Origin of the sequence: Pseudoxanthomonas yeongjuensis (genome assembly GCF_010093345.1) — a bacterium.
GTDB lineage: Bacteria > Pseudomonadota > Gammaproteobacteria > Xanthomonadales > Xanthomonadaceae > Pseudoxanthomonas_A > Pseudoxanthomonas_A yeongjuensis.
Genome location: NZ_PDWT01000008.1, coordinates 57,672 through 112,053, shown reverse-complemented (window position 1 = coordinate 112,053; position 54,382 = coordinate 57,672). Strand labels below are relative to the sequence as shown.

The following is a 54,382-nucleotide window of genomic DNA, read 5'->3' as shown; positions in this document are numbered from 1 at the left end:
GCGCCTTCGCCGGATCCACCGAGGTACTGTCGGGCAGCTTGATCGTCGGCGGCACGGCCGGCAACGGCGCCGCACTCGGCGGCGATGTCGACGTCGCCAGCGGCGCCACCCTCGGTGGCCATGGCAGCATCGGCGGCGACGTCTCGCTCGTCGCTGGCGCGCACCTGGCCCCGGGCAACAGCATCGGCACGCTGACCATCGGCGGCGACCTGTCGCTCGCCCAGGGCAGCGTGCTCGACTTCGAGTTCGGCGCGCCGGGTGCGGACTTCGCCACGTTCGGCTCCAGCGACAGCGTCGTCGTCGGTGGCGACCTCATCCTCGATGGCGCGGTGCTCAACGTCACCGACGCCGGTGGCATGGGTCCGGGCCTGTACAACCTCTTCGGCTGGGGCGGCACGCTGAGCCAAAGCAATGGCGGACTCGTGTTCGGCACGTTGCCGGCAGGCAACTTCCAGTTGCAGACCCTGACCGGCGACAAGCAGATCAACCTGATCGACTCGACCGGAGTGACGCTCGACTTCTGGAACGGCAACGGCCTGGCCAGCACGACCCAACTGGGTGGCGGCGACGGTACCTGGTCGACCACGTCGATGACCTGGACCGATGCCACCGGCAGCATCACCGCGGCGATGCAGCCGCAGCCGGGCTTCGCCATCTTCGGCGGCGTGGCCGGCACCGTGACCATCGACGACGGCAGCGGCGCGGTCAGCGCCACCGGCATGCAGTTCGCCAGCGACGGCTATGCGCTCACCGGCGATGCCCTGACCCTGGTCGCGGACGGCGGCGCGACGCCGGTGATCCGCGTGGGCGATGGCAGCGCGGCCGGCGCGGACATGACCGCGACCCTCGGCAACGTCATCGCCGGCAGCGACGGCCTGGTCAAGACCGACCTGGGCACGTTGGTCCTGACCGGGACCAATACCTACAGCGGCGGGACTACCGTCAATGGCGGCACCCTGGAGGTCGCCGGCAATGCGGCGCTGGGCAGCGGCAGCGTGACGGTGGACAACGCCGCCAACCAGGGCGCCACCCTGAAGGTGGACAGCGGTATCGCGCTGGCCAATGCGATCGCACTCAACAACGGCGGTACGTTGGACAACGCCGGCACCCTATCGCATACGGGCACGTCGGAAATCGGCGTAATCGCCAACGGCGGCATGGCGACCGTGACCAATCACGATGGCGGCCGCATCGCGGGCGATTCCATCGGGCTGTGGCTGATCACCGGCGGTACGGTCGTCAACAACGGCGGCGCCAGCCGTATCGAAGGCGCCGGCTATGCGCTCGTCACCGATGGCGGCCCGGACAGTGTGGTGACCAACGAGAATGGCGCCAGCATCCATGGCGGTACGTACGACAGCGTCCTGATGATCCAGGGCGGCACGCTCATCAATCAGAGCGGCGCCAGCATCAGCGGCGACTCCGTCGCCGTGCGGATGTCGCAGAGCGGCACGATCACCAACCAGGGCGGGGCCAGCATCAGCGGCACCGGCGCCAGCAGTTACGGCGTGATCCTGCATCAGGGCGGCACCATCACCAACCAGGGTGGCGCCACCATCCAGGGCGGCGCCTCGGGCATCGCCCTGGCCGGAGCCAGCACGATCAGCAACTCGGCCGGTTCCAGCATCATCGGCGGCAACAGCAGCGTATCGGTGTTCGCCAGCGGCACGGTCAACCTGACCAATGCAGGCGCGCTGATCGGCGACGTGGCGCTGGATGCCGACGCGCTCAATGCAGTGACGCTGCTCAGCAGCAGCACGTTGCAGGGCGGGCTGTACATCGGCAACAACACGGCCTCGACGCTCGCGCTGGAGGGTAGCGGCACGCAGCTGTACTCGGACGCGGTCAGCGGAGCGACCACGTTTTCCGGCGCGCTGACCAAGGACGGCAACGGGACATGGATGCTGGATCGCGACCTCGCCACGGCGGGCATCACGATCGCCGATGGCACCTTGCAGGTCGGCGCTGGCGGCACGACCGGCGCGATCTCCGGCGATGTCGCGAATGACGCGGTGCTGGCGTTCGATCGCAGCGACGCGATCACCTTCGCAGGCGCGATTTCCGGCAGCGGCGCACTGGTTCAACAGGGCAGCGGCATACTCGTGCTCGATGGCGACAGCAGCGCCTTTGCCGGCAATACCGATGTGCAATCGGGCGGCGTCATCGTCGGCAGCGTCGCCGGCAACGGTGCGGCGCTTGGCGGCGATGTCGATGTGGCCAACGGCGCGACGCTCGGCGGCCATGGCAGCATCGGTGGCGACGTGCTCAATGCCGGTACGCTCGCGCCGGGCGCTTCCATCGGCACGCTCACGATCCATGGCGACTATACCCAGACCGCCACCGGCACCCTGGCGATCGAAGCCAATGCCGATGGCCAGGCCGACTTGCTGGTGGTCGACGGCGTCGCCACGCTCGACGGCAGCACGCTGGTGCTGGCGCAATCGGGCAACTGGATGCCGCGTACCGATTACACCATCCTCACCGCTGGCGGCGGCGTCAGCGGCGAGTTCGACAGCGCGACCTCTAGCCTGTTGTTCCTCGACCCGATCCTGGGCTACGGCGCCAATACGGTGACCCTGTCGCTGCAGCGCAACGACACCGCTTTCGCAAGTGCGGCCCGCACCCGCAACCAGCGCGCCACCGCGGCAGCGGCCGACGGCCTGGACTGGGGAAATACCGCCTACGTCGCGCTGACCACGCTCGACGCCGACAGCGCGCCACCGGCCTTCGATGCGCTATCGGGCGAAGTGCACGCCAGTGCCCGCACCGCGTTGCTGGACGACAGCCGCTATCTGCGCGAAGCGATCAACCAGCATCTGCAGGTGGCGGGCAACGGTGCTGGTGCGTGGACTGCGGCCTGGGGCCATTGGGCGCGCAGCGACAGCGACGGCAATGCGGATGCGATGCGCGGCGACGCGCTCGGGTTCGCGATCGGCGCCGACATCGCCATCGCCGAACAGGCCCGCGTCGGTGCCGTGATCGGAACTGGACAGCTCACCGCGCGCGCCGATGCGCGCGCGTCCGTGGTCGACATCGACAGCCGGCACCTGGGCCTGTACGGCAGCATCCAGGCCGGCGGCCTGTTGCTGCAGGGCGGCGCGGCGCACAGCCGGCAACAGGCCGGCAGCAGGCGTATCGTCGCTTTCGGCGGATATGCCGATTTGACCCAAGCCGACTACGACGCCCGCACCACGCAGGTCTACCTCGATGGCAGCCATGCGTTCGCGTTCAGTCGCGGCAGCCTGGCGCCGTTCCTCAATCTTGCGCAGGTCAAGGTCCGCAGCGACGCCTTCGACGAAACCGGCGGCGATGCCGCGCTGCACGTCGATGCCGCCAGCTGCGAGCGCACCTATGCGACCGTCGGCGCGCGCTGGACGGCGGCGTTCGGCAGCCAGGATGCCGTGCAATGGCAGGGCAGCGTGGGCTGGATGCATGCCTTCGGCGGCGGCGATGTCCCGCTCAACGACGCGCGCTTCCTCACGGGTTCGGACACGTTCACGATCGCCGGCACGCCGATCGCCGACAACGCGTTCGCGTTCGATGCCGGGCTGCGCTGGCAGGCCGATCCGCAGGTGGTGATCGATGCGAGCTACGTCGGCCGCTTCGCCAGCGATACCCGCGACCAGGGTGCGCGGATCACGCTCAACTGGGCATTCTGAGCGCGGAGCGATCACGCCAGCATGCGCCGCGATCCCGCAACCGATGCGGGGCCGCGGCGACTACGGGCCTGCATCGCCGGTGATCGATCCGGACCGGCAACCAGGCCGCACGCTTCGCGGCGGAAGCATGCAAGGTGGGCCTCGGCCCACCGCTGCTGGTTCCGGTGCGATGTGGCCAATGCGATCAATGATGGGCCAGGGCCCATCCTGCGCAACAAGGCCGCCGGCGTGAACCGGCGGCCTTGCGTCGCGTGTGGCGGAATCAGAAGTCGAAACGCACCTGCAACTGGGCCAGGTCGGCATCCAGGTCCTCGATCTCGTAGCGGCTGTATTCGCCACGCAGCGCGACGGCGTCGTTGAAGCGGTACTGCAGGCCGACGCCATAGGTCGGATCGGTGCCGCTGTCATCGGCGGTGCCGGTCAGGCCGGGGATCGCGGTGTCCAGGTCCCAGCGCTGCAAGCCGGCCTTGGCGTAGCCGGAGAACTTCTCGGTGAACGGCAACGTGCCGACCGCGGTGAGATAGACGGAACTGGCTTCCAAGTCCGCGCCGGCGATACCGGGTTCGAGCTGGCCGAAATCCGCATAGCCGGCCTCAAGGCCGAACCAGCGATTGAACTGGTAACCACCGAACGCGGAGAACGCGGTGTCCTCGTCGTCGTAGCTGGCTTCGTCGACGAAGGATTGACCGGCGCCGGCGCCGGCATAGAAGCCAGTGGTCTCGGCCGCCTGCGCACCGAAAGCGGCGGCGCTCATCAGGACGGCGAACAGGGTGCGGGAAAGCATTTTCTTGTGGGTCATTGCATTGAACTCCTGCAGCGGACATCGCAGTGGGGAGGGAGCGGCGATTTCCGTGCGACGGGTCCCGGCGGAATGCCTGGACAGCCATCGCTGCAGGAATGAAATGGGTGCGCAGTGGAAGCGCAAAAGTGCGGAATCAGGGAAGCAATGTCCCGCGGGCGGTCCAATCAGGAGGGAGTGCATTCACGACGCATTGCGTGAAGCCGTGACGCCTCAGGCGTCGCGTCGCGTCGTCGCCAATCGCAGGAAGGCTTCGTGCTGGTAGCGGCTCATGCGCAATTGCTGGCCGGTATCCATGGTGACCACGTGGTGGCCGTTGAACCAGGGATGGATGGTCCGGACGCGGCGCACGTTGATGATCGCGGAGCGGTGCACGCGGGCGAAATGGCGCGGATCCAGGCGCGCGGCGAGCGTGGCCATGGTCTCGCGCAGTTCATGCGTGCGGTCGGCCAGGTGGATCAGCACGGTGTTGCGGCTTGCCTTGATCCACACGATCTCATCGACCGCGACGAAGACGACGGCCTCGTCGACGCGCACCGGGATGCGTTCCAGGTAGTCGTCGCGCTGACGCAGCGCCTCCAGCGCCTGCAGGATCCGCGCATCCGGCGCCGCCCCGCCGGTGCCGGATGCCAGTCGGTTCTTGGCGCGTTGCAGGGTTTCGGCGAAGCGCTTGCGGCTGAAGGGCTTGACCAGGTAGTCCACCGCGTTGGCCTCGAAGGCGCGCACCGCGTACTGCTCGAAAGCGGTGACGAATACCGTCGCCGGCATGTGCTCCGCACCGATCGTGGCGACGACGTCGATGCCGCTGATCGCCGGCATCTGGATGTCGAGGAAGACCAGGTCCGGCGACTGGTCGCGGATCGCCGCGACCGCCGAGACGCCGTCGCCGCACTCGCCGAGCAATTCCATCTCCGGGTCGTCGCGCAGCAGGCGTACGATCGCGTGGCGGGCGATCGGTTCGTCGTCCACGACCAGCGCGCCGATGCTCATGCAGGCTCCGGCTCCGGCGAGAATTCGGGCGCGTCGTCGGGCCCCTCCAGTTCGCGGAACGGCACGCGGATGCGGCAGGCCACGCCTTCGGGCCAGATCATGTCCAGGCGCACCTGCGCGGCGTCGCCATACAGCTCCTTCAGCCGCAAGCGTGTATTCGAGAGGCCGATGCCATGTCCGGTCGGGTCGGCGGGTCCGGGGGCGAGGGTGCTGTTGCGGTTGCGCACGTCGATGCAAAGGGTACCGGCTTCGCGCCGGCTCTCGATCTCGATGCAATCGCCGCCGACGCGCTGGCCGATGCCATGGCGGATCGCGTTCTCGACGATCGGCTGCAGCAACAGGCTGGGCACGGCGCAGTCCAGCGTATCCGGCGCGATGTAGATACGCGTGGTCAGCCGGTCCTTGAACCGCTTGCGCTGGATGCCCAGGTAAAGTTCGACCAGGGCCAGCTCCTGGCGCAGGCTGATCTCCTGCCCGTCGTAGTCCTCCAGGAAGGCGCGCAGCAATTCGCTCAGGCGCAACAGCATGTCCTCCGCCGACACCTTGTCTTCATCGAGCAGGGTCATGATGGCGTGCAGCGTATTGAACAGGAAATGCGGTTGCAGTTGCGACTTCAGCGCCAGCAGCCGCGATTGCGCAAGCTCGGTGGCGAGCCGGCTGGCTTCGACCTCGCGGCGGGTCTTTTCGGCGTGGAAATGCATCGCTTGCTGGATGATGAAAAGCGCCCAGTACGTGAACAGCCCGGTGGCGGAATGCATGCTCAGGTAATACCGGAGCTGTTGGCCGAAGGAGGTGGGTTCGAACACGGTCGAGACCAGGGCGCCGATGACCAGCGCCAGCAGGGTGACGCCCACGCTCGCCAGCAGCGGCATCCCCAGCATGCGCAAACGCAGCGGCGACTGGATCGGGTAGCGCTCGCCCAGCCGGAACACCAGCGGCGCCAGTGCGGCCCAGGTGTACCACTGGATCATCGACCAGCGCAGGTAGCCGGAAACCGACCATAACGGCCCATCAAGCGCATCGTTCATGTACCGCTGCACCGCGAACACGACCACCACCATCGTCCACAGGGCGAGGTAGCGGGAAAGGCCGATTTCCGTGTTGCCGAGTTGGATCTTCATTCCGGGTGTCCGTGGCGGTGCATGGCCATCCTAGGCGTGGCGAGCAACGCTGGAAAGCGCCGCGACGCATCATTACGATTCGCAGCGGCGCAACGACGATTCGTCCCGGATCGCTTTCGCGAAGATCCCTGCGGCGGCTTGATGGACGTGCCGGTTCGCACCATGCGTCGCACGCGATGCCCGGCGATCACCCATCGAGCCGGAGACCATCGTCATGACCCCGATCCGCATCGCCCTCGCGGGCCTGCTGTCCACCCTCGCCACCCAGGCCGGTGCCAACGAGCCGACCCATTACGTGGACCTCGTCAACCGCGCGCACGACAGCGTCACTGCGTTCGAGACGGCCATTCCGGGTAGCGATGCATTCCGGGAAACGTCGCTCGGGGCTCCCTTGCGCGGTGGTGGCGACTCGGCCACGGTGCAGGTCGCCGGGGAAGGCTGCAGGTACGACTTGCGCTTCACGTTCGGCAATGGCCGGGCGATGGTTTACCGCGACATCGACCTCTGCCGCTACAGCACCGTGCGCATCCGGCCGTTGCCCCGCATACCCGGGCAATGACCATTTCGCCGATGCGGGCCCGGCCGGACACGGGAGGGTGATCCGGCCGGGACGGGGGATTGACATACTGTGCAACGCACAGTACTGTGTGGCCCATGGGTGATATGGACGCTTTCGGAAAACTGGAGCTCGAGCTGCGGCGCGGGGTGGTGGTGCTGGCCACGCTTTCGCAGCTGCGCAAGCCCCGTTACGGGTACGAGCTGCGGCAGGCTTTGGCGGATCGGGGCATGCCGATCGAAGAGGGCACGCTGTATCCGCTGTTGCGCCGCCTGGAAGCGCAGGGCGTGCTGAAAAGCGAATGGAAGATCGAGGACGGGCCGCCGCGTCGCTATTACTCGCTGAATGCGGACGGACGCAAATTGCTGAAGAGGCTCACCGAATCGTGGCAGGGCATGAACACCGCCATGGACCGACTCCTGAAAGAGGACTGACGATGAATGCGAATGACGTGATCGAGTCCTACGTCACCGACGTAGCCGTGCAGCTGCCACGCAAGCAGCGCAACGATGTGGCGTTCGAACTGCGCGCACTGATCGATGAAGGCTTGCAGGACAAGGCCGATGCCGCCGGGCGCGGCGTCGATGCGACGATGGCGACCGAATTCCTGCAGACCTTCGGCCATCCCGACGAAGTGGCCGCGCGTTATCGCCCGGCATTGACCATCATCGATCCGGCGGATGGGCACAATTTCCTGCGGGTGACGGTCATCGGACTGGCGATCATCTGGTTCCTCGGGTTGTTGATCCGCCTGGGGCAACCCATCGGTTCGGCAGGGGACGTGCTCAACCTGCTTGGCCAGTGGTGGACAGGCACGGCGATTCCTTCGCTGTGGTGGCCGGGCGTGCTGGTGGTGTGGTTCGGCATGGCTGCCTGGGCCCGCCGCCGCCGACCGCAAACGTCTGCGTGGAAACCGCGTGCGGGCGATCGTCTCTACGGAGGCCGCGTTGCCATGACGACGGCACTGGTCGGCATTCTGTGCGGACTGTACGTGCTCATCGAGCCGCGATGGGTGCTGGATTTCTTCTGGAACGGTCGAGCGGCGCCCGCGGCGTATCAGGCGCTTACCTATACCGACACGTTCCTGCGACGCCAGGCGCCGTGGATGCTGCTGCTGCTCGCGCTCAATATTCCCCTGTTCGCCACCGTCATCGTGAAGGGCCACTGGTCGGACCTGCTGCGACGCATCGAAACCGGCCTGGCCCTGGCCACTTGCGCGGCCATGGCGTGGATCGTCCTGGACGGCCCGGTGTTCAAGGCGCAGGCCAGCGACCAGGTGGTCAAGTTCTTCCTGGTGCTCGGCATCGCTTACATGCTGTACGACTTCGCCATCAAGCGGTACCGCCAGGTCAGGCCGGCGCCGAACTGACGGATCCGGGACCGGCGACGCGCGAAGCGCCTGCAGGTGCTTCGCGCGATAACGAGTTGGTCCGGCTTTGTCCGGGGATTGTCCGGGCAACGAAAATCAGGGTCGATACGGATTCATTCACGCTGCCCAACTCCGCTCCGGGCAGACACATCGTCAGCGCGAAGCGAGCGCCTCGATCAGCGGGACTGCGGTGGCCAGGCCGTCTTCCTTCGCCATCGCCTCGCCAAGCGCGCGGGCGCGCGCCCGCACTCCGGCGCGTTCGGCGAACTCGATCCCGCGCGTGAGCGTGACGGGGCGCAATGGCGTTGCGTCCACCGGGTCCCCGGCCACGCCCGCTTCGCGCAGCCGCGCGGCCCAGAACGGCTGGTCGCCCGCGAACGGCACCACCACCGACGGCACGCCCGCGCGCGCCGCGGAATGCGTGGTGCCGGAACCGCCGTGATGCACCACCAGCGAGGTCCGCGGGAACAGCCATGCGTGCGGCGCCTCGCCGACGACGAAAATGTTGTCCGGCAATCCCGCGGTGTCCGCGCCGCTCCATCCGGGATTGAACAGGGTGCGCCGACCGGCGACGGCTTCGGCGACCACATCGGGCAGCCGCTCCCGGTCGAAACCGACCATGCTGCCGAAACCGACGTACACCGGCGCCTCGCCCGCGCCCAGGAAATCCTGCAGGGCCTGCGGCGGCGACCATTCCGGCGTGGGCATGCTCCATTGTCCGCACACATGCGCATTGGCGGGCCAGTCGCCGGGCCGCGGCAGCAATGCCGGCGAAACGCCGTAGAGCATCGGGTGGTCGGTCCAGACCGATCCGCGCGGCGCAAGCCCGCAGACGCGTTCGCGTGCGTGGTTGGTCGCCTTGCGGAAGGCGCGCCACAGCATCGCGTTGACGAAGCGGTGGCTGGCGCGGTTGAGCATGCGCGGCACGTACGCGGGCGGCAGGAACGGCGAGGGGAACGCTGCGGTCGGCGTGATCGGGATCGGGCCGGTGCCGATCGCCTTCACTCCCAGGCGCTCGGCGGCCGATAGGCCGACGAACGCCGCCAGTCCCGAAACGATCAATGCATCGCAGCCCGCGTCGGCCGCCGCATCCATCGTGGTCCGCAGCCACGCCTCGGTGTTGGCATTGGCGATGCGCGCCAGGGCCTTCGCGGTGGCGGTGAAACCGTCGCCTCCGGCGACTACACCGGAGATGCCGCCACCCGGCTGCAGCGCGCCCTTGATGTCGCCGGCAAGCGCCGTGGTGGGCACGCCCAGCGCGTGGGCGCTGCCGAGCGTTGCGGCGTCGGCAAGCAACCTGGCCTCGTGGCCGGCATCGATCAGCGCGCGGCACAGCGCCGCAAGCGGGCGTGCGTCGCCCTCCGTTCCATAGGTGATGGCGATGTATTTCATGACCGGTTGCGGCTCCTCGAACAGCGCCGGCCTGTCGACGGCGAGTGCCCTTACCGTACTTTCTTGCGGGCCAGGCCACAAACCGGCGCGCGCAAGGCGAGGTGGAGGCCTGGCTTGCGATGCATCTGTGCAGCCCGGGGAAGGCGGCATTCCCCGAACCTGCACTGCAGGCCGGATGCACGGTCGCCACATTCGGCGGCTTTCCTGTTTCCCGATCCGTCGCACGGCAACCGCATGGGTCCATGCGCTGCCGATACTGCGCGACGCGCTGATTGCCCGTGTCGCGCGTCTTCGTCATCCTGATATTGCGATCATCCGTGACCACCGGCAGATACGCCGGATCGGCGTGGCCGTTAGGATCCGGTCCTGACTCCACACGGAATCCCGCCATGCCGCTCATCGCCTTGCTGCTTGCCTTGCAAGCCGCTGCTTCGCCTGCCGCGAGATTCGAGCCGCCACCGCTGGTGCGCGAGAACACCGGTCCGATCGAAGCGGTGCAGATCGGTCCCGTGTACCGGAACCCCTTCGTATGTTCCGAGCACGCGGAGGGGGAAATGGACTATGCCGGCGATGCGCTGGGCACTGATTGCATGGTCATGGGCGGCTTCGACCCGCGTAGCGATGGCGGATTCGGAAAACTCTACCGCAGCGATGGCAAGGCCAACGAGGACTGGTACGGATGGCAGGTCGAGGTGCTGGCGCCGTTCGACGGCAAGGTCAAGGCGGTGCTGGCGAACGAGGTAGTCAACCAGCCGGGCAAGTTCGGGCGCCCACCGGCCAGCATGATCCTGTTCGAGCGCGCCGATGGCGTGGTGGTGGTCTATGCGCACGTGACCGCAGTGAAGGTGAAGCCCGGCGACCTGGTCAGCGCCGGGCAGGAGGTGGCAAGCGTCGGCAACAACGGCATGTCGCGCAGTCCGCATGTGCATGTAGGCGCCTATCGTGGCGACCTGCCATTGCAGATCCGTTGGGATCTGCGCGCGATGGGCAAGTTGCGGGCCCGGTAGCAAGGCCGATGCGTGCCATGCGAAAGGCGGACAAGGGCGGGTCCATGGAATCGCAATGCCGTTGAAGCGTGTTCCGTCGCTCGCGCTGCGCTCGCTGCTGGCGATGACGCTGGCCTTCGCCGTGGTCGTGCTGGTCAACCTGGGTGGCGGCGAACTGGCGGATGCGAGCGGATTTTCGCAGGCAGGCGAAGCCAGGTTGGCCTGGGACCTGGGCTGGGTATTCCTCGCCGGCATGTTTGCCGCGTGGGTGGTGGTGAAGCTCGCACCGTGCGCGCCGCGCAGGCATGCGCTCGTTTTCTTCGTGTTGATGCTGGCCGTGGCCGTGTTGGCCGTGATCCGGGTCGACGGCGGCTGGCCGCGTTGGTTCAGCGCCGGGATCCTGCTGACGGTGCCGCTGCAGGTGGGCCTGGGTGCGGGGTGGGCCGTGCGCGGCAGGAAGCACGCATAGGCATCAGCGCCTGCGAAGAGACTGGATGGCTTCCGCCAGCAGGCAGATCAGCATGCAGACGAAACTGGCAGCTGCCGTTATCGCGGATAGCGCGGCCAAGGTGAGGAACGGGGCGGGATGCAATTCCTTGCCGCCTTCCGTTGCGACTGCCGTGAAGCCGCACAGGACCGCGATCACGATCGACCCGGTGAAAATCCGCAACAGCCGTGGATATGCGGTGGTCGCCGTATCGTCCTTGCCCCGTGCGGCGTCCGCGACCGGGCCGGTCAACGTGCCGTTTCCGCACGGCGCTGCAGCACGGAGAAGGTCACCAGGCAGGCAAGAATGGAAAACAGGATCAGCGACGATCCGAGGGTGCCGAAGTCCAGCCCGCCTTTTTCCAGCGGCTTGGTCAGCACGTCGCCGAAGGTCGCCCCGAATGGACGCGTCAGCACGAAGGCGATCCAGAACAGGACGACTTTGCTGATGCTCCTGATGCGCGTGGCGAGCGCGGTGGCGAGGATCAGCGCCCCGACCAGCGCCGCGCCGCCAGCGAAGCCGAGCCCGGAGTCGTCGGCGAGGAAATCGCCCAGGGCCGTGCCCAGGGTGTTGGAGAACAGGACAGCGCTCCAGTAGAAGATCTCCGCCTTGCGGGAATCGATGCGGCTGACCGATATCGATCCTTCGGACCTGCGCCATGCCAGCAGGATCAGGGCGAGGCAGGTCGCCAGGAGGGTGGAGCCCAGCGCGTAACCGAGTCCCAGGGTGCGATCCAGCAGATCCGATATGGTGGTCCCGGCGGTACTGGTCGCCAGCACCACCGACCAGAACAGCGCCGGGTGGAAACGGCGCGCGGAGACCTGCAGCGCCAGCAGCAGGAAGAAGGCCGCGACCAGCACGGCCGAGCCGAGCGCATAGCCGAGGTCCAGGGTCATCGACAACAGGTCGCCCGCCGTCTCTCCCAGCGTCGTGGCCGCGATCTTCATCACCCAGAAAGCGAAGGTGACGGCCGCCACCTTGCTGCCGGTGATCTCGATATCCGTGTTCTTCATCGCTTGCCGTCCGCAGGTGTCGGCGGCAATCGTGTCCAACGATTCGTCGGAACAGGGTCGGAACGGTGTTGGCTAGCGGTTAAACCGGAATCCGCATTCAGGCAAGGATCCGGCGAACATGCCTGGATTCACGAAGCGATCGGCGATCCATGCATCCACTGCCGGGCTTCAGCCTTCGCCCCGGTAGCGCAAGGTCAATCCCTTGAGGAAGTTGCGCAGGATCTGGTCGCCGCAGGGGCGGTAGTGCTTGTGCCCGGGCTGGCGGAACAGCGCGCTCAGCTCCGGTTTGGAAAGCGGGAAGCCGGCGCGCTCGAAGATCTCGTGCATGTCCACGTCCTTCAGCTGGAACGCGACCCGCAGCTTCTTCAGCACCAGGTTGTTGCTGATCCGGTCCTCTACCCGGCGCTGCGGCAAGCTCTCGTCGCGACCGCGATAATAGAACACCAGGCCATCGAGGAAATGCGCGAGTACCCGATCGCCGCATGGAACGAAACCGTCCTCGCCCTCCTTCTTCAGCAAACCGGGCACGTCGGATTTTTCAATCGGGAAATCCGCGTCGGCCAACCGGATGACCTCGACCACCTTGCCGTCGCCAAGGTCGAGCATGTAGCGGATGCTGCGCATTACGTCGTTGTTGATCATGGTGCGTCCCGTTTCATAGGCTGCAAGGATACGGGTCAGGTTACCTCTTCGACGTGCACAAGGTGGCCGGGGCCGCTATACGGATTTTCGTCCGGCGCAATTAGGATGGCCGGGCTTAGCGACAATCCGTGGATACAGGAGCGACGATGACCAATCACGCCAATGTCGAACCCTGGATCGTCGATCGGCTGCGGGCGATCTGCCTGGAGTTTCCCGAAGCCCATGAAGAGCGGGCGTGGGTCGGCACGCGCTGGATGATCCGCGGCAGGAACTTCGCCCATGTGCTGGTCATCGACGCGGGCTGGCCGCCGGCCTACGCCAGGGCCGCCGGAACCGATGGCCCGGTCACCGTGCTGACCTTCCGTTCCAGCGCCAGGCTGGAGGCGCCGAAATTCTCGCGCGCTCCCTTCTTCAAACCCGTGTGGTGGCCCGATATCGCCGGTCTGGTCATCGATGCCGGCAGCGACTGGGACGAGGTCAACGACCTCGTGACCGGGAGTTACTGCCTGCTGGCGCCGAAGAAGCTGGCTGCCCTGGTGGATCGTCCTGGCGGGTGACTTGCATGCGTGACGTCGCCTGGATTGGGTTCGTGCCGATTATCCCGGCCTTCCTAGATGCATCCGTTATTGTTGCTGCACTTGACCCGGGATGTTTCGTCCTTGAGCAGTTTCTGCCCAGCGGCCTGTTGTTCGCGCAGCTGCGAGGGCGTGCGGCAGACGCGGGTCATGTAATTGCTGCCGATGCGCGCTTCGCGCGTGCAGATCAGCCGTTCGTCGCCGGTGCGGTTGACGGCGGCGTCGATGCTGGCGAGCAGGCTGGCGACTTCATCCCGGCTGGAAGGATCGAGTTGCGAGGTGTCGACCTTGCCTTCGAGCAATACGGCCAGCCTGTCCTGGTCGGCGAGGATCGCCTTGCGCGTGGATCGCGGCATGTCCACGTAGCGGTCGGTGCGCGCATCCATGTCGGCGCGGATCCCGCGTTGCTGCGCGAGGATATCCGCGCTGCGCAGGGCCGGGTCGGCGGCGCCTGCGTCGTAGGTCGTGGCCAGCAACAGCAGGCAGGCGAAAAGGGAGGGCTTGTTCATCGAGACTTCTCTGCTCGGGTTGTCCCGCCCGACGGTAGCCGATCAAACCCCGCCTCTCCAGACGCTCGAGGCAATCGGCCAATCGGCGCAAAGCCGTCGCCGGGGGCGGTGCGCGTATCGCATGGCCCTGCCCGCGCTCCTGACGGCTCGCCCGGCACAGGCCGCCGCTGGCAGGTACGTTCAGCGGCAATGGGTATGCTTTGCCTTCCTCCAACGTCGTCCAGGCCGCCATGTCCCGCTCCTCCCCGCTTCCCTGGGCCGCACTCATCGCCTGTGCGCTGTTGTCGGCGTGCGGCACTGCGGGCAAGCCCAAATCCGCGCCGCTGTTCATGGAAGAATCCTTCGACTCGGACAACATCTATTCGCGCAATTACGCCACCACGCCCGCGCGCGCCTGCGAAGCGGCGCGACGCGCCTTGCTCGGGCAGGGCTACGTGGTGACGCGCGCCACCGGCGAGTCGGTCGAGGCGACCAAGAACTTCCAGCCCGAACCCGAGGACCACCAGCAACTCGACCTGCGCGTGTCCTGCGTGGAGCACGGCGCCGACCAGGCGCTGGTGTTCGTCAGCGCGGTGCAGGACCGCTATGCGCTGAAGAAGAACCCGACTTCGGCCAGCGTGGGCGTGGGCGTGCTCGGTTCGGTGTCGTTGCCGATCGGCAGCAGCGACGATTCGCTGGTGCGCGTGGCCAGCAAGACCGTGCGCGATGCCGGGTTCTACAAGCGCTTCTTCGACCGTGTCGGCTATTACCTGCCTTCGCAAGCCGGCGCGGAGCCCCCTCCGCCCGAACCGCCGCCGGCGCCATAACAGGGATCGTGCCGCCACCATGCAATCAGCGCACCGAAAACCACGCCTTGCCGCCATCGGCGTTGCCGTCGCCACGCTTGCGGGCGCCCTGCTGTCGGCGGCGTGCTCGCCACCCACAGGCACGGCCACTACTCCGGCTCCCGCTCCCTCGGCAACACCGGCACCGGTGGTAGCACCAGTAGCAGCGCCAGCACCAGCGCGCGTGTTGCCAGACAAGGCCACGGCCGCCGCGCGCATGCGGGAATGCCGGGCAAGTCTCCAAGCCGCCCTGCCGGCGGGCCTGGTGCGCAACGCATCGGTGGACAACGGCCGTCCGAAATTATGGGTCGGTCCCGCCTGGCACCAGAGCACGCCGGCGGTGAAGGAAGCCCTGGCGCGCGAGGCGGCCTGCTTCTTCCTGTCGGGCGACGAATCGAAAACCATCCGGTTCTCGGTCTACGACGACAACGACAGGGAAGTGGCGGTGTGGAATCTTTCGCAGCTGGTCACGTGGTGAAGCGGCACTCGATGCGTTGCACGGCACGCCTTGGCCCCAAGGGGACTTCCTTCGGGGCGTCCCCCCAAGGGGACTTCCTCGGGGCGTCCCCCAAGGGGACTTCCTTCGGGCGTAGGAGCGGGCCTTGCCCGCGATGCTTTTGCGGGCAGCGTGATTAAGAGCATCGCGGGCAAGGCCCGCTCCTACAAAAAAACAGGCCGCTCGATCGACATGGCCACGCTGGAACAGGATCGCGGCACCGCGTGGGCGTCGTCTGATACCGCCTGACCCCGCTTGAGCCGCAGCCGATACAATCGCAGCCAACGCAACAGGGGGAATGGCATGAACGTGGTGAAGACCTGTCTGGCGGTCGGCGTGGTCGTCGCCGGCATCTGTCTGTGGAGCGTATACGCGCCGGAAGGCGGCGTCAGCGAAGTGGTCGCCAAGGCAACCAGGCGAATCGATTCCGGAAAAACAGCCGGCGGCCATGGCTTCGTCCAGATCCCGGCGCCCGATGGACAGGCCAGCCGGGGCATCGTCATTTTCGCGCCCGCCAACTGTCCCTCCGATGCCGCGCAACGCGCCGAGGCACTGGCCCGCCGCCTCTCCGCCGAGGGCGTGCCCTACGCGCGTTCGGAAAACGCCGAGTTCGGCAGCCTGGCCTCGCCGGACGAGGTCTCGAAAGTGCTGTCGGTGATGAATGGGCCCGTGCCCGTGGTGTTCGTCAACGGCAAGGCCAAGGCCAATCCCACGCCAGAGGAAGTGGTTGCCGAGTATCGCGGCGGATAAGAGGCCTGCCGGGAAACCCGATCAAGGACCCTGCGGATCCGGTGAGTCGTCCGGAGCGGGTGCGCCAGGATCCGGGTTCACGCCGGGATCGTGCAAGGGTGGGAAAACCGGATCGGTCGGTTGGCCCGGCGGCACATCCCTGACCGGGCTGGGTACCTCGCCGGGTTTCGGGCGCGGCGGGGCGGCGGGGTTGGGGTCGTGCGGGTTCATGGCGTTCTCCTCGCTGGTGCATGAGCCGTGATGCACGCGACCATGCGCGAACATCCGCTCGTCGTGCGTGAAGATCGCGATGAATGCGCATGCTGGGCCGTCGCGCTGCATTGCAGTACATACGAATTCATGCGTACGCGTGCCGCCATGGCTTGTAGCCTCGTTCACGAATGCGAAGGCAGCGGCCCATCGCAAGTCCTGGGGATTCCGCCATGAGAACACTGATCGTACTTTTCCTGGGCCTGGCATTGAGCGCCGCCGCGCAGGCGCGCGACTACGCCATCGATCACCTGGAACCCGCCAGCTGGTGGGTGGGAATGGAACATCGCCGGGTCGAGTTGATGGTGCATGGCGATGCGGTCGCGGCATTGACGCCGCGGCTGTCGCGCCGCGGCGTCGCCCTGGCCGATGTGCAGAAGGTGGCGAATCCCAACTACCTGTTCGTCACCCTCGACATCGCCGCCGACGCAGAACCGGGCGGCTTCGACATCGAATTCCTCGATGGCGATCGCATCGCCGTGCGCCACCCGTTCCGCCTCGACGCGCGCGAACCGGGGTCGGCGGCGCGGCGCGGCTTCGATTCGTCCGATGCGATCTATCTGATCGTGCCGGACCGTTTCGCCAATGGAGATCCGGGCAACGACAGCGTCGCGGGAATGCGCGAAGCGGCCGATCGCGCCTCGCCCAACGGGCGCCACGGCGGCGACATCGCGGGAATTTCCAGGCACCTCGATTACATCGCCGGCATGGGCTACACCCAGTTGTGGCCGACGCCGTTGCTGGAGAACAACCAACCAAGATATTCCTATCACGGTTACGCCATCACCGACCTGTACCGGATCGATCCGCGCTTCGGCAGCAACCAGGACTACCGCGCTTTGTCCGCCAAGGCGCGCGCGCAGGGTGTCGGCCTGATCATGGACGTGGTCCTGAACCACATCGGTTCGCAGCACTGGTGGATGCGCGACCTGCCCACGCCGGACTGGATCAACCACGGCGGGAAGTTCGCGCCCACCAACCATCGCCGGACCACGGTGCAGGATCCGCATGCAGCACGCGTGGACCGTGCCGGCTTCGTCGAAGGCTGGTTCTCGCCCGGCATGCCCGACCTCAACCAGCGCAACCCGCACCTGGCCACCTACCTGATCCAGAACAGCCTGTGGTGGATCGAATACGCCGGCCTGTCCGGCATCCGCGAAGACACCTACGGCTATGCCGACGCCGATTTCCTCAGCGCGTGGGGCAAGGCGATACTCGAGGAGTATCCCGGCTTCAGCATGGTCGGCGAGGAGTGGAGCGCGCATCCGGCCACGGTCGCGCACTGGCAGCGTGGCAAGGTCGATACCGACGGCCATGTTCCGTGGATGCCGAGCATGATGGATTTCCCGATCCACATCGCCTTGCGCAGTGCGTTGACGGAACCCGAAGGCATCGAGACCGGCTGGGGACGCCTGTACGAAATGCTCGGCAACGATTACCTGTACCCGGACGCCGACCGGCTGGTGGTGTTCGCCGAGAACCACGACACCACGCGCGTGCTCGCCCAGCTGGACGGCGATACGGCTCTGTTCAAGCTGGCCATGGCCTATGTCGCCACGATGCGCGGCACGCCGCAATTCTTCTACGGCTCCGAAGCGCTGATGCAGGGCCCGCGCGAACGCGACGACGGCCGGATCCGCGCCGACATGCCGGGTGGTTGGGCAGGCGATGCGAAAAGCGCATTCACCGGCGCTGGCCTGTCGGTCGCCGAACGCGATGCGCAGGATTACCTGCGGCGCCTGCTGCAATGGCGCAAGCGCGCCCCGGTCGTGCGGCACGGCAAGCTGCGGCACTTCGCGCCGGTCGATGGCGTCTATGTGTATTTCCGCTACGACGATAGCGGCGCGGTGATGGTGGCCTTGAACCGGAATGCCGAAACCGTGCCGCTGGCGCTGGATCGCTTCGGCGATTTCATCGATGCGAAAAGTCGCGGCCACGATGTGATGACGGGTCTAGGGGTCGCATTCGACAGGCCCCTGCAACTGGGCGGAAAGTCGGCGACGATCGTGCGGATCGAGTAGGGGGACGGCGGCGGCAGGCGCATCCGACGGGGAATGCAATGGGCGGGCCCCGGTTTTCCATGCCGTCGATCCCCGCTTCCATCGCGTATTCCCGGGTTTCGTCGCAACAGCCCCCAACCGTGGCGCCCGCGATCCTATCCTGCCGGCCATCGATGCAAGCGGGGTGCCCCATGCAAGTCCACTTCCTGTTCGTCCTGCGCAAGCTGATCGCCTGGTTGTTCGCCTTCCTGTCCGCATTGCTGCCGCACCACCTGCTGGTGCAAGTGCCCGAGAACGAGCGTTGCCTCGTGCCGCACGAGGCGGCGCAGGGGGAAGTGCCGCCGCCGGTCCAGGCGCCGGTCGAACCGGCGGAGCAGGTGGCCACGACACCGCCGAAGCGATGATGCATTGACCCGCAAGCGGCTTTCGAATCGAATGAGGCCGCAGCGCTTCCGTGGCCTGTCCGGGTCCCCGGTTGCGTTGATCCATTCGACGTCCTGCGCGCGCAGGACGGGCCGCCGGAAGGGGTCCGGCGGCCGGCGGCCGGATCATGGCGGCAATGCAGCATGCAACAGGGGATTCGCGGTAGATGAAGTTTCCAGTCGTTTCCGTTCCGGCGGCGATTCCATTCGTGCGCGGTTCCAGTCCTGGGCGCAGGCTTCCCGCATGCGCGGCGCGTTGCGAACCCCGTCGGTGCCCGGGCACCGACTCGTGCGGGGCCATGATTACCGTGGCGGGGGAGTGATCGGGACATGTCGATCACGCTACGCACCAGTGGACTCGATGCCCTGGACAGCGATTCGCTGGCGGCCTGGGATGCGTTGGCGCGGCAACTGCCGACGGCAGCGAACCCGTTCGCGACCCCGCAATTCGTCCTGCCCGCCGCGCGCTGGTTGACGCCGGGGCATCGCCCGCTGGTGGTCCTGATCGAGCGCGCTGGCCACGGCGGCAAGGAACTGATCGGGCTGGGTTGCTTCACCCGGGAGCGGCCCGGCTGGCGAATACCGGTGCCGCACCTGCGCAGCTACCACACGCTGCACACTTTCCGTTCGGGAATGCTGTGCGCGCCGGGCGAATCCGCCACCGTCGCCGCCGCCTTGCTGGCCCATGTCGGGGGACGCGATTCCTCCGCGCATGCGATCGATTTCCACAACCTGCCCGCAACCTGCCCGATCTTCTCCGCCTTGTGCGATGGTGCGCGCGAGGCCGGGGGAAGCTGGTTCGAGCGCCATCGTTTCCAGCGGCCGGTCCTGGACCTGGACGCGGGGATTTCCCCGTTGGCGGGATTCCCCGGTTCCACGCTGAAGGACCTGCGCCGATGCAGGCGCAGGCTGGAAGAACGCGGCGAGGTCGGCTTCCGCATCCGCCACGGCAGCGACGCCGTGCAGGACCACGTGCGGCTCGAACACGCCGGCTGGAAAGGCGCCAACGGGACCTCGCTGCTTTCCTCGGTCGAGCAGGCCGGTTTCTTCCGCGAGATGAGCGCGCGCTTCGAAGAAATCGGTGCGATCGTTTTTGCCGAAACGCTGTGCGACGGCCAGGTGATCGCGTCCTCCAGCAACCTGCTGCTGGGCGACACCTTGAGTGCCTTCAAGATCGGCTGGGATCCGGAGTTCGCCAGGTCCAGCCCAGGACGCCTGAACGAGATGTCGCTGCTCGAACAAGCGCCAGCGCTCTGGCCCCGGTTGCGGCGATTCGACAGCCTGTCCAGGGAAAAATCGTACCTGGCGGATCTGCTTCCGCATAAGCAGACATTGGTCAGCGGCGCGCTGGCGACCTCGCGCCTGGGCCAGCAGGCGATGCGCGTGGCCCATCCGCTGCGGCAGCTTGCTTTCCGGGTGAGGCCACCCGCTCCGTATGCGGCGGCCCTGTGCGCTTCGGAACTCGCTGCCAGCCCGAAAGCGGCGTATTGCATTGTTGCCTGAGATGTACGTGACGTGGCGACGTTGCGCGGGCCGACGATCCTGCGCGATGTCCTGACGCCTGCCAAGCATGCGTTTATGCTGGGGTAGCAATGGAAGACACAGGGATGTCCGATGAAGAACAACGCCGTGATCCGCTCCGCGCGCCTGGCCGATGCCGCCGAGCTGTCCGCGCTCATGCGCCGGACTTTCCTCGCCGCCAACGGCCATTGCAGCACGCCGGAAAACCTGGCCGCGTTCCTGGAGGCCACTTACCGTCCGGAACTGCAGGCGCGCGAGATCCGCGACCCGGACACGCTGACCTTGATCGTCGAACAGGACGGGCAATGGGCCGGTTTCGCGCAGCTGCGCTGGGGCACGCCGACGCCGGCGGAAGTGGGTCCGCTGCCGACGGTGGAACTGGGGCGCATCTACCTGGATGCCGCCTTCCACGGGCGCGGCATCGCCGCGCGACTGGTCGCCAACCTGCTGGCCGCGGCCAGCCTGCGCGGTTCGCGTTCGGTGTGGCTGAGCGTGTGGCAGGAAGCGCCGCAGGCGATCCGCTTTTACAAGAAGCACGGTTTCCAGATCGTCGGGCGCTCGGTCTTCATGGTCGGCGAGGATCCGAAGCAAGACTGGGTGATGACGCAAGCGCTGCCGCAGGGCTGAGGGCGGATGATTTTGCCTCCTTTGCAAAGGAGGAGGCCAAGCGAAACAAAGCCCGCTTCCGTCATGGTTCCGCAGCAGTGCCCTTGATCTCAGCGCCCATGATCTCCTTGCGCAGGCGCACCGCTTCGCGAGCCCCGGAAAAGCGCAATCCATTGCCGCCGCGTTCGATGCCCAGTTGCCGGTAAGCCGGGTCCAGCGTCGGGAATTCGCGTAGCGCGGCATGGCGTCGATAGAGCGCGGTCAGCAGTTCGCCACCGGCCAGATGATCCAGTGCGGCGATGAAGTCGTCCGGCGCCAACGTCGCGTTGCCGTCCAGGCAACAACGCGCGTATTCGTCCAGCACCGCATCGAGCGAGGTGCCGCGTTCGCGGCGCAATGCAAGATCCGCTTCCAGCCAGTAGGCGGCGCCGGCCCAGTACACGCGCATGGTGCCGCCGCGTCCGCGTCCCATCGCGTCCATCCGCGTGCCGGAAGTGGCCGCTTCGCCGCGGCGGAAGCCGGCATCGAGGCGTTCCCAGGCCTCGTCCGCGCCCAGCATGCCGGCGCGCGCGCGGAAAACGTTCTGGTAATAGCTGGCCAGGCCTTCGGCCAGCCAGCGCCCGCTGTCGCCGAGATACGGATGGTAGAGGTGCGACAGTTCGTGCACCGCGGTCCAGTCGCCGCGCAAGGCTTCGTAGTCCGCATTCCGGCGCACGTACAGCAGCACGCCTGTCTCGCGGCGGCGCTGGGTCTGGCCCCACGGCACCGGACTGGAATCGCGGCTGTCGATCTGTTGCACGCGCACGTAGGCGCTGCGCAAGGGAAAGCGCCCGGACAGGGTCTTCGTCGCCTCGGCGCTTTCGCTGATCCAGCGCTGCAGCGTATCCACGCGCGCCGGGTCGTCCACGTCCACCACTTCGACCCGCAAAGCGCTGTCGCCGGCATGCAGCACGCGAGTGGCGGTGGCCGCGAGGCAGGGAATCGGCAGCAGGCACAGCAGCAACAGGAAATGGCGCATGCGGGCATTGAATGCGCGGGGACCGGCAAGGTTCCGTGAAATGCGCGCACCGGCGCAGCGGGATGCACTCTCCCGCGAACCCGGGCTAATCCGGAAATCGGACCGGGCGTAGACTCTGCGCACTTTCCTTTCCGGCAGCAGAACCATGAGCGACGCCCTTTCGATGTACCAGGCCACCGTGCCCGTCGGCCAACGCGCATTGCGCAACCTGCGCCAGCTGCTGGTGAAGGGCGAGGCCCATGCGCAAGCGCAGGGCTTCGATGCGGGCGTGCTGCTGCAGACGCGCCTGTACCCGGACATGTTCCCGCTGCTGCGCCAGGTGCAGATCGCCACCGATGGCGTCAAGAACGCGGCGGCCCGGCTGGCCGGGGTGGAGGCGCTGAAGTTCGAGGACGACGAAACCACCTTCGCCGAACTGTATGCGCGCCTCGACCGCGCGATCGACTACCTGGGCACGTTCACTGCCGCGCAGATCGACGGCAGCGAAGGCCGCGCCATCTCGGTGCCGCGCCGGAACGGCGAGCCGCTCAGCTTCGACGGACGCACCTATCTGCTCGCCTTCGTCACCCCGAACCTGTATTTCCACGTCGCCACCGCCTACGCGATCCTGCGCCACGCCGGCGTGCCATTGGGCAAGGCGGACTTCCTCGCCGGCAGCTGACCGGCGCTCGCCGGGCTCAGAAAACCGCCGCGCTCAGCAGTGGCGCCGGGTCGGCCCAGTGCGCGCGCGCATCGAGAAAGCCCAGTTCCAGCAGCACCGCCGCGCCGACCACATCGGCGCCTTGTTGCCGGGTCAAGGCCAGCGCCGCCTTGAGGGTGCCGCCGGTGGCGAGCACGTCATCGACCACGATCACCCGCGCACCGGGCGGCATGGCGTCGGCATGGATCTGCAGGCGGTCGCTGCCGTATTCCAGGGCGTAGTCCAGCGACAGCGTGCGCGCCGGCAGCTTGCCCGGCTTGCGCACCGGGACGAAGCCGATGCCCAGCGCATGCGCGAGTGCGGCGCCGAGGATGAAGCCGCGCGATTCGATGCCGACCACCGCATCCAGCGCCGCATCGCGCCACGGTGCGGCCATCTCGGCGATCGCCGAAACGAACGCCTGCGCATCGGCCAGCACCGGGGTGATGTCCTTGAACAGGATGCCGGGCCTGGGGAAATCGGGTACATCGCGCAGCAGGGTTCGCCAGTCGGACATCACGTTTTCCATGGGAGGGTCGGCAGCGATGCTAACCGCTCGCGTACCCTGCAAGGCAATCCGTATTGAAACCCGCGCCGGAATCCGCGCTCACACCGGATTGACCCTTGCGGTCGCAGACTCGACCGTCATCCACCTTCCCCGATCCCGGATTCCCATGAAATCCATGCGTCGTCTCGCCGGCCCGATCGCCTTCGCCTTGCTCGCGGGTTGCAGCCAGGGGCATTCCGAAACCAGCGCAGGCCAGGACACCGGTCCAACGCCGCTGCTGGCGCAGCCCGAGTCTTCGCTGATCCCCACCGTCGATATCGCACCGGCCGTCGGTTGGCCGGCGCAAGGCAAACCCGCCGCTGCGCCGGGTTTCGCGGTGAATGCCTTCGCCAATGGACTGGATCACCCGCGCACCGTGTACGTGCTGCCCAATGGCGATGTATTGGTGGCCGAAACCAATGCGCCGCCCAGGCCCGATGACGACAAGGGTCTGAAGGGCAAGGTGACCAAGAGGGTAATGAAGAAAGCGGGGGCGGGCGTGCCCAGCGCCAACCGCATCGTCCTGTTGCGTGACGCCGATGGCGATGGGGCCGCGGAAACGCGCAGCGTGTTCCTGCAGAACCTCAACTCGCCGTTCGGCGTCGCCCTGGTCGGCGACACGCTGTACGTGGCCAATACCGATGCGGTGGTGCGCTTCCCGTATCGCACGGGCGAGACCGCGATAGCCGCCGCACCGGTGAAGGTGGTCGACCTTCCCGCGGGCTCCCTCAACCATCACTGGACCAAGAGTCTGGTCGCCAGCGCCGATGGCAGGCATTTGTACGTCGGCGTCGGTTCCAACAGCAATGTCGGAGAAAACGGCATCGACAACGAAACCGATCGCGCCGCGGTGCTGGAAATCGATGCGGCCGCCGGCACCCGCCGCGTATTCGCCAGTGGCCTGCGCAACCCGACCGCGCTGGCCTGGCAGCCGGACGACGGCCGCTTGTGGGCCGTGGTCAACGAACGCGACGAACTGGGCAATGATCTCGTGCCCGATTATCTGACCTCGGTCCGCGAAGGCGCGTTCTACGGTTTCCCATACAGCTATTACGGCCAGCACGTCGACAAGCGCATGCAGCCGCAGGATCCCGCGCGGGTCGCCACGGCGATCGCGCCGGACTATGCGCTGGGCTCGCATGTGGCGCCGCTGGGACTGGCCTTCTATACCGGCGATGCATTGCCGCCGCGTTTCCACAATGGCGCCTTCATCGGCTTGCATGGTTCCTGGAACCGCAAGCCGTTGAGCGGCTACAAGGTCGTGTTCGTTCCGTTCGAGCAGGGCAAAGCTTCGGGCCCGATCGAAACCGTGCTCGATGGCTTCCTCAACGCCAAGGGCGAGGCGCAAGGTCGCCCGGTCGGCGTGGCCCAGGACAGTCGCGGCGCGGTGCTGGTCGCCGACGATGTCGGCAACACGATCTGGCGGCTGGTCGTGGCCACCACGCCAGCCTCGCACTGACAGGCCGGCCCGATCCGCTGGTTTGATCATCGGCATGGAAATCCCGATGAAATCCGGAGCGGTGAAACGACGATGCAACACTCCGCATCCATGCTCGCGGCCACGTCCCCACGTGGAGAGGAACGATGGAACGCATCCTGTTCACCATCTCGCCGGTCTACAACGGCTGGCAGGTGCGCGATGAGCTCAGGAACCGCGACTGGTTCGAGCAACTGGAAGATGCGGTGGCCTCGGCCGATACCCTGGCCCAGGCCCGGCATGCGCTGACCGGCAACAGCACCGGCGTGCTGGTCGATGTGGGCGAGGGCGATGCGGTCATGCGCGCGCGCCATGGATAGGGATTGCCGAAGACGCTTCAGGAAGCGGTAACGCGCTTTTCACGCAATGCTTAACCGGCGCTGGTTAGGTTGGGCGCCCCGAACCATGGGAGCTCCACATGCAGCAAGCATATTTTTTCGCCCAGGACCTGGCGGGCAACCGGCAGAAGGTGCACGTGCTGGGACCATCGATTGCGCATGATGACGCCGGTAGCGGCGCGCCGCGCGCCGCCTATGCGCTGGACGACGGCAGCGCGGTCGAGCGCATCGACAGCGACACCTTCAGGATCATCGGCACCGGAGCGCTGGTCACCCTGGTCCGGGAATGAGCCGTCGCACGCACGACTGAGGCGGATGGCCGGGCCGGGCTGGTCTAAGATGCGGTAACGCAACACGAGTGGGGACTCGTGATGAAACCATGGATTCCGGCCACGCTCGCGCTCGCCGCATCGATCGCCTTGCCCTGGGCGCTGGCCGCCAAGGAATACCGCAAGGCGCCCGTGGAAGTGGTCGAGTGGCCACTGCCCTGGGCCAAGGGTGTCAGCCTGGATTACGACGACACCAGCGAGCGGATCACCGAGGTCAAGGGCGTGGGCAACCGCGTGGTGACCACCGGCGTGACCCGGATCCGGATCATCGGTGAGGACGCGCAGGGCTACGTGCAATCGTGGACCACGCTGGACAGCGATACACGATACGAGCAGGTGTCGGACGCGGGCCAGCTGATGCTGCAGGAACTGACCTCAAGCATGGGCGGCCTGCCGCTAGAGGTGCGGCTGGCAGCGGATGGAACCTACGCCGGCATCGCCAACCTGGACGCGGTCCACAGACGTTTCGGCGCGGTGGCGGAACCGCAGTTCGAAAGGATCCTCGCCAACGGCGGCAAGCCCATGGCGGAAGGGGTGCGTGCCGGCCTGCGCAATGTATTCGATTTGTTGACCACGCGGCCGGTGCTGGAAATGCAGCTGTCGATCCTGCCTTCGGCCTACAACTTCGTTTCCCGGGGCGGGCTCGGCCTGGAACACGAATACCAGTACCAGGATAAGGGTCCCAACCCGCAGGGTGGCGACGCCTATCCCATGACCGGACGCATGACCCTGCACAAGGACGAGCTGCACGAAGGCTGGCTGATGATGGAATGGAGCCTGGGCATCGACCGCGACAAGGGTGGGGAAATACTCGCCGCCTCCGCCCGCAGTCTGCTCGGCGATGCGTTCCTGGCCGATGGCGGCAAGGAGACGCAGGACGCGATCGCGCGGATGGCCGGCAACATCGATATAGGCAGCTCCACCCGCTTCCGTATCGATCCGGCCACCGGCATCGTCCAGTGGATGCAACTGGTGCAACGCAAGCGCGTGGGCGATCGCAACGAAGTGCGCACCACCACCTTGACCTTGCGCAAGGACGAATACGTCGCCATGCCTGGCGGCAGGCCACGCGGCGCGTCCGCCGCGCTGATCCAGGATTGCGCCGACGCGAAGGCGGCTTCGATGTCGGTGGTCGAAGCCTGTACCGGATTGCTCGAGTCCGTTTCCAGCGGTAATGCGATCCGGGAGATGGCTTATTTCAATCGCGCTCGCGCCCACGGGGCCAGGCAGGAATACGACCAGGCCATCACCGACCTGGGCGAGGTGTTGCGCCTGGATCCGGGCAATGCCAAGGCCCATGGCTTGCGCGGCGCGATGCATGGGAACAAGAACGAACTGGACGAAGCCATCGCCGATTTCGACCGGGCCATCGCGTTGGATCCGGAAGACTTCGATGCATTCATGAATCGAGGCACCGCACGCGAGCGCAATGGCGAATACCTGCGCGCGACCGAGGATTACGATCGCGCCATCGCGCTTGCGCCGAAGCAGGCCGGCGCCTGGGGCGGCCGCTGCTGGTCGCGCGCGGTGGCCGGGATCGTACTGGAGTCGGCACTGGCCGATTGCCAGCGCGCCATCGAACTCGACAAGACCGACGCCAACCATCTCAACAGCCGCGGCTTCGTGCATTTTCGCCTGCGCCATTTCGACCTGGCCATCCGCGACTACGATGCCGCGATCGCCGCCGACCCGAAGGTAGCCTCGTCGTTCTACGTGCGCGGACTGGCCAAGGCGCAGCAGGGCGACCGGCGCGGCGCCGATGCCGACCTCGCCGCGGCGACCGCGCTGGACCCGGGCGTGGCCGGACGCTATGCGGGGTATGGGGTGAAGCCCTGATCGATCCACCGGGTTGTGGATGCGTTCTGCGTGTCTGCAGGTGCATGGACCAGGGAAATGGGCGACGGGTCGGTCTTTCGTCGGCTTATTCCCGGCTTGGTCGGCGCATATGGCGGTTTTGTCATCGCCCTGTTGCCGGCGGCCCCGTGGAATCGCAACCTCCTCTCCAGCGCCGGATCCGACACCGGTCATGAGACATCAAGGAGTACGGAGTTGAAGATACTTATCGCGACGGTGGCCTGGTGCCTGCTGTTCATCCTGTGCTGGCCGCTGGCCCTGCTGGTCCTGGTGCTGTGGCCCATCGTGTGGTTGCTCGCCTTGCCGTTCCGGCTGGTGGGCATCACCTTCACCGCGCTGTTCGCGTTCCTGCAGGCGATCCTGTTCCTGCCGGCGCGCATGCTTGGCTGGCGTCCGCGGCCGGTGCAAGCGCATCGCGCTGCGGCTGCCTAGGATTCTTCCGTTCGGGTTCCGCCCCTGCGCTTGCGGCGAGTCTTGCCTAATGTCGTCATCCCCGCGAAAGCGGGGACCCAGTGACTTTGGCAAGGTAGCCGGAAAGGGCAAGGGGCAGAACAGCACTTAGGCGAGCACGCGGCGAGTGTGCCTAACAGCTCCTCATGCCGCACCCGCAGCAGGGCGGCGGCTAAGTGCACGCCTTCGGCTATATTCGCACCCAGTCGCCAGCCCGCTAAGAGTCGGCTTAATTCAGGCGCTAGCCCCTCGAAGCCACCTGTCAAGGAATCATATATGACCCGACTCTTGTTGCTCGCACTGCTTGTCGTATCCTTCAGTGCAAGCGCGGTCGTCATTCGAGATGACGTTGATGACTCGAAGTATCGGGTTCCGGAATCTGAGTTTCCTGCTCTAGTTGACATGCCTGGCGAGGGGCATGGCGTATTGATTACTCCGCAGTGGGTAATTACCGCCGCTCATGCCGTCACGTGGCAATCTGAAATCAAGCAGGTAACGATTAACGGGGTACCCAGAGATGTTGAACGCCTCGTGATACACCCCGGATACAAAAAGCCGCCGCAAGAGCTACTTGACCAGGCGCTGGCCACTTGGGATTGGACGCTTTTTAGGGTGCTGCTCTCCTCATCAGAGGACATTGCACTTATAGAACTGGCACAACCCGTTACTGACGTCTCTCCTGTCGCAATCAACAAGAGCGACGATGAGTTCGGCCAAATCGTCAAGTTCATAGGGAGAGGCGCCACGGGTAACGGAGTCACTGGGTACGAATTTAGTAGCTCCCACCGTACCGAGCTTCGTCGTGCGTACAACAAGGTCACCAGCGCCCACGACCGCTGGCTCTGCTATATGTTCGACAAGTCGTCGGACGCCTTGCCCCTTGAGGGCGGCTCAGGAAGTGGCGACAGTGGTGGACCAGTCCTCATCCAGGCTGAGAAGAATTGGTTGTTGGCCGGACTGGCTTCGTGGTCAGATCCTCAAAGCACTATTAGGACGCCTGGACGGTATGGCCAAATCACCTGCAATGTCCGCCTGAGCCATTACAAGGATTGGATTGAAAGTGTTATCTCTGCGCAGCTGTAAGTGGGGCTAACAATTCGTTCAAGCCGAACTTGCTTCGCTACACCAACAACATGGCAGAAAGAGCTTGCCATGTTGTTGGGTCCGCTACGCAGGTCGGTTTAATTCAGGCGCTAGGCCATGAAAAGCGCTGTTGTTTCGGCAATTTTTATAGTGATGGCGATCGCGGGCGTTATCGCAATGCATATAGGCATATTTGTTCCGTCTCCTTTTTGGATGGTTCTTTGCGCTATACCGGAAACTGCCGTGGCATTGGCTTTCGTTCGCTTCACCGTCAATCGTCCGCGACTTTCGCGACGCTCGGTTCTATACGGAAGGCCAGACAGAAATTTTCAGTGGATCCTGCTTTTACCTTTCGCTGTTGCGTTCTCCTGCATATTTTTCTGCTTTCTGGTTGGTTCAGTCTTTACACCAGCCTTCGGTCAGAACCATTCACGGTCAGCTGAAGTATCCGGCGTGTCCTACAAAAGTAGTCGACGCGGCCCGGACTGCGTCTATGTCAGTGCCGCAATAAAGCGGGAATCAGACCGTTGTATGTTGGGCAATGCTTGCCCCGCACATATAGGGCCAATATGCACACAGGTTACGCAGTACTCTCCACATCGGAATAGATCTTCGGCTATATCGCCATCCTCAACAGATAGCTTGGGCTAGCAATGGCCTAACAATTCATTCAGGACGCACCTGCAGCAGGGCGGCACTGTCGGCTATCGGGCCGGCATGACCATGAACCTGGAGACCGGCGACGGTTCCTGGCCGCCATCTCCGACGTCTACGACTGGCCGATGTTCCGCTCGACGCGGGTCGAACGGACAACGCAACCGGTGGAGGTGTTGAAGTCGCTGGCTGGTCGTTATCAATTCGCGGACGGCCCGACGATCTCGGTGGTTTACGAACAGGAGGCATTGATCCTGCTGTTTCCGAATGGCGATCGCTACGCGATGACTCCGATCGTCGGCGCGCCGCGCGAATTCATCCACCCCGGCACCGCCGTGCGCGTCAGCTTCGAGGGCGAGGGCAAGGACACGACGATACGGCTGTACGGGGAAACCGGGCGGCGTCTCTAAGGCCTGCAGCGAGATCTCACCATGCTCCTCTGTAAGACCCAGCGACAAGCCCGCAAGCAAGAACTGGAAAAGGCCTCACATTCAAGGCCTTTCCTTTTCGCCATCTATCCCATTCTTGAGTGGCATTTTGGGAAAGCAACCAACGCAGTATAAGAGTCGTTGACGAACCCAGGCCTTGGCCGCAACATCTGGCTACGCTCCAATTTTGGGGGCTATCTAGAGTTAGGCCGCTTTGACAGAATCTCTCCGCTATAGCTATGACGTGTCACTGCGCATCACACATCCGGTGCAGGTGCCCGAGTTCTTCTCGTCCAGCTTAGGACTAGATCCTCGCTACTATTGGACTGTGGGACAGCCGCGCAAGACCCGTAAAGGCGATCCGCTGCCTGGCGCCTATAAAGAGACTTACTGGTCGTACTCTTTTGACGTTCCTGAGGACGATGATCTCCCTGGGTTCTTAGATAAGGCTCTGACGGACTTGGCTCAGCACAAAGGCTTCTTTGATCAGATACAAGAATCTGGCGGCAGAGCGGGGTTCTTCATCGGACTATTCTCTGGCGCCTTCAATACGGGTTTCGCCTTGAGTGCTGATCTGCAAAGAAGAGCTGCCGCGCTTGGACTAAGCTTAGACTTCGATATATACGGCTACGGTGGTTCGTCGGATGGCGCGGCCTAACAATTCGTTCAAGCCGAACCCGCATCGGGGCACCGCCTGGGTGCTTATCCGCTACGCTAGCACCCAGGCGGTGCCCCGATGCGGGTCGGCTTAACTCAGGCGTTAGGTGCAACTATGGGACGCAGCACATTCTGGGTACCAATCGCTTTACTCCCAGTTGCTGGGTTTTTGATCCTTGCATTTGGGGATGACCTTATTGATAAAGCCATTGGGCAAAGCGCCACCCCTTACAATCCAGTACTTGCTTGGATTATTGGCTATTGGTGGTTCGTTGTAATGATCCTTATGTGCGCACACATGGCTTTCTTCTTTGTGCATGCCTTGGTTAATAAGCGACTGGACTGGACGCGCCGCTTACTATGGGCGCTGGCAAACTTGGTTGTCTGGCCATTCTCTACTCCGCTATATGCGTGGTTCTGCACCGAAAATGTTCTTACCACCGGAACTAGGGCGCGCTGATAGTGGATGGGGTTGCGCCTAACAATTCATTCAAGCCGAACCCGCTTCGCGGGTCGGCTTAATTCAGACGTTAGGTGCCGCAAATCACTCTCATGACAATTTCAATCTCTCAATCAATCGAGTCAGTCAACTGGACGCACCTCGAAGATCTGTTCATTCGCGCACCACTCGGTGCACGAAGTGCTGCTTTACTCGAGCAGACGTTTCGCAATAGCCAGATCGCGCTATTTGCATATGATGATAATCGCTTAATTGGCGCTGGGCGCGCACTCACTGACAAGATCAATTGGACAGTAGTCTTTGACGTAGTCGTAGATCCAGAGCGCCAAGGCAGGGGTTTGGGAAAAGCTATTGTTGAGGCACTCGCTTCCATATCCGGCGCCCGCAACGTCATGCTTCAGTCTGTCCCTGGCAAGGAGAACTTTTATGCGCGGCTTGGCTATCGCCCAATGACCAGCGCAATGGCAAAGTATGAAAATCCTGACTGGGCATCTGCCAATGGTTACATTGCATCAGCTTCATCGAGCGGAACCTAACAATTCGTTCAAGCCGAACCCGCATCGGGGCGGCGCCTGACTGCAAGTCCTCGGCTATATTTGCATCCAGTCGCCGTCCCGATGCGGGTCGGCTTAATTCAGGCGTTAGGTCGTTTAGGAATAATCGCAGAATGACCGACAAGAGCGGCAAGCCAGCTACCACGGTGCAGTCCTTCATCGACGCACTTGACCATCCGCTCAAGAGCGAGATCGCTGCGCTCAGGAAGCTCTTGCTGAGTGCGGATCCGGCCATCTCGGAGGAGATCAAATGGAACGCACCGAGCTTTCGTACTTCGGAGCACTTTGCCACCATGCACCTGCGCGCGAGGAATGCTGTGCAGCTTATTCTTCATCTGGGCGCCAAACCCAAGCGGACTGTTCCACCAGAGGCCATCGCTGATCCGGAAGGGTTACTCAAATGGCTCGGGGCAGACCGCGCCTCCGTCGGTTTTGCGGGGACCACCGACCTGGCGCATAAGAGCGACGCGCTGGTTGCGATCATCCGGCAATGGATCAAGCATGTTTAGACGCATCGCCTGCCGGTGGCCTGGCGATTCATCCGGGCCGAACCTGCTTCCCGGCTCGGCTTGATTCGGGCATTCGGCGTCATTCCCGAGGCCGAGGAATGACCCCGGCCCGTTCCGTTCTTGCAACTCAGCCACGCCCTTCTTGCGGAGTTTGTACGCCGGGCGATCCCGGTTTCCCCGGTTCCATCGCCCGGATCCGGGTTTCGTCGCCGCGGCCGACACCCATGCCCTGCGAGTGGATAATCTCCACCGCAACCGAACACTCCGGAACCTCCCGTGAAAACCAGCTTCTTCTTCGTCTTCCGCATCGCCGCCGCCTGGGTGTTCGCGTACCTGGTGTTCATCACCTTGTGGAACGGCTTCCTCGGCGGCCCGGGGCCGAACGGCCTGGTGTTCCTGGTGTTCCTGATCACCCTGGGCTTCGTCATCGCCAGCGCGGTCTCGCATATCCGCCGCATCCGCCTGATCGCCGGTGACATCAATCCGGGCACCCTGGCCAACCGCCAGCGCCGGCAGATCGAGATTCCGCTGGAAGCCGGCGTGGCCTTCGACCTGGTCGACGCCACCATCCGCGAACTGCCGCGTTCGGAAGACATCGAAAGCGCGCGCGACAGCCTGCAGGTCCGGGCCAAGGTCGCCCGCATCAACCCCTACAGCAACAAGACCCCCGGACGCTTCAACCCGCTGTACTGGATCCACATCAAGCGCAACCAGATCCTGGCCACGGTGACCCCGGGCGACGGCATCAGCAGCCTGACCCTGGTCTGCGAACCGGAAAGCGGCGCGTGGAGCGACTGGTTCAAGGTCGACGACGGCACCAACCTGGAGAACGCCGAGGCCATCACCCGCGCCATCACCCGCCGCATCGCCGAGCACCGCCGCAACGAACAGGCGGCCGCGCAGCAGACCGTGACCGAGAAGGAACTCACCGTCGCCAAGCTGAGCCTGCTGCACGCGCAGGTCGAGCCGCACTTCCTCTACAACACCCTGGCCAGCGCGCAATACCTGACCCGCAGCGACCCGGCGCGCGCCGACGAGATGCTGGGGAACCTGATCACCTACCTGCGCCATTCGCTGCCGCGCACCGAGGATTCCCTGTCCACGCTGGGCGAGGAATTGGAACGCGCGCGCGCCTATCTCGAGATCCTGAAGATCCGCATGGGCAACCGCCTCAACCTGCAGATCGAAGTGCCCGAGGCGCTGAAGTCCATTCCGTTCCCGGCGATGATGCTGCAAACCCTGGTCGAGAACGCGATCAAGCACGGCCTGGAACCGAAATCCGGCGGCGGCACGGTGTGGATCATCGCCCGCACCATCGACGACTCGCTCGCGGTCACCGTCGCCGACGACGGCCAGGGCTTCAACGCCGGAAGCAGCGGCACCGGCATCGGCCTGAAGAACGTGCGCGAACGACTGCGCCTGGCCTATGGTGGTGCGGCCTCGTTCGCCATCGTCGCCAATTTCCCCAGCGGCGTGGCGGCGACCATCAACATCCCCGCGAATGACATCCCCGCGAAGGCGGAAGAAGGCAGCCATGTTTAAGTGCGTCATCGCCGAAGACGAGGAACTGCTGCGCAACGAACTGTCGAAACTGCTGGCGCAGGCCTGGCCGCAATTGCAGATCGTCGCCGAATGCGAGGACGGCGGCAGCGCGCTGGAAGCCATCGCCGAGCACCGGCCGGAAGTGGCGTTCCTCGACATCCGCATGCCCGGGCTGACCGGACTGGAAGTCGCCGAAGCCGTCGCCGAAGCCAGCCCCAAAACCCAGATCGTGTTCGTCACCGCCTACGACCAGTACGCGATCGATGCCTTCGACAAGGGCGCGGTCGATTATCTGCTCAAGCCGATCGCGCCGGAACGGCTGGCCGCCACCGTGCAGCGCTTGCAGGCGCGCCTGGCCCAGGGCGGCAGCGATGCCGAAGCGCTGGCCGCGCTGATCCGCCAGCTCGGCGAACGCCTGCCCACCGGACCGGCCGAGCCGCTGGTCTGGATCACCGCCAGCGCCGGCAAGGACACGCGCCTGATCATGGTCGACGACGTGGCCTACTTCCAGGCCGACCACAAGTACACCGTGGTCATGACCGCCGAAGGCGAGTCGCTGTTGCGCAAACCGATCCGCGAACTGCTGGAGGTGCTGGATCCGTCCACCTTCAAGCAGATCCATCGCTCCACCATCGTCAACCTCAAGGCGATCGCCTCGATCGCCCGCGACGACACCGGCAAGGGCACGGTCAGGCTGAAATCGCGCCCCGAAACGCTGACCGTCAGCCAGCCGTTCATGGCCTTGTTCCGGAATATGTAGGTTCTTGCATGCCGGCATCAGGCCGGTCTTTCACGCGCCGCTACCGGTTGCGTTCTACGCTCCCCGTTGTTCCTCTGGAGGAGTGAGCGGAGAGGAGTGAGGAGTGAGGTAGCCTTCGCCCCCTGCCTTCGCCCACTTCTCACTCCTCTCCGCTCACTTCTCACAAAGGAGAAAGCGATGACCGCAATCGCCGAACGCGTGCATACCCGCCAGGACGAGATCGCGCTGATCGAATCGCGCATCGCCGAACTGCCGGATGAAGCCATCGTCGAGATCACCCTGGATGACGGCCGGAAATTGAAGGGCCTGGTAACGACGCGACCCACGATCCAGACCTTCCGCGATGCCGAGGGGCAGGAAGGGGTCAACGCATTGTTGCGCCTTGACGATCTGGACCAGTCGGGACATTCGCATCAGGTATGGCTGGACCAGGTCAGCGATATTTTCCACATGGGCAGCGATTGAGCGGGAGGGAATGTGGGAGCGGCGTAAGCCGCGAACGGAAGCCCGACGGTGCCACGCGAATCGATGCTTCGGGAGAGCCTTCGCGGCTTACGCCGCTCCCACAAGTGCTCCAAGAGCTCGTGAGGTGGGTGCGCACTAGCGGCAGACGACCTCGCGTCGCGTGGCGGAACTTTCCAGTCCCCATTCCAGCATGGCCATGACCTGCAGGGCTTCCTGCGGCGTCACCGGTGCGGGGCCGCCGTGCAGGATCGCGTCGCGCATCGCCGCGTAATAGCGGACATAGTCGCCGGGAACGCCCTGCACGATTTCCGTTTCCACGCTGTCGGCTGCGCCGGTACGCAACACGCCGGGCAGGGGATCGATCCCCCAGCCTGCCTGTCCGGGAATTCCACCCTTGCGCAGCGCATCCTCCTGCGGGTCCAGGCCATGCTTCAGGTAGCTGGCACGCGTGCCGTGCACCGCGAAACGCAATGGCTGCCCCGCTACCAGCGATCCGGCATGCAGGACCACGCGCAGCTTCGGATAGCGCAGCAGTACGTTGAAATAGTCCGCGGCACTCGCACCGTCGCGTTGCAGGGCGATGTCGGCGAACACCGCTTCGGGCATGCCGAACAGCTGCAGCGCCTGGTCCAGCAGGTGCGGACCCAGGTCGTACCACAGCCCCGAACCCGGCTCATCGCGTTCGCGCCAGCGGTCGGCCACGACCGGCCGGTAACGGTCGAAGTGCGAGTGGAATTCCATGACTTCGCCCAGCGCACCCTCCGCGATCAGCTTGCGCAGGGTGAGGAAATCGGCATCCCAGCGCCGGTTCTGGAACACGCTGACGATGCGGCCGGCGCGGTCGGCATCGGCCACCACTTGTTGCGCCTGGTGCACGGACACGGTGAAGGGTTTGTCGACCACTACATGCTTGCCGTGCGCCAGCGCCGCGCTGGCCAGGGCGGCATGCACCGGATTGGGCGCGGCGATGACCACCAGGTCGATCTCCGGGTCGGCGAATGCGGCTTCAGGCTCGGCGACCACCCGCATGCCGGGATGATCGGCCAGCACCTTGCGCGCATCGCTCGAGACCACGGCATGCAGGCGCAGGCCCGGCGTGTTCTCGATCAGCGGCGCATGGAACACCTTGCCGACGAAACCGTAGCCGACCAGGGCCACATTGAGATGGGGTTGCATTGTCCGGCTCCAATCGTGAGGGTCATTGCGTCCGGGTTCGATACCTCGCCGATCGAGGCGGGTCTCGCTTTATCTCGTCATTCCCGCGAAAGCGGGGATCCAGTGCCTTTGCGATAGAGGCGAAGTCGCTGGGTCCCCACCCCGACGACAGCATTCGAGGGCAGGCTCTTCGCGGGAACGGCGCTTCGTCCATGCGCAGTCTAATCCCCGGGCCAGGCAATGCGCTCCCGATAGTCGTGCGGATGGATGTCGCATACGACGCACGCTGTGCGGCGGAACTGGCATGATGCGGTCGAGACCCTGCAGCAAAGGCGGTTGTCGATGAAGGTTCCTTCCGTGCTTGCGTCGCTGCTGACCGGATGCCTGCTGTCGGCCAGCGCGGGAAGCGGCATCGCCGCCGGGCCGGAGGCTCCCGTGCCTATGGCGAGTACCCGTGATGGTGTGGTCGAAGGACGCAAGCAGGACGGACTCGATGTTTTCCTCGGCATCCCCTTCGCCGCGCCTCCCATCGGTGCGTCGCGATGGAAGGAGCCGCAAGCCGTTGCCGGTTGGGCCGGCACGCGCAAGGCCGATGCCTATGCCGCGTCGTGCATGCAGAAACCGGGGATCCCGGTTTCTGCCGGTGGTACCGCTGGTGCCTTGAGCGAGGATTGCCTGTACCTCAACGTGTGGACGCCGCAAGCCGATGCCGGTGGCAAGCGGCCGGTGATGGTGTGGATCCACGGCGGCGCGCTGGTCTATGGATCCGGCAACGTCGCGCTATACGACGGCAGTGCGTATGCGCGACGCGGTGCGGTAGTGGTGACGATCAACTACCGCATGGGCGCGCTCGGGTTCTTCTCGCATCCGGCGATCGATGGCGATGATCCTTCCGCACCGGTCAATTACGGCCTGTTCGACCAGATCGCCGCGCTGCGATGGGTGCGCGACAACATCGCCGCGTTCGGCGGCGATCCCGGCAACGTGACCCTGTTCGGCGAATCGGCCGGTGCGCAGAGCGTGCTCGCGCTGTACGCCTCGCCACGGGCGAGGGGGTTGTTCAACCGGGGAATCGCGCAAAGCCCGTATGCCATTCCCAGCCATAGCCGCTCGCGGGCGCGAGAGGTCAGCGTGCAGGTCGCCAGTGCCGTGGGCCTGGACGGAGCCGGTGCGACGGCGGCGCAGCTGCGCGCGGTGCCGGCGGAACGTTTCTTCGGCCTGGGCGACAAGGGCCCGACGCTGGCGCCGGGTTTCATCGTCGGCGATGCGGCCTTGCCGCAGCCGATCCTCGACACGTTCCGCAAGCGCAAGCAGGCGCAGCTGCCGCTGATCGTCGGCAGCAACAGCGACGAAGCCACCGTGGCCGCGGCCTTCGGCGTGGACCCGGCGAAACTGGTGGAGAAATTGCGGGCCGGAAAATTCCTGTTGAAGACCTTGTATCCCGGGGTCGACGACGATGCGCAGCTCGGCCGCGAAACCGTGCGCGACCTGGTGTTCACCGCCTATGCGCGGCAGATCGCCTATCTGCATTCCAGGTCCGCCCCGGTCTGGCGTTACTACTTCAGCCACGTGCAGCAGGGCCTGCAAGGCAAGGTGCCGGGCGTGGGCCATGGCGGCGAGATTCCCTTCGTCATGGACACCCGCGACGATTGCGGTTGCCTGCTCGCGCCCTTCACCATCGCCGACCGCGACTTCGCGCGGCAGGTCGGGGATTACTGGTATGCCTTCGCCCGGTCCGGCGATCCCGGCGTGTCCGGCGCGCCCGCATGGGAGCGGGACAGCGCGCGCAAGGCGCAGTTGCTGGAGTTCGGGGAGCGGGTGGTGGCGAGGAAGGATTTCATGAATGCGCGATTGAACGCGTTCATGGTCACCACCAAGGTCGCCGATGCGTTGAGGAAGGCGCGGAACTGATCCGGGCGGCGCCTGCGGCGGCGATCAGGTTCCCTGGCGGACTATCGCGTCCGGTCGTACGATCTGCGATTCGATGTGCATGCGCGCCAGTTCGATGTAATTGACATGCGGGCCGCTGCCGGTGCCTACGATCTCGCCGAGGTACTCGCTGCCGCTCCAGATCCGGCCCACCCATTCGGCGCCCTGGTCGGAAATCGCCAGCGTGACCGTGTAGCGCAGGTCGCGGCCGCTTTCGTGGCTGCAGTGGTAAACGATCGGGAATTGCGCGGTGAACTGCGGATCCGCGCTACGGCGCTTGAGGTGCAGGCGAGCCTCTTCGAGCAGCTGCGCCTGCTCGCTTTCATGGATCATCGGCAACTGCGCATGCACGAATTCGGATTCGTCGAAAAACGAATCGATGCCCTCGGCCGGGTTGTAGCCCTGCTCGCGCAGCCATTCGATGTATGCGACTTCCAACTCCATAGAGCCGGCTTTGAGCTTGATGCCCATCAGTAGCTCTCTCCTTACGGTCGTAACATTTCCTTCACCTGGATGAAGCTTAGCAGGCTTGCCTTGCCGATATCACCCGGTCCGCTATCCGGATTCCGGCCGGGCAAGTCGCTCTGCAACAACAGGTGTCGGGAGGAAGCTGTCGCGGTCGGCGGAAAGCCATGATCGGAAGCGATCCAGGGGCAGCATGACCGGACTACCATCGTTGGCTTGCGCCGGGCCGGGCCGGGCGAGACAGGAAACAAGGTCATGTATTTCCCTTCACCCGACAAGGCATTCCAATGAACAGAACTCCCCTCGGCCTCCTGCTGGCCATGCTCCTGCTCTGCGGCTGCGGCAAGCCAGCCGATACGCCTGCCGCGAGCGTGCCCGCGAGCGGGGCAGGCGACCAGGCGGTTTCCGCGCCAGAGTCGATTCCGATCGCCGCGAATCCTGCCCCCGACGCCACGAACGGTTCCATCGTCGCGCCAGCTCCCGATGACGACACGGCCGTCAACGCCTCCATCGACAGGGTGCTGGGCGACCATGCCAGATACCAGGCGGTGATCCAGGCCTACCAGAAGGCGGTCGCCGACGGCGACAAGGCCGCGGTCGCAGCGCTGGTCGATTACCCGATCAAGGTCGACATCGATGGCAGCAAGACCACGATCGGGGATCCGGCGGCTTTCGTGCGCGACTACGACAAGATCATCACGCCTGCCATCGCCGGAGCGATCGAGGCGCAGAAGTACTCCGGGCTCATGATCAGCGGCCAGGGCGTGATGTTCGGCAACGGAGAAACCTGGATCAACGGCGTCTGCAAGCGCGGCAGCGCCGATTGCAGCGAATTCGAGGTCAAGGTCGTGGCCATCCAGGCGGGCGCTTCGAACTGAGGCGGCGGGCCGGGTGTCCGCGCCCGGATCATGCGTGCGCTGGCCGGTTATGCGCCGGTTGGCCCGCGAACGTTTACGATCCGCGCATGTTTTCGCCCCGATCGCTGCTGGCCCTGCCGACCGCCATGCTGTTGCTGGCCTGCCTGCCGGTGGAAGCGCGCACGGTCTATCGCTGCGTGCGCAACGGCACCGTCAGCCTGTCGACCGCGCCGGAGCCGGGGTCGAAGTGCGAGGCGAAGAAGATCGACGACAACGCGGCCAACGTCCCCAACCTGTGGGGATCGATGGGCGTGTTCAGCGGCACCCTGTACCAGCGCGAACAGGAAGGGCAGCTGGTCTATGGCACGCGCAAGTTGCCGGGTTCCACCGTGTACCTGAAGTTCACCGTGGCGACGCCGCCGGGCGAACCCGCGCATCCGGGCCTGGGCAAGGTCGGCAAGCCGCGCCTGGATATGTATGCGAAGCAGTTCCGGAGCGCGGCCAGGGTCACGGGCGTGGAGGACGCCTGGTTGCGTTCGATAGCGCATGCGGAAAGCGGCTTCGATGCCAGGGCGCTGTCGCCCAAGGGTGCGCAAGGGGTGATGCAGTTGATGCCCGACGTGTCCAGGCAATACGGCGTGGTGGATCCGTATTCCTCCGTCGAATCGATCAACGCCGGGGCGAAGCATCTGAAGAGCCTGTTCAAGCGCTACCACAACGACCTGGTCCTGGTGGCGGCGGCCTACAACGCCGGTATCGGCGCGGTCACCCGCTACAAAGGGGTGCCGCCGTATGCGGAAACCCAGGCCTACGTGGAAAAGGTGCGGGCCTTGCACCAGCGCTACCAGCAGGCGCTGGGCACGGCGCCGTTGAGACCGGCGGATTCGACATCGGTGGAAACAAAAGCGGCTGCGATGAAGAAGTAATTGATGGTATGGGTCCTGGATCGCGTCCCTCTCCCCACGAGCGGAGAGAGGGACGCGGGATCAAGCTTCGGGAATCAACTTCAACAACCTGCCGCCCGAGCCATCGTCCTCGTCCTCCAGCAGCCACAGGCTTCCGTCCGGCCCCTGTTCCACCTCGCGGATGCGCTGGCCCATGTCGTAGCGCGCCGCTTCGCGCGCCGTGGTGCCGTCGAACTCGATGCGCACCAGCGACTTCGACGACAGGCCGCCGATGAAGGCGTCGCCTTTCCATTGCGGGAACCGGTCGCCGGAATAGATCATCAATCCGGCCGGGGAAATCACCGGGTTCCAGCTGACTTTCGGCGCGGCGAATTCCGGACGGGTGTCGTGGTCCGGGATCACCCTGCCATCGTAATGGTCGCCGTTGGAGACGATGGGGTAGCCGTAGTTCCTGCCGCGTTCGATCAGGTTGAGCTCATCGCCGCCTTTCGGACCCATCTCCTGCTCCCATAGGCGTCCCTGCGCGTCGAAGGCCAGCCCGAGCGCGTTGCGATGGCCCAGGCTCCAGACCTGCGCGGCGATGCCGCCCTGTTTCGCGAACGGATTGTCGGCCGGCACGCTGCCGTCGTCGTTGAGGCGGATGATCTTGCCCAGGTTGGATTGCATGTCCTGGGCGGGATCGAATTTCTGCCGTTCGCTGGAAGTGATCCACAACTTGCCATCGGGTCCGAAGGCGATGCGATGGCCGTAATGACCGTGTCCGGTGACTTTGGGCACCTGGCGCCAGATCACCTGAAGATCCGACAGCGCGCCGCCGCCCTTGGCATCCAGGGCAAGTTTCGCCCGCGCCACGACACCGCCACTGGTATCGCCTTCGCCGGCTTCCGCATAACCCAGGTAGATCCAGCCGTTGTCCGCGAAATGCGGATGCAGCACCACCTCGCCGAAGCCGCCTTGTCCGCCGTAGGCCACTGCCGGGATGCCGCTGATATCGCCAATCCGGTTGTCGGCAGGGGTCGCTCCAAGAGCGACCAGTTTCAACGCGCCTTTCTTCTCGCTGACCAGCAGGCGGCCATCCGGCAGGAAGGTCATCGCCCACGGCTCCTTGAACTGGCCGGCTTCGACGATGCGGAAGGGAGGTTTCGACTTCTCCTGTGCGCTGCAGGCCGATGCGGAAACAACAAGCAATGCAGCGGCACAGGCGGTGGTCAGGATATTGCGGATCATGGTCGGCTCCAGAAGTGATGGGCAGGTTATGGCACGAAGGCGGTAAAAAATAGGTTGCGCCCGCGACACGATCGATACCTTCGTGAACGAGTGACCTCTGGCACCTAGATCGGCGACGCGAAGGGCATACTCTGCCCGCGCCATCGATACGAGACCGCATCATGCCTGTCGCCGCCCTGCCCGCACTGACTCCCTACCTGGCCACAGCCGGCATCGGCTGGCTTTATTACCGCCGGATCCGTCGCAGCTTCGGCCGCCAGACCTGGCAACCCGGGCGCGCGATCGCGCGCCTGGTGCTGGTGTCGGTGGTAGCTCTGGCGTTGGCCAGCGCGGCGGTTTTCCTGCCCCATGTCGGCCTGGGCATTGGCGTGGGCGCGGCAGCGGGCACTGCGCTGGGAATGCTCGCGCTCAAGCACACGCATGCGCAGCTGATCGACGGCCGGCGTTACTACACGCCCAATCCGTGGATCGGCGGCGGCCTGACCCTGTTGCTGCTGGGACGGCTGGCGTGGCGCTGGAGCCTGGGCACGTTTTCGGGCGGATCCGCGCAGGCCGCGCAACAGGTCAGCCCGCTGACCATGGGCATCGCCGCCACGCTGATCGCGTATTCGCTGGTCTACAGCATCGGCCTGCTGCTGCGCATGCGCCAACTCGCGCATCCGCGAACCTTGTAGGAGCGCCCATGGGCGCGAGCTCTCCTTCACGTATCGGAGATCCGAAAGAAGAGCCCGCGCCCATGGACGCTCCTACGGCGGTGACGATCCTTGCCGGTAATCCGCGAAGCGCCTTTCCGCTCAAGTCAGAGCGGTGGCTGTTTCGTAGGGCAGGGTGGTGGCGCCCGCGGCCAGTATCGCGGCCTCGGCCGCGGGAAGTTGCGGGTCTTCCGCATCGATCACCAGCAGGATGCGTCCGGCGGCGATCTCGCCTTCGAACTTGCGCCGCACCGGATCTTCCACCGTGGATCCGACCAGCGATGAGATCCAGGTGCCGATCGCCGCACCGCCGACGGTGAGCAGTACGACCCCGGCAAGGGTGACCCCGAGCGACGGGAAGGCGAGCGCCGCCAGGCCCGTGAGCAAGCCGGCGCCGCCACCGATGGCCGCACCACGCAAGGCGGCCGGCATGAAATCGGTGGCCACATCCTTGAACTCGTCGTCGATGGAACCGAGTTCGATATCCGCGCGGGCGATGAGCGAAAGATTGCCGTTGTCCAGGCCGGCTGCGCGAGCGGCAGCGAGGACACCTTGGGCCGTGGCCAGGTCGGGAACGCTGAATACGTGGCGTGTGCGCATGGTTGCGACTCCGGTGGGCACCTGCGCACCATTTACTGCCGTCCGGGTTATCCATGCGTGAGGAAACGGGGCCGGAAAAAGGAGCAGACTGGCGGCCCCCGCAAACACTGTCTCCGTACGGATATCGCCATGCTGCCCCTCGAATCGATCCAGTGCCCCTATTGCGGCGAAACCATCGATCTCGTCATCGACGATTCGGTGGACCAGCAGCAGTACATCGAGGATTGCCATGTCTGTTGCAGGCCGATCAATATCGCGGTGGCGGTGGATGATGATGGAGCCATCGTTGTGCGGGCCTGGGGGGAGGGTGATGTTTGAGGAGTGAGGAGTGAGGAACGAGGAACGAGTAACGAGTAACGAGTAACGAGAGGTGGGGTGTTCGTCTTCTCGTCTCCCGGGTATTGGCTACTGGCTCGCGCTGGCACTTCCGATTTCTTCTGATTCAATGATGCGCACACCTGGCTCGGCGTCCAGCGCCATGCGCAGCAAGGTGGCGGCGACCCGTTCGGCGGGCACCACGCGATAGCGGCGCGGCAACAGCGGGCCGATCGCGCCCAGCAGTCGCATGCCGGCGTGCTCGATCGGCCGGCGCCGGTCGCGCTCGCCGCCGAGCAGGCCGGGCCGCACCAGGCATAGCGAACGGTAGCCGAGCGTGCGCAAGTCGCGTTCCAGTTCGCCCTTGGTCCGCGAATAGAAGATCCGCGAGTCCGCATCGGCCCCGCTCGCGGAAGTCAGCACGAAGGTCGCGGCGCCATGGGCCAGCGCCTGTCGCGCCACCGCCAGCGGATAGTCGAGATCGACCTTGCGGAACGCGGCCCGCGAACCGGCGTCGCGGATCGTCGTGCCCAGGGTGCAGATCACCGCATCCACCTTCCACCAGGGCGCATCGGCGGGCAGGGCATCGAAGTCCACCCGCACGTCGCGTAATTTCGGATGGGCCGCCAATGGCCGTCGCGCAGGGGCCACGATTTCGCCGATCCGCGGATCCGCCAGCGCCTGCCGCAATACCTCGCGGCCCACCATCCCACTGGCGCCGGCCAGCAATATCCTCGTCATGGTTCCGTTCCTGCGCAAAGGGGCGGGATAGCCGGTTTCGATTCTGCCGCATGCGCATGCGTTAGAGTGACCGCCGCAGGGCGCCGCATGCTGGCGGCTCGGGAGGAATGTCTGGAAACCCATGATTATCCGCGGCTGACATCGCGGCCGCGCGCGTATTGGCCAATGGATCGAGGCGTCGAATGAACCTGCCCCTGCACTTCGGCTTCCTTGGCGCGCTTGAAGCCGGCCTGATCGCTCTGCTGGTGGGGATACTTGGCTACGGCTTGCTGCAATGGGCCGTACGCAAGCTGCACGGCTCGGTCGGCCATGCCCTGGGGTGGGGTTTCGTCGTCGCCGCGGTGGCTTCGGCCGGGATCGATGCCTGGAACTTGTTCTACCTTGGGATGGTGAGACTGGAATCGCCGGTATACGCACGGCTGGCGCTGCAGGGAATCCACGATGCGGACTCGCTGGGCACGCGCGTGGTCTGCGAAATCATCGGCGCGGGTCTCGGTGTACTGCTTGGTTGGAAATTATTCAGCGGTGGATTACGTAAACAAAACATTACGGAATCCGATTGATTCGATGTTGAATTGGCGACTGCATCACGCATGCAACGCAACCATTACCCGGTGGTCACATACGCGTAACGAAGCGGGTAATCTTTTTTTCGAGCGTTGTGGTTAAGGCAACGTGCACGCGCGGATTCCGCACCATCGTCGATTCAGTCGCAGTGCTGCATGGTTCGGCCGTACGTTCAGTACGCACCACCTCATCCATGGAGCAACGACGATGAACAACCGCAACCGCAAGCCCCTGATCGGCCTGATCGCCCTGTCCGCCGCATTGGCCATGCCGATGGCCTTCGCCCAGAGCGAGACCGAAGAGACCGCGTCGCCGCAGACCGAGCAGCCGACACCGACCGAAGCAACCACGCCCACCGAAGCCGCTCCGCCGGCCGAAAGCGCGACCGGCGCATCGGTGCAATCGACCGAGCAGGACACCAGTGCGGCCTCGAGTGGCGCCAAGCAGGGCTGGGCCGATGTCGATACCGACAAGGACGGCGCCATCAGCAAGCAGGAAGCCTCTTCCAACGCCGGTCTTTCCCAGGTCTTCGACCAGGCCGACGCCGACACCGACGGCAAGTTGACCCCGGAGGAGTACAAGGCCTTCGTCAGCAAGAACTACGGCGATCCGAAGACCGAGAAGTAATCGAGCAGGTAATCAATCGACAGGTAACCCGGTAATCGATGCACGCAGTCGATCGTAAGTCGCTTCAACCGGTGCCCTAGCACCGGACCCCGGGAAAGGGCGGCGCAAGCCGCCCTTTCCCATTCCGGGCAAGGAGCATGCGGTTCCCTGGCCGGCTTCCCGAAACTGGAGGAATCCATGAAAACCGAAAATTCCAATCCCATCGGAGCCCCGTTGCGCGCCGCACTGCTGGCGTTGTCATTGTCGGGCGCCGCAATGCTTGCCGGTTGCAACAAGCCGGTCGAAGAACCGCCGGTAGCAACCGACACCGCTCCGCAGCCGGTTGAAACACCGCCGCCTGCGGATACGCCGCCACCCGCACCGACCGAGCAGAATCCGGAGGCGCCGCCGGCCGATGATCCGGCGACCACGCCCGCGCCGGCCGATAGCGACGCGCCTCCATCCGGCGGCTGATCGATCGGGTGCGAAGCTTGCGAGGGGCGGCCGATCGGCCGCCCTTCGCCATGCGCGCCGCTGTTATCCTGCACGCCGGACCATGGGAGTAGCGGATGGCGCAGGCAATCGAGTGGGTCGGCTTCGATGGCGACGACACGCTGTGGAAAAGCGAGGATTACTACCGCGCGGCGGAGCTGGAATTCGAAAGCATCGTCGGCCAGTACATCGACCTGACCGACGCGCGCAGCCTCGACCACCTGCTGGAAGTGGAGCGCCGCAACCTGCGCGTGTTCGGCTATGGCGCCAAGGGCATGACCCTGTCGATGATCGAATCGGCGGTGCAGTTGACCGGGGAGCGGATCAGCGCACGCGACATCCACCGGGTGATCGAGATCGGCCGGGCCACCCTGCAGCATCCGGTGGAGCTGATCGACGGCATCCGTGCCGCGGTGGAATCCATCGCCAGCGGGCATGAAATCGTCCTGATCACCAAGGGCGACCTGTTCCACCAGGAATCCAAGATCGAACGTTCCGGCCTGGCCGACCTGTTCCGGCGCATCGAGGTGGTTTCGGAAAAGGACCCGGCCACCTACGCGCGCGTGCTGCGCGAACTGGACGTTCCCGCCGGCCGCTTCGCCATGATCGGCAATTCGTTGCGTTCGGACATCGAGCCGGTGATCGAACTCGGCGGCTGGGGCATCCACATGCCTTACCACATCACCTGGGCGCACGAGGCCGAACACACCCTGGCCGAAGGCAACGGCAGGATGCTCCAGGTCCACTCGGCGCCGGAGTTGCCGGGCGCTCTGGCGCGGCTGCAATCGCTGAGTTCCGCTTGATCTTCGCGCCCAGCGGTCCGCAGGTATGATTGCGGAAACACCGAGGGGGCAACGCATGAACATGTCGACAGGAAGCGTGCCGATCAGGCTTTCGCTCGCGATGGGCCTGCTGGCCCTCGGCGGTGCGGCTTGCGCGGCCGCGGCCGACGAGCCGATGCAGGCGTGGTTGCGGGCAAGCATTACCCTCGACGCTACCGGCGAACTGACCTCGGTCGAATGGCCCGACCAGAAAGCCAGGGGCAAGGTGCTGACCGAGCACCTGGAAAAGATCATCCGCACCTGGGAGTTCGAGCCCGGCAAGCTGGATGGAGTGCCGGCGATCACCAAGACCCGGCTCAACCTCAACATAGAGGTGGAAAAGAACCCTCAGGGCGGCATGGAAGTGGCCATCCTGCAGGCGCACACCGGGGTGGGATTCAATTCCATGCCGGCCCCGGGCTATCCGACCACGCCGGCGATGCGCGGTTATTCCGCCGAACTGCGCCTGCAGCTGGATGTCGATCAACAAGGCAAGGTCGTGTCCGCCCGCGTGCTCCAGTACGAGGGCGATTCGCAGAACAAATGGATACGCCAGGATTTCGAGAAAGCCAGCCTGAAAGCCGTGCAGTCCTGGTCCTTCGAGCCTGAGCAGGTGGCGGGCAAGCCGCTGGTTTCCCGGGTCAGCGCCCCGATCCTGTTTTGCATGGGAGGCAGCCTGTGGTGCGAGAAGCGGAACGAGGCCCGCCACGCCGCCGGACAGCCGGCCATGTCGATGGATGAGGCGGTCGCGCTCGACAGCGCGGTGAAGATCAGGAAAGGGCCCGTCGCTCCTGGCATTTGAACCCGGCCCGCGGGATTGATCGCCTGCGGACTGACACCAGCCGCAGGCTGCGGCACAATCGCCGCATGCCCCGTTCTTTCCGCTCCTCCCTGCTGATCGCCTTCCTGACGCTGTCGTCCAGCGCCGGGGCGATGGCGCAACCGGCGGAAGCGCAATACCTGCCGCGCAGCGGCGATGCCTGGATCGATAGGCAACTGGCCGACATCAACGTCTATGCCGCGCGTTACCCGCAAAGCTTCGCCGATGAAATGGCGCGCTACTACTCGGTGCCGCGCGATTATGTCGAAGCGATGCTGCAGCAGCCGACATGGGAGGCGGGCGACATCCTGATGGCCTGCGCGCTGGCCCAGGTCGTGGGACAGCCCTGCCGCGCGGTGGTGCGCGAATGGTCGCGCGAGCATGCCGAAGGCTGGGCGGGCGTAGCCAGGCGCCTGCAGGCCAAGCCGGGTTCCGCGCAATACCGCGAGCTGCGCAAGGACATCGAGGCGACCTATTCGCGCTGGGCGCGTCCGTTGAAGAAATAAGCGGAAGATCGCCGACCCGGCGCATCTGCCCCTCAGTCTGTCCGTCCGCGGCGGATTGATCGAAATGAAAAGTTTCTTCTGAATATGCCGGCGAAGACTTTTCTTTGCTTCCGTTTCCCGCACACTGCAGGCCATGAAGAGCATGGTCGATGCGTAGCAAGCTGTTCGTTCCCGGAGTGCGCCCGGAGTTGTTCGCCAAGGCATTGGCCGGCGATGCCGATGCGTTGAGCTTCGACCTGGAGGACTCGGTCCCGGAACAGCGCAAGGACGAAGCCCGCACGAACGTGGCCGGATTCGTGAGGTCGCAATCGGCGCGCGATGCGGCCAAGGTCATCGTGGTCCGGGTCAACGCGCTGGGCACGCCGCATTTCGAAGCCGACTTGTCGGCGGTCGCCTGTTCCGGCGTCGCCCTGATCAATATCCCGAAAGTGGAATCCGCCGAAGACATCCGCGCCGTGGCCGCGGTGCTGGAGCGCGTCGAAACCGGCGACGGCATCGACGCGCCGATCCGGCTGCTGGCCACCATCGAAACCCCGCGCGGCCTGCGCTTTGCCGCGGAGATCGCCTCGGCGCATCCGCGCGTGGCCGGGTTGCAGTTGGGCCTGGCCGATCTGTTCGAGCCGCACGGCATCGATCGCCACGATCCCGCCAACCTGCACGCCACGCTGTACGCCATGCGCATGGCCGCGGCCGAAGCCGGGGTGTTCGCCTGGGATGCGGCGTTCGCGGACCTGGACGATGCCGAGGGTTTTCGCGCCGAGGCCAGGGTGGCGCGCCGCCTGGGCTATGTCGGCAAGAGCTGCATACACCCCAGCCAGGTCGCCCTGGCCAACGAAGTATTCCAACCCGACGCGGAGCAGGTCGCCGCCGCGCGGCGCATCGTCGCCGCTTCGCGCGAAGCCGGCGCACGCGGCCGCGGCGCGTTCGTGGTCGATGGCCGCATGGTCGACCTGCCGTTCCTGAAACGCGCCGAGGCGATCGTGGCTTCCCTCGATCCCGGCGCCAGTTCGAAGCAATGAGGACCAGACCCTTGTCGATGATGCGCGCCTTCCTCGTTCCGATCTTCGCGCTGCTTTTCTTTGGCCTCTCCGCGCCGGCGCTTGCCGAAAGCCTGTCGAAGGTGGAGACGACTTCGCTACCCGCGCTTGCCGGCACCGGGCCACTGTCCGGACTGGTGGCGGTGCAGGGTCGTCCGGTCGCGATCGCGTCCGACCAGGCATGGTTGCTGGACACGGACGGGAAAGCCTGGGTGCGCAGCGATTGGCGTCCAACAGACGCGAATAGCGCTTTGCAGGGCGCCATAGGCAACGGACAGCACGCATTCCTGTTGCTCGGCCCGGCAGGTGGAACGACAACGGAACAGGTGGAGCAGCTGGTCCTCGGCAACGATCGGCTTTCCACCAGCAAACTGCCCTCGTTGCCAGGCCCGTTGAAAGGTGCGCGTGCAGCAGCCACCGCCGACAGACTGTACGTGGCCGGCATCGACGCGAGCGGCAAGGCGATCCTGTTTTCGATCGCACCCGCCGCTGCCGGCGCGCAGTGGCAGGCAGCGGCCGGTTGGCCGGGCGATGCCATGCCCACCTCCCTGGCGGCGCAGACCTCGGCCGTGTTCGTCACCCTGCCCGGAGCGGATGGGGAACGCATCCTGCGCTGGTCTCCCGACCTGGGCTGGCAGGACAAGGGCGAGGTGCCGGGTCGGGTGCTGCCGGAATCGGCGCGCGCCATCGGCCAGGCGCATGTGATCTATCTGCTCGGCAATCGTGGCGGAAGCGATGCCGCACCGAAGATGATGACTTACCAGACGATCACCGGATCGTGGGCGACCCTGCCCGCGTCGGGCGTGGTCACGGCTTCCGCATCGGCGGCATTGGACAATGGTCTGCTGTTGGCGAACCCTTCCGCGGACGGAACCGGCACCGCCTTCTCCTCGCTGCAGGTCCAATCGAGCAAGCTGCTGCTGAAGTGGCTGGACTGGGTGGTGATGGCGATCTACCTGGGCGCGATGGTGGGGATCGGCCTGTATTTCTATCTGCGCGAGAAGCGCGGATCGACCGCGGATTTCTTCGTCGGCGGACGCAGCATCCCGTTCTGGGCCGCGGGCGTGAGCCTGTACGCGACCAACACCAGCTCGATCAGTTTCATCGCCATCCCGGCCAAGGCCTTCGAGACCAACTGGCAGTATCTGACCAACAATCTTGTCGCGGTGACCGGACTGGTGTTCGTGGCGATCTGGATCGTGCCCTTGCTGCGCCGCCTCGACCTGATGTCGGTGTTCTCCTACCTGGAGACGCGCTTCCATCCCGCGATCCGCATGCTGGCCAGCGCGCTGTGCATCGTCATGCAGATCGGCAGCCGCATGAGCGTGATCCTGTTCCTGCCGGCGCTGGCCATCGCCACGATCACCGGGATCGACGTGGTCTGGAGCATCTGGATCATGGGCGGCTTCACCATCCTCTATACCGCGCTGGGCGGGATGAAGGCGGTGATCTGGACCGATTTCGTGCAGGTCTTCGTGATGATGGGCGGCGCGATTTTCGCCATCGTCTTCATCATCTACCACCTCAATGGCGGCATGCCCGAGTTCGTGGCCACGGCCATGGCCGAAGACAAGACCCGCTTGTTCGACTTCAGCTTCGACCTGACCAAGGCCACGGTCTGGGGCTTCATCTTCCTGGTGCTGTTCGACGTGGTGCTGACCTTCCCCAAGGACCAGGTGCTGATGCAGCGCGTGCTCTCGACCAAGTCGGCGCGCGAGGCGGGCCGCTCGATCTGGGCGTTCGCCGCGATCATGATCCCGGGCGGCTTCGTGTTCTACACCATCGGCACGGCCCTGTTCGTCTACTACAAGGACAATCCGGAGCGGATGAACCCGCTGCTGCCGATCGACGCGACTTTCCCGCTTTTCATCGCCGCCGAGCTGCCGATGGGCGTCACCGGCCTGATCATCGCCGGCATCTTCGCCGCCGCCATGTCCACGCTGTCCAGCATCATCAACAGCGTGGCGACGCTGGCCTCGGTGGATTTCTACGAGAAGCTGGCGAAGAACCCCACGCCGAAGAAGAGCGTGCTGTTCGCCGAACTGATGACGGTGGCGGTCGGGCTGGTGGGCATCGGCGTGGCCCTGCTGCTGTCGCGCTATGACATCCACTCGCTGTTCGATGTGTCCATCGAGCTGGCCGGCCTGCTCGGCGGCGGTTTCGCCGGCGCCTACACCCTGGGCATGTTCACCCGCCGGGCCAATTCCGCCGGCGTGGCCATCGGCGTGGCCTCGAGCATCGCGCTGACCCTGGTGGCGTGGTCGATGGACCTGGTGCATCCGTACTTCTACCTGGCCATCTCGATCATGCTGTGCATCGTGATCGGCTACCTGGCCAGCCTGTTGTTCCCCGCGCCCTCGCGCAACCTGGATGGATTGACCATCTACGCCAAGTCAGACAGCAATTACGTCAAGCCGGTTGCCGCAGTGGAGTGAGGTCGGCGGGTCGACCTCTTCGTCAACCCGCCTCTTCGTCAGCCTGCTTGAGCGGGCTGCTCTCGGGAATCACGCGCGCGCCGGTCTTCTGGTTGACCTTGACCCGCCACGGGTAATGACCGCCTTCGCCGCCGGCACCCACCGCTTGCAGGTGGTTGGTGACCGCCTTGCGCCAGGCAGTGCCGGTGTTGGCGGTGCTCATGTGCGGCGTTTTCGAATGGTGGAAGGCTACGTCGCCGCGCCGCATCGGGCAGGCGACCGTGCGCGTTTCATCGACTTCGCAGATCAGCAGGTCGCTCTGCATGCCTTCGACCAGGCGGTGCGGCAGGACGCCATGGACATGGCCGCCATCGATGAAATGCATGCACCCATTGACGCGGTCCACGTCCTGCAGCGGAATCCAGCCGGTGATGCCGCGGTCGGCCAGGTTGCGGCCCCAGTAACCTTCGTCCTGGTGCCATTCGGTCGGCACGCTCTTGCCCGGCGGCTTGCCCAGGAACTGGTCGTACCAGAATTCCAGTTCCATCCCCATCAGCTGCGAGGCGAACGACACCAGCCAGCGCCGATAAGCCTGTTCGCCGATATCCTTCCAGACCAGGGCAGGCGAGGACTGGACGATGCGGAACGAGCGCTGGTCCCGGCTTTCCTTCGCATCCCAGGCCCAGTCGTTGGCCAGCCGCTCCTTTTCGTCGATGAGCGTATTGCAATGTCCTTCCAACTGGTCGAGGTCCGCCTGCGGGATGGTATCGCCGACCACCAGGTAGCCGTGTTCGCGGAAAAAGCCGATCTGTTCGGGAGTCGCGTCGGGATAGGGCATGGTGTCCACGCTATGCAAGTCGGAGGAGGTTTCGCCTGAATCTTCATCCCGTCGCCCTGCCGCAACAAGCATGGCGCGCTATCTTTTGAGTATGCTTAAGCTGGTGTTCGCCAGCGACCGGAGCGCTCTTCGCCGCTCGCCGCTTCCTGCAGCCCGCCGCATACCAACGAGAAACATCACGTGGACACCCAATTCCTGAAAACCTTCGTGGCAGTCGTCGATCGCGGCTCCATGGCGGCGGCGGCGCGCCTGCTAAACATCACTCCCGCGGCGGTGGCGCAGCAGATCAGGACCCTGGAACGGGAAATCGGCGCGCCGCTGATCGCGCGCGTGGGACGCACGGTCAGCGTCACCGAGGAAGGCTCGCGCATCCTGCAGCGCAGCCGCGACCTGCTGCGCGACGTCGCCGACCTGCGCAGCCTGGCCAACGACAACGCGGTCTCCGGCGAGTTGCGGCTGGGCGCCTGTCCGACCGCGCTGGCCGGCATGCTGCCCGACATCCTGGCGCGGATGGTGGAGAAATTCCCCGAGATCAACGTGTTCATAAAGCCGGGCTACTCGGCGGACCTGTATCGCACGGTGGAGAACGGCGAGCTGGATGCGGCCATCGTCCTGCACGCGCCGTACACCTTGCCCAAGACCTGCAACTGGCAACTGCTGCGCGAGGAGCCGCTGGTGGTGCTGGCGCCGGCCAGCATGGCCGGCCGCGATCCGCACGAACTGCTGGCCACGCAGCCGCTGATCCGCTACGACCGCAACCACTGGGGCGGTCGCCAGGCGGAGGAATACCTGCAACGCATGGGTATTACTCCGCAAGAGAGGTTCGAGTTGAATGCGCTCAACGCGATCGCGGTGATGGTGGATCGCGGCCTGGGCGTGTCGCTGGTGCCGGACTGGGCCAAGCCGTGGCCGGAAGGATTGAAGCTGGTCAGGATCCCGCTTCCCCATGAGAGCGTGCCGCGGCAGATCGGCATCGTCTGGTCGCGTTCGACGATCCGTATCCGCCTGGTCACCGTATTCCTGGAAGAAAGCCGCGCGGCGATGAAGGTGATCAACGCGTAAACGCGTAGGGTGGGCCTTGGCCCACCGCAGCCAACGAGGCTTTTCCTGATCTTGCGCAAAGGCAGCCGATGTAGAGCCGAGCTTGCTCGGCTGCTCCTGATCTTGCGCGAAAGGCAGCCGAGCAAGCTCGGCTCTACGCATCACGCAAAGGCAGCCGAGCAAGCTCGGCTCTACGCATCGCGGAATTTCCCTTGGGGGCAAAGACGGCTTTGTTGCGGTGCGCCATGAGTTGCGGACTGGTAAGCAACAAAAACTAGACTCTGAACATAGTCCGGCGCGGTTCTATTCCCGTCTCCCAGCGCCTAGTCTCGCCTCAATCAAATGTCGGGGCTTCACGTAAGCGTCCTGGAGGGGATGCTTGGCACGCAGGGCGCAGCGCACTGCAGACGCATACGCAAACGGGGGAGCCGCGTAGCTACGCGTCTCTGAAGAACAAAAAATCCATTAGAGATCAGACACCATGAAGCACGTACCGGCCACATTCGGCATTTTCCTGTTGGCGGCCGCCGTCAGCGCCAGCGTCCACGCGCAGCAGGCCGCCGTGCCTGCCGATCCGGACCAGACCGAGGAGGCGAAAAGGAAGCTCGACGCGGTCGACCTGGAAAGCGTCGTCGTCACCGGCACGCGCAGCCCCAAGGCGATCGACAAGATCCCAGGGGCGATCACCCTGGTGTCGAAAGAAGAAATCAAGAACACCCTGGCGGTGACCGAAGACGCGACCGCGGTGCTGGCGCGCACCGTGCCCGGCTATGCGGAGTCGTCGCAGGCGATGAGCAATTCCGGCGAAACCCTGCGCGGCCGCATCGCGCTGCGCCTGTTCGATGGCATTCCGCAGGGCTCGCCGCTGCGCGAGGGCAATCGCAGCGCGACCTTCACCGACATGGGCATGATCGACCGCATCGAGGTCATCAACGGGCCTTCGGCGTCGGAAGGCATCGGCGCGGCTGGCGGCATCATCAACTATCTGTCCGCCGTGCCGCAGAAGGAGGGCAATGAATTCCGCCTGGTGACGCGCTACTCCAGTCAATTCGCCGACGACAGCAGCGGCTGGAAGGTCGGCCTGAACTTCATGCGCAAGCAGGACAACTACGACCTGGTGATGGGCGCATCGGTCATCGACCGCGGCATGGCCTACGACGCCGACGGTCGCCGCGTGGGCATGAACACCAGCGGCTCGGTCTCCGATTCCGAGGCCCGGAACCTGTTCCTGAAGGGCGGCATCAATTTCGGCGAGGACGGCATGCAGCGGCTGCAGGCCAGCTACAGCCGCTTCAAGATCGAAGGCAACGGCGACTACATCGGGGTCGATGGCTGCCGCTACGACCCGGTCGAGTGCCCGGTCCCGGTCACCAACACCGCCGAGCGCGGCCATATCTTCGGCAGCAAGGCCGAGATCAACGACTTCGAGCAGTTCAACCTGGTGTACAGCAACGGCGATTTCTTCGGCGGCACTTTGCTGCTCAACGGCTACTGGGCCGACCAGGCGATGCGTTACCTGCCCGAGAACGGCGACGACAAGCAGCTGGTGAAGGTGGACGACGACTTCGACGAGGCCGACCGCAT

General features: G+C 65.1%; 61 protein-coding genes (2 of these 61 only partly in view). 43 read left to right on the top strand and 18 right to left on the bottom strand.

Annotation, left to right across the window (positions count from 1 at the left end; genetic code table 11):
• A protein-coding gene (locus CSC74_RS15760; RefSeq protein WP_211369665.1) for an autotransporter domain-containing protein crosses the window boundary here: on the top strand, positions 1-3,659 show its 3' portion. It extends 1,267 nt beyond the left edge of the window; the window shows 3,659 of its 4,926 coding nt (coding positions 1,268-4,926); the start codon falls outside the window, past its left edge; its stop codon occupies positions 3,657-3,659.
• A 262-nt stretch (positions 3,660-3,921) separates the two neighbouring features.
• Here CSC74_RS15760 and CSC74_RS15755 read toward each other — a convergent pair whose 3' ends face one another.
• From CSC74_RS15755 to CSC74_RS15740, 4 genes are all read right to left on the bottom strand, one after another.
• Complete coding sequence (locus CSC74_RS15755) at positions 3,922-4,458, bottom strand: outer membrane beta-barrel protein (RefSeq protein ID WP_162315450.1); 537 nt, start codon at positions 4,456-4,458, stop codon at positions 3,922-3,924.
• Between the two features lie 213 nt (positions 4,459-4,671).
• Complete coding sequence (locus CSC74_RS15750) at positions 4,672-5,448, bottom strand: LytR/AlgR family response regulator transcription factor (RefSeq protein WP_162315449.1); 777 nt, start codon at positions 5,446-5,448, stop codon at positions 4,672-4,674.
• A complete protein-coding gene (locus CSC74_RS15745; protein ID WP_162315448.1) occupies positions 5,445-6,569 on the bottom strand; it encodes a sensor histidine kinase in 1,125 nt (374 codons plus the stop codon). Before CSC74_RS15745 ends, CSC74_RS15750 begins: the two co-directional genes overlap by 4 nt.
• A gap of 72 nt (positions 6,570-6,641) precedes the next feature.
• A complete protein-coding gene (locus CSC74_RS15740; RefSeq protein WP_162315447.1) occupies positions 6,642-6,785 on the bottom strand; it encodes a hypothetical protein in 144 nt (47 codons plus the stop codon).
• Here CSC74_RS15740 and CSC74_RS15735 point away from each other — a divergent pair.
• The 3 genes from CSC74_RS15735 to CSC74_RS15725 all read left to right on the top strand — a co-directional run bounded on the left by CSC74_RS15735 (position 6,784) and on the right by CSC74_RS15725 (position 8,494).
• Positions 6,784-7,128: a hypothetical protein gene (locus CSC74_RS15735; protein WP_162315446.1), complete on the top strand. Its 345-nt coding sequence runs from the start codon at positions 6,784-6,786 to the stop codon at positions 7,126-7,128. The genes CSC74_RS15740 and CSC74_RS15735 overlap by 2 nt on opposite strands.
• A gap of 95 nt (positions 7,129-7,223) precedes the next feature.
• Positions 7,224-7,559, top strand: a complete 336-nt coding sequence (locus CSC74_RS15730) for a PadR family transcriptional regulator (protein WP_170865794.1) — start codon at positions 7,224-7,226, stop codon at positions 7,557-7,559.
• A 2-nt stretch (positions 7,560-7,561) separates the two neighbouring features.
• A complete protein-coding gene (locus CSC74_RS15725; RefSeq protein ID WP_162315445.1) occupies positions 7,562-8,494 on the top strand; it encodes a hypothetical protein in 933 nt (310 codons plus the stop codon).
• 153 nt (positions 8,495-8,647) lie between these two features.
• Here CSC74_RS15725 and CSC74_RS15720 read toward each other — a convergent pair whose 3' ends face one another.
• Positions 8,648-9,886 carry a glycosyltransferase gene (locus tag CSC74_RS15720; RefSeq protein ID WP_162315444.1) on the bottom strand — a complete coding sequence of 413 codons (1,239 nt, stop codon included), beginning with the start codon at positions 9,884-9,886 and terminating at the stop codon, positions 8,648-8,650.
• Between the two features lie 389 nt (positions 9,887-10,275).
• Between CSC74_RS15720 and CSC74_RS15715 the strand changes: the two genes are divergently transcribed.
• Both CSC74_RS15715 and CSC74_RS15710 read left to right on the top strand, forming a co-directional pair.
• Complete coding sequence (locus CSC74_RS15715; protein ID WP_162315443.1) at positions 10,276-10,893, top strand: M23 family metallopeptidase; 618 nt, start codon at positions 10,276-10,278, stop codon at positions 10,891-10,893.
• 55 nt (positions 10,894-10,948) lie between these two features.
• Positions 10,949-11,341 carry a hypothetical protein gene (locus CSC74_RS15710; protein ID WP_162315442.1) on the top strand — a complete coding sequence of 131 codons (393 nt, stop codon included), beginning with the start codon at positions 10,949-10,951 and terminating at the stop codon, positions 11,339-11,341.
• A 3-nt stretch (positions 11,342-11,344) separates the two neighbouring features.
• On the opposite strand, the gene CSC74_RS15705 is transcribed toward CSC74_RS15710, so the two are convergent.
• From CSC74_RS15705 to CSC74_RS15695, 3 genes are all read right to left on the bottom strand, one after another.
• Entirely contained in the window at positions 11,345-11,611 is a 267-nt protein-coding gene (locus tag CSC74_RS15705; protein WP_162315441.1) for a hypothetical protein, read from the bottom strand.
• Positions 11,608-12,372: a COG4705 family protein gene (locus tag CSC74_RS15700; RefSeq protein WP_162315440.1), complete on the bottom strand. Its 765-nt coding sequence runs from the start codon at positions 12,370-12,372 to the stop codon at positions 11,608-11,610. The genes CSC74_RS15705 and CSC74_RS15700 overlap by 4 nt, the downstream gene beginning before the upstream one ends.
• Before the next feature lie 168 nt (positions 12,373-12,540).
• Positions 12,541-13,014, bottom strand: coding sequence for a YehS family protein (locus CSC74_RS15695; RefSeq protein ID WP_162315439.1), 474 nt, complete (start codon positions 13,012-13,014; stop codon positions 12,541-12,543).
• Positions 13,015-13,160: 146 nt separating this feature from the next.
• Here CSC74_RS15695 and CSC74_RS15690 point away from each other — a divergent pair, with 146 nt between their 5' ends.
• Entirely contained in the window at positions 13,161-13,571 is a 411-nt protein-coding gene (locus CSC74_RS15690) for an MmcQ/YjbR family DNA-binding protein (protein ID WP_162315438.1), read from the top strand.
• 53 nt (positions 13,572-13,624) lie between these two features.
• On the opposite strand, the gene CSC74_RS15685 is transcribed toward CSC74_RS15690, so the two are convergent.
• Complete coding sequence (locus CSC74_RS15685; protein WP_162315437.1) at positions 13,625-14,098, bottom strand: hypothetical protein; 474 nt, start codon at positions 14,096-14,098, stop codon at positions 13,625-13,627.
• 230 nt (positions 14,099-14,328) lie between these two features.
• Between CSC74_RS15685 and CSC74_RS15680 the strand changes: the two genes are divergently transcribed.
• The 3 genes from CSC74_RS15680 (at position 14,329) to CSC74_RS15670 (ending at position 16,168) form a co-directional block, all read left to right on the top strand.
• Complete coding sequence (locus CSC74_RS15680; protein WP_162315436.1) at positions 14,329-14,904, top strand: DUF2242 domain-containing protein; 576 nt, start codon at positions 14,329-14,331, stop codon at positions 14,902-14,904.
• Between the two features lie 202 nt (positions 14,905-15,106).
• Positions 15,107-15,400 carry a hypothetical protein gene (locus CSC74_RS15675; protein ID WP_162315435.1) on the top strand — a complete coding sequence of 98 codons (294 nt, stop codon included), beginning with the start codon at positions 15,107-15,109 and terminating at the stop codon, positions 15,398-15,400.
• A gap of 321 nt (positions 15,401-15,721) precedes the next feature.
• Complete coding sequence (locus tag CSC74_RS15670) at positions 15,722-16,168, top strand: hypothetical protein (RefSeq protein WP_162315434.1); 447 nt, start codon at positions 15,722-15,724, stop codon at positions 16,166-16,168.
• Between the two features lie 21 nt (positions 16,169-16,189).
• Here the strand turns inward: CSC74_RS15670 and CSC74_RS15665 are convergent, their stop codons facing one another.
• Positions 16,190-16,378, bottom strand: coding sequence for a hypothetical protein (locus CSC74_RS15665; protein ID WP_162315433.1), 189 nt, complete (start codon positions 16,376-16,378; stop codon positions 16,190-16,192).
• Positions 16,379-16,590: 212 nt separating this feature from the next.
• On the opposite strand from CSC74_RS15665, the gene CSC74_RS15660 reads away from it, so the two are divergent.
• The 4 genes from CSC74_RS15660 (at position 16,591) to CSC74_RS15645 (ending at position 20,987) form a co-directional block, all read left to right on the top strand.
• Positions 16,591-18,438 carry a glycoside hydrolase family 13 protein gene (locus tag CSC74_RS15660; protein WP_162315432.1) on the top strand — a complete coding sequence of 616 codons (1,848 nt, stop codon included), beginning with the start codon at positions 16,591-16,593 and terminating at the stop codon, positions 18,436-18,438.
• A gap of 170 nt (positions 18,439-18,608) precedes the next feature.
• Complete coding sequence (locus tag CSC74_RS15655; protein ID WP_162315431.1) at positions 18,609-18,821, top strand: hypothetical protein; 213 nt, start codon at positions 18,609-18,611, stop codon at positions 18,819-18,821.
• A 348-nt stretch (positions 18,822-19,169) separates the two neighbouring features.
• Positions 19,170-20,342, top strand: a complete 1,173-nt coding sequence (locus CSC74_RS15650; protein WP_162315430.1) for a GNAT family N-acetyltransferase — start codon at positions 19,170-19,172, stop codon at positions 20,340-20,342.
• 111 nt (positions 20,343-20,453) lie between these two features.
• Entirely contained in the window at positions 20,454-20,987 is a 534-nt protein-coding gene (locus CSC74_RS15645) for a GNAT family N-acetyltransferase (protein WP_162315429.1), read from the top strand.
• A gap of 61 nt (positions 20,988-21,048) precedes the next feature.
• Here CSC74_RS15645 and CSC74_RS15640 read toward each other — a convergent pair whose 3' ends face one another.
• On the bottom strand, positions 21,049-21,984 hold the full coding sequence (locus CSC74_RS15640) for a M61 metallopeptidase family protein (RefSeq protein ID WP_162315428.1): 936 nt from the start codon (positions 21,982-21,984) through the stop codon (positions 21,049-21,051).
• Between the two features lie 145 nt (positions 21,985-22,129).
• Between CSC74_RS15640 and CSC74_RS15635 the strand changes: the two genes are divergently transcribed.
• A complete protein-coding gene (locus CSC74_RS15635; RefSeq protein ID WP_162315427.1) occupies positions 22,130-22,645 on the top strand; it encodes a DUF1993 domain-containing protein in 516 nt (171 codons plus the stop codon).
• A 16-nt stretch (positions 22,646-22,661) separates the two neighbouring features.
• On the opposite strand, the gene CSC74_RS15630 is transcribed toward CSC74_RS15635, so the two are convergent.
• A complete protein-coding gene (locus tag CSC74_RS15630; protein ID WP_246193319.1) occupies positions 22,662-23,180 on the bottom strand; it encodes an adenine phosphoribosyltransferase in 519 nt (172 codons plus the stop codon).
• 157 nt (positions 23,181-23,337) lie between these two features.
• On the opposite strand from CSC74_RS15630, the gene CSC74_RS15625 reads away from it, so the two are divergent.
• From CSC74_RS15625 to CSC74_RS15565, 13 genes are all read left to right on the top strand, one after another.
• Positions 23,338-24,669 carry a PQQ-dependent sugar dehydrogenase gene (locus CSC74_RS15625; RefSeq protein WP_211369664.1) on the top strand — a complete coding sequence of 444 codons (1,332 nt, stop codon included), beginning with the start codon at positions 23,338-23,340 and terminating at the stop codon, positions 24,667-24,669.
• A gap of 125 nt (positions 24,670-24,794) precedes the next feature.
• A complete protein-coding gene (locus tag CSC74_RS15620) occupies positions 24,795-25,007 on the top strand; it encodes a hypothetical protein (protein WP_162315425.1) in 213 nt (70 codons plus the stop codon).
• A 98-nt stretch (positions 25,008-25,105) separates the two neighbouring features.
• Positions 25,106-25,315 (top strand): hypothetical protein, encoded by a 210-nt coding sequence (locus tag CSC74_RS15615; RefSeq protein ID WP_162315424.1) that lies wholly within the window; start codon positions 25,106-25,108, stop codon positions 25,313-25,315.
• Between the two features lie 81 nt (positions 25,316-25,396).
• Positions 25,397-27,190 carry a tetratricopeptide repeat protein gene (locus tag CSC74_RS15610; protein ID WP_162315423.1) on the top strand — a complete coding sequence of 598 codons (1,794 nt, stop codon included), beginning with the start codon at positions 25,397-25,399 and terminating at the stop codon, positions 27,188-27,190.
• A 213-nt stretch (positions 27,191-27,403) separates the two neighbouring features.
• On the top strand, positions 27,404-27,640 hold the full coding sequence (locus tag CSC74_RS15605; RefSeq protein WP_162315422.1) for a hypothetical protein: 237 nt from the start codon (positions 27,404-27,406) through the stop codon (positions 27,638-27,640).
• Between the two features lie 294 nt (positions 27,641-27,934).
• The gene (locus CSC74_RS15600; RefSeq protein ID WP_162315421.1) at positions 27,935-28,741 is read left to right on the top strand and encodes a trypsin-like serine protease; all 807 of its coding nucleotides are present in this window, start codon (positions 27,935-27,937) and stop codon (positions 28,739-28,741) included.
• A gap of 782 nt (positions 28,742-29,523) precedes the next feature.
• Positions 29,524-29,805 carry a hypothetical protein gene (locus CSC74_RS15595; protein ID WP_162315420.1) on the top strand — a complete coding sequence of 94 codons (282 nt, stop codon included), beginning with the start codon at positions 29,524-29,526 and terminating at the stop codon, positions 29,803-29,805.
• A gap of 262 nt (positions 29,806-30,067) precedes the next feature.
• The gene (locus CSC74_RS15590) at positions 30,068-30,481 is read left to right on the top strand and encodes a DUF4279 domain-containing protein (protein WP_162315419.1); all 414 of its coding nucleotides are present in this window, start codon (positions 30,068-30,070) and stop codon (positions 30,479-30,481) included.
• A gap of 551 nt (positions 30,482-31,032) precedes the next feature.
• Positions 31,033-31,476, top strand: a complete 444-nt coding sequence (locus tag CSC74_RS15585; protein WP_162315418.1) for a GNAT family N-acetyltransferase — start codon at positions 31,033-31,035, stop codon at positions 31,474-31,476.
• 131 nt (positions 31,477-31,607) lie between these two features.
• The gene (locus tag CSC74_RS15580; protein ID WP_162315417.1) at positions 31,608-32,003 is read left to right on the top strand and encodes a DUF1801 domain-containing protein; all 396 of its coding nucleotides are present in this window, start codon (positions 31,608-31,610) and stop codon (positions 32,001-32,003) included.
• 276 nt (positions 32,004-32,279) lie between these two features.
• On the top strand, positions 32,280-33,545 hold the full coding sequence (locus CSC74_RS15575; RefSeq protein WP_162315416.1) for a sensor histidine kinase: 1,266 nt from the start codon (positions 32,280-32,282) through the stop codon (positions 33,543-33,545).
• Positions 33,538-34,305, top strand: coding sequence for a LytR/AlgR family response regulator transcription factor (locus CSC74_RS15570; protein WP_162315415.1), 768 nt, complete (start codon positions 33,538-33,540; stop codon positions 34,303-34,305). Before CSC74_RS15575 ends, CSC74_RS15570 begins: the two co-directional genes overlap by 8 nt.
• Positions 34,306-34,482: 177 nt before the next feature.
• Positions 34,483-34,770 carry a DUF3247 family protein gene (locus CSC74_RS15565; RefSeq protein ID WP_162315414.1) on the top strand — a complete coding sequence of 96 codons (288 nt, stop codon included), beginning with the start codon at positions 34,483-34,485 and terminating at the stop codon, positions 34,768-34,770.
• 135 nt (positions 34,771-34,905) lie between these two features.
• Here the strand turns inward: CSC74_RS15565 and CSC74_RS15560 are convergent, their stop codons facing one another.
• Positions 34,906-35,946 carry an oxidoreductase gene (locus CSC74_RS15560; protein WP_162315413.1) on the bottom strand — a complete coding sequence of 347 codons (1,041 nt, stop codon included), beginning with the start codon at positions 35,944-35,946 and terminating at the stop codon, positions 34,906-34,908.
• A gap of 321 nt (positions 35,947-36,267) precedes the next feature.
• Between CSC74_RS15560 and CSC74_RS15555 the strand changes: the two genes are divergently transcribed.
• Positions 36,268-37,836: a carboxylesterase/lipase family protein gene (locus CSC74_RS15555; protein WP_162315412.1), complete on the top strand. Its 1,569-nt coding sequence runs from the start codon at positions 36,268-36,270 to the stop codon at positions 37,834-37,836.
• Positions 37,837-37,860: 24 nt separating this feature from the next.
• Here the strand turns inward: CSC74_RS15555 and CSC74_RS15550 are convergent, their stop codons facing one another.
• Entirely contained in the window at positions 37,861-38,325 is a 465-nt protein-coding gene (locus CSC74_RS15550; RefSeq protein ID WP_162315411.1) for a hypothetical protein, read from the bottom strand.
• Between the two features lie 281 nt (positions 38,326-38,606).
• Here CSC74_RS15550 and CSC74_RS15545 point away from each other — a divergent pair, with 281 nt between their 5' ends.
• Entirely contained in the window at positions 38,607-39,197 is a 591-nt protein-coding gene (locus CSC74_RS15545) for a hypothetical protein (protein ID WP_162315410.1), read from the top strand.
• Positions 39,198-39,283: 86 nt separating this feature from the next.
• Positions 39,284-40,102 carry a lytic transglycosylase domain-containing protein gene (locus CSC74_RS15540; RefSeq protein ID WP_162315409.1) on the top strand — a complete coding sequence of 273 codons (819 nt, stop codon included), beginning with the start codon at positions 39,284-39,286 and terminating at the stop codon, positions 40,100-40,102.
• Positions 40,103-40,162: 60 nt separating this feature from the next.
• Here the strand turns inward: CSC74_RS15540 and CSC74_RS15535 are convergent, their stop codons facing one another.
• Positions 40,163-41,308, bottom strand: a complete 1,146-nt coding sequence (locus CSC74_RS15535) for a PQQ-dependent sugar dehydrogenase (protein ID WP_162315408.1) — start codon at positions 41,306-41,308, stop codon at positions 40,163-40,165.
• 161 nt (positions 41,309-41,469) lie between these two features.
• On the opposite strand from CSC74_RS15535, the gene CSC74_RS15530 reads away from it, so the two are divergent.
• Complete coding sequence (locus CSC74_RS15530; protein ID WP_162315407.1) at positions 41,470-41,982, top strand: CcdC protein domain-containing protein; 513 nt, start codon at positions 41,470-41,472, stop codon at positions 41,980-41,982.
• A gap of 120 nt (positions 41,983-42,102) precedes the next feature.
• On the opposite strand, the gene CSC74_RS15525 is transcribed toward CSC74_RS15530, so the two are convergent.
• The gene (locus CSC74_RS15525) at positions 42,103-42,600 is read right to left on the bottom strand and encodes a hypothetical protein (protein WP_162315406.1); all 498 of its coding nucleotides are present in this window, start codon (positions 42,598-42,600) and stop codon (positions 42,103-42,105) included.
• Positions 42,601-42,729: 129 nt separating this feature from the next.
• Between CSC74_RS15525 and CSC74_RS15520 the strand changes: the two genes are divergently transcribed.
• A complete protein-coding gene (locus CSC74_RS15520; protein WP_162315405.1) occupies positions 42,730-42,918 on the top strand; it encodes a CPXCG motif-containing cysteine-rich protein in 189 nt (62 codons plus the stop codon).
• An 87-nt stretch (positions 42,919-43,005) separates the two neighbouring features.
• On the opposite strand, the gene CSC74_RS15515 is transcribed toward CSC74_RS15520, so the two are convergent.
• Positions 43,006-43,656: a Rossmann-fold NAD(P)-binding domain-containing protein gene (locus tag CSC74_RS15515; protein ID WP_162315404.1), complete on the bottom strand. Its 651-nt coding sequence runs from the start codon at positions 43,654-43,656 to the stop codon at positions 43,006-43,008.
• Positions 43,657-43,838: 182 nt separating this feature from the next.
• Here CSC74_RS15515 and CSC74_RS15510 point away from each other — a divergent pair, with 182 nt between their 5' ends.
• From CSC74_RS15510 to CSC74_RS15475, 8 genes are all read left to right on the top strand, one after another.
• On the top strand, positions 43,839-44,219 hold the full coding sequence (locus tag CSC74_RS15510; RefSeq protein WP_162315403.1) for a cation diffusion facilitator family transporter: 381 nt from the start codon (positions 43,839-43,841) through the stop codon (positions 44,217-44,219).
• A 211-nt stretch (positions 44,220-44,430) separates the two neighbouring features.
• On the top strand, positions 44,431-44,850 hold the full coding sequence (locus CSC74_RS15505) for an EF-hand domain-containing protein (RefSeq protein WP_162315402.1): 420 nt from the start codon (positions 44,431-44,433) through the stop codon (positions 44,848-44,850).
• A gap of 177 nt (positions 44,851-45,027) precedes the next feature.
• Positions 45,028-45,303, top strand: coding sequence for a hypothetical protein (locus tag CSC74_RS17680; RefSeq protein WP_162315401.1), 276 nt, complete (start codon positions 45,028-45,030; stop codon positions 45,301-45,303).
• Positions 45,304-45,398: 95 nt separating this feature from the next.
• Complete coding sequence (locus CSC74_RS15495) at positions 45,399-46,124, top strand: HAD family hydrolase (RefSeq protein WP_162315400.1); 726 nt, start codon at positions 45,399-45,401, stop codon at positions 46,122-46,124.
• Between the two features lie 55 nt (positions 46,125-46,179).
• Positions 46,180-46,944 (top strand): TonB family protein, encoded by a 765-nt coding sequence (locus CSC74_RS15490; protein ID WP_162315399.1) that lies wholly within the window; start codon positions 46,180-46,182, stop codon positions 46,942-46,944.
• 65 nt (positions 46,945-47,009) lie between these two features.
• Entirely contained in the window at positions 47,010-47,468 is a 459-nt protein-coding gene (locus tag CSC74_RS15485) for a hypothetical protein (protein ID WP_162315398.1), read from the top strand.
• Between the two features lie 149 nt (positions 47,469-47,617).
• Positions 47,618-48,487, top strand: coding sequence for an HpcH/HpaI aldolase/citrate lyase family protein (locus CSC74_RS15480; protein WP_162315397.1), 870 nt, complete (start codon positions 47,618-47,620; stop codon positions 48,485-48,487).
• Positions 48,488-48,504: 17 nt separating this feature from the next.
• Positions 48,505-50,940: a sodium:solute symporter family protein gene (locus CSC74_RS15475; RefSeq protein WP_246193321.1), complete on the top strand. Its 2,436-nt coding sequence runs from the start codon at positions 48,505-48,507 to the stop codon at positions 50,938-50,940.
• 22 nt (positions 50,941-50,962) lie between these two features.
• Here the strand turns inward: CSC74_RS15475 and CSC74_RS15470 are convergent, their stop codons facing one another.
• Entirely contained in the window at positions 50,963-51,757 is a 795-nt protein-coding gene (locus CSC74_RS15470) for a phytanoyl-CoA dioxygenase family protein (RefSeq protein ID WP_162315395.1), read from the bottom strand.
• Positions 51,758-51,937: 180 nt separating this feature from the next.
• Here CSC74_RS15470 and CSC74_RS15465 point away from each other — a divergent pair, with 180 nt between their 5' ends.
• Both CSC74_RS15465 and CSC74_RS15460 read left to right on the top strand, forming a co-directional pair.
• On the top strand, positions 51,938-52,819 hold the full coding sequence (locus tag CSC74_RS15465; RefSeq protein WP_162315394.1) for a LysR family transcriptional regulator: 882 nt from the start codon (positions 51,938-51,940) through the stop codon (positions 52,817-52,819).
• 460 nt (positions 52,820-53,279) lie between these two features.
• Positions 53,280-54,382, top strand: partial view of a TonB-dependent receptor gene (locus tag CSC74_RS15460; RefSeq protein ID WP_162315393.1) — the beginning only. It continues 1,144 nt past the right edge of the window; the window shows 1,103 of its 2,247 coding nt (coding positions 1-1,103); it begins with the start codon at positions 53,280-53,282; its stop codon lies off the right edge, out of view.

Bases quoted from the DNA above. Each gene is read 5' to 3' on its own strand.
- CSC74_RS15490 (WP_162315399.1), top strand. From the start codon at position 46,180: ATGAACATGTCGACAGGAAGCGTGCCGATCAGGCTTTCGCTCGCGATG.
- CSC74_RS15650 (WP_162315430.1), top strand. From the start codon at position 19,170: ATGTCGATCACGCTACGCACCAGTGGACTCGATGCCCTGGACAGCGAT.
- CSC74_RS15505 (WP_162315402.1), top strand. From the start codon at position 44,431: ATGAACAACCGCAACCGCAAGCCCCTGATCGGCCTGATCGCCCTGTCC.
- CSC74_RS15515 (WP_162315404.1), bottom strand. From the start codon at position 43,656: ATGACGAGGATATTGCTGGCCGGCGCCAGTGGGATGGTGGGCCGCGAG.
- CSC74_RS15495 (WP_162315400.1), top strand. From the start codon at position 45,399: ATGGCGCAGGCAATCGAGTGGGTCGGCTTCGATGGCGACGACACGCTG.
- CSC74_RS15625 (WP_211369664.1), top strand. From the start codon at position 23,338: ATGAAATCCATGCGTCGTCTCGCCGGCCCGATCGCCTTCGCCTTGCTC.
- CSC74_RS15510 (WP_162315403.1), top strand. From the start codon at position 43,839: ATGAACCTGCCCCTGCACTTCGGCTTCCTTGGCGCGCTTGAAGCCGGC.
- CSC74_RS15580 (WP_162315417.1), top strand. From the start codon at position 31,608: ATGACCGACAAGAGCGGCAAGCCAGCTACCACGGTGCAGTCCTTCATC.
- CSC74_RS15620 (WP_162315425.1), top strand. From the start codon at position 24,795: ATGGAACGCATCCTGTTCACCATCTCGCCGGTCTACAACGGCTGGCAG.
- CSC74_RS15550 (WP_162315411.1), bottom strand. From the start codon at position 38,325: ATGGGCATCAAGCTCAAAGCCGGCTCTATGGAGTTGGAAGTCGCATAC.
- CSC74_RS15610 (WP_162315423.1), top strand. From the start codon at position 25,397: ATGAAACCATGGATTCCGGCCACGCTCGCGCTCGCCGCATCGATCGCC.
- CSC74_RS15755 (WP_162315450.1), bottom strand. From the start codon at position 4,458: ATGACCCACAAGAAAATGCTTTCCCGCACCCTGTTCGCCGTCCTGATG.
- CSC74_RS15695 (WP_162315439.1), bottom strand. From the start codon at position 13,014: ATGATCAACAACGACGTAATGCGCAGCATCCGCTACATGCTCGACCTT.
- CSC74_RS15585 (WP_162315418.1), top strand. From the start codon at position 31,033: ATGACAATTTCAATCTCTCAATCAATCGAGTCAGTCAACTGGACGCAC.
- CSC74_RS15740 (WP_162315447.1), bottom strand. From the start codon at position 6,785: ATGACGATGGTCTCCGGCTCGATGGGTGATCGCCGGGCATCGCGTGCG.
- CSC74_RS15595 (WP_162315420.1), top strand. From the start codon at position 29,524: ATGTTCCGCTCGACGCGGGTCGAACGGACAACGCAACCGGTGGAGGTG.
- CSC74_RS15725 (WP_162315445.1), top strand. From the start codon at position 7,562: ATGAATGCGAATGACGTGATCGAGTCCTACGTCACCGACGTAGCCGTG.
- CSC74_RS15645 (WP_162315429.1), top strand. From the start codon at position 20,454: ATGAAGAACAACGCCGTGATCCGCTCCGCGCGCCTGGCCGATGCCGCC.
- CSC74_RS15630 (WP_246193319.1), bottom strand. From the start codon at position 23,180: ATGTCCGACTGGCGAACCCTGCTGCGCGATGTACCCGATTTCCCCAGG.
- CSC74_RS15545 (WP_162315410.1), top strand. From the start codon at position 38,607: ATGAACAGAACTCCCCTCGGCCTCCTGCTGGCCATGCTCCTGCTCTGC.
- CSC74_RS15615 (WP_162315424.1), top strand. From the start codon at position 25,106: ATGCAGCAAGCATATTTTTTCGCCCAGGACCTGGCGGGCAACCGGCAG.
- CSC74_RS15480 (WP_162315397.1), top strand. From the start codon at position 47,618: ATGCGTAGCAAGCTGTTCGTTCCCGGAGTGCGCCCGGAGTTGTTCGCC.
- CSC74_RS15475 (WP_246193321.1), top strand. From the start codon at position 48,505: ATGATGCGCGCCTTCCTCGTTCCGATCTTCGCGCTGCTTTTCTTTGGC.
- CSC74_RS15680 (WP_162315436.1), top strand. From the start codon at position 14,329: ATGTCCCGCTCCTCCCCGCTTCCCTGGGCCGCACTCATCGCCTGTGCG.
- CSC74_RS15540 (WP_162315409.1), top strand. From the start codon at position 39,284: ATGTTTTCGCCCCGATCGCTGCTGGCCCTGCCGACCGCCATGCTGTTG.
- CSC74_RS15640 (WP_162315428.1), bottom strand. From the start codon at position 21,984: ATGCGCCATTTCCTGTTGCTGCTGTGCCTGCTGCCGATTCCCTGCCTC.
- CSC74_RS15735 (WP_162315446.1), top strand. From the start codon at position 6,784: ATGACCCCGATCCGCATCGCCCTCGCGGGCCTGCTGTCCACCCTCGCC.
- CSC74_RS15570 (WP_162315415.1), top strand. From the start codon at position 33,538: ATGTTTAAGTGCGTCATCGCCGAAGACGAGGAACTGCTGCGCAACGAA.
- CSC74_RS15555 (WP_162315412.1), top strand. From the start codon at position 36,268: ATGAAGGTTCCTTCCGTGCTTGCGTCGCTGCTGACCGGATGCCTGCTG.
- CSC74_RS15530 (WP_162315407.1), top strand. From the start codon at position 41,470: ATGCCTGTCGCCGCCCTGCCCGCACTGACTCCCTACCTGGCCACAGCC.
- CSC74_RS15560 (WP_162315413.1), bottom strand. From the start codon at position 35,946: ATGCAACCCCATCTCAATGTGGCCCTGGTCGGCTACGGTTTCGTCGGC.
- CSC74_RS15730 (WP_170865794.1), top strand. From the start codon at position 7,224: ATGGGTGATATGGACGCTTTCGGAAAACTGGAGCTCGAGCTGCGGCGC.
- CSC74_RS15750 (WP_162315449.1), bottom strand. From the start codon at position 5,448: ATGAGCATCGGCGCGCTGGTCGTGGACGACGAACCGATCGCCCGCCAC.
- CSC74_RS15690 (WP_162315438.1), top strand. From the start codon at position 13,161: ATGACCAATCACGCCAATGTCGAACCCTGGATCGTCGATCGGCTGCGG.
- CSC74_RS15635 (WP_162315427.1), top strand. From the start codon at position 22,130: ATGAGCGACGCCCTTTCGATGTACCAGGCCACCGTGCCCGTCGGCCAA.
- CSC74_RS15470 (WP_162315395.1), bottom strand. From the start codon at position 51,757: ATGCCCTATCCCGACGCGACTCCCGAACAGATCGGCTTTTTCCGCGAA.
- CSC74_RS15715 (WP_162315443.1), top strand. From the start codon at position 10,276: ATGCCGCTCATCGCCTTGCTGCTTGCCTTGCAAGCCGCTGCTTCGCCT.
- CSC74_RS15685 (WP_162315437.1), bottom strand. From the start codon at position 14,098: ATGAACAAGCCCTCCCTTTTCGCCTGCCTGCTGTTGCTGGCCACGACC.
- CSC74_RS15565 (WP_162315414.1), top strand. From the start codon at position 34,483: ATGACCGCAATCGCCGAACGCGTGCATACCCGCCAGGACGAGATCGCG.
- CSC74_RS15520 (WP_162315405.1), top strand. From the start codon at position 42,730: ATGCTGCCCCTCGAATCGATCCAGTGCCCCTATTGCGGCGAAACCATC.
- CSC74_RS15710 (WP_162315442.1), top strand. From the start codon at position 10,949: ATGCCGTTGAAGCGTGTTCCGTCGCTCGCGCTGCGCTCGCTGCTGGCG.
- CSC74_RS15525 (WP_162315406.1), bottom strand. From the start codon at position 42,600: ATGCGCACACGCCACGTATTCAGCGTTCCCGACCTGGCCACGGCCCAA.
- CSC74_RS15665 (WP_162315433.1), bottom strand. From the start codon at position 16,378: ATGAACCCGCACGACCCCAACCCCGCCGCCCCGCCGCGCCCGAAACCC.
- CSC74_RS15720 (WP_162315444.1), bottom strand. From the start codon at position 9,886: ATGAAATACATCGCCATCACCTATGGAACGGAGGGCGACGCACGCCCG.
- CSC74_RS15660 (WP_162315432.1), top strand. From the start codon at position 16,591: ATGAGAACACTGATCGTACTTTTCCTGGGCCTGGCATTGAGCGCCGCC.
- CSC74_RS15700 (WP_162315440.1), bottom strand. From the start codon at position 12,372: ATGAAGAACACGGATATCGAGATCACCGGCAGCAAGGTGGCGGCCGTC.
- CSC74_RS17680 (WP_162315401.1), top strand. From the start codon at position 45,028: ATGAAAACCGAAAATTCCAATCCCATCGGAGCCCCGTTGCGCGCCGCA.
- CSC74_RS15670 (WP_162315434.1), top strand. From the start codon at position 15,722: ATGAACGTGGTGAAGACCTGTCTGGCGGTCGGCGTGGTCGTCGCCGGC.
- CSC74_RS15535 (WP_162315408.1), bottom strand. From the start codon at position 41,308: ATGATCCGCAATATCCTGACCACCGCCTGTGCCGCTGCATTGCTTGTT.
- CSC74_RS15745 (WP_162315448.1), bottom strand. From the start codon at position 6,569: ATGAAGATCCAACTCGGCAACACGGAAATCGGCCTTTCCCGCTACCTC.
- CSC74_RS15600 (WP_162315421.1), top strand. From the start codon at position 27,935: ATGACCCGACTCTTGTTGCTCGCACTGCTTGTCGTATCCTTCAGTGCA.
- CSC74_RS15485 (WP_162315398.1), top strand. From the start codon at position 47,010: ATGCCCCGTTCTTTCCGCTCCTCCCTGCTGATCGCCTTCCTGACGCTG.
- CSC74_RS15655 (WP_162315431.1), top strand. From the start codon at position 18,609: ATGCAAGTCCACTTCCTGTTCGTCCTGCGCAAGCTGATCGCCTGGTTG.